Raw genomic sequence first — 57671 nt, 5'->3', positions numbered from 1 at the left:
GGCCCGGCTCTACGACTCGATCGAGACCCCCGGCCTGCTCTGGCTCGCCTTCTCCGTGCTGGTGCTGGCGCTCGGGCTGTCCCGGGCGTCCAACGCCCACTCCGACGGCGACGAACTGACCGCCTTCACGCTTGTCGGCCTGACCGCCAACGTGATCAGCCCGATCTCCTGGACGCACCACCTCGTCTGGGTGATCCCGGCGATCATCGTCCTGGCCGACAACGCGATCCGTCGGCACGATGCCAGCCGGGGGCCGATCCGATCCGCGTCAACGCCGTACGGCGGGCCGCCGGGAGTCGCCACCCTCCGACCACCGATCTGGTACCCGACGCTCACCGGGTTCCGCCACGGCATCGCCGCCATCGGGCTCTACCTGCTCTTCCTGATCTCGCCCATCTGGCCGTACGAGCACCAACTGCCGGAGGTCTCCCACTACCAGGACGGCCTGTTCGGCGCGTTGATGGAGAACTCCCTGGCGCTGGCGCTGATCCTGCTGGTCGCCGCACTGCCGTGGCGGCCCGGGGCGGAACCCGCCTTCCACACCGACCGGGCGGCGCGCGCCTCGATGCTGTACGGACGGCGTTAGGCCCACCGCTCAGGGGCAGTTCACCCACTCCTCGGTGCCGTCGGTGAAGACCTGCCGCTTCCAGATCGGCAGCCGGGCCTTCGCCTCGTCCACCAGCCGGGCACAGGCAGCGAACGCGGCGGCGCGGTGGGCGGTGCTGACCGCCGCCACCAGGGCCACGTCGCCGATGGCCAGTGGGCCGATGCGGTGCGACACCGCCACGGCGTACACGTCGGGGTCGGCGGCGATCTCGTCGGCGACCTCCTGGAGCACCTTCGCGGCGTTCGGGTGGCCCTCGTACTCCAGGCTGACCACCGACCGCCCGTGGTCGTGATCGCGCACCACCCCGGCGAACGACACCACCGCGCCGGCCCGAGGGTCGGCGACCGCCGCCTCGTGGGCGGCGAGATCCAGTGGCTGGTCGGTAACGGTGCTGATGACGGTCACCATGCCCGCTCCCCAGGTAGCAGCGGCAACGGCACGATCGGAACCCGATCACCCACCGAGCCGGTGGTGCCGGGGCTGATCACGGCGAACCCGTCCGCGTTGGCGAGCCCGCGCAGCATGGCCGAACCGACGTGCCGGACCGGGTGGGCCGTCCCGGCGACCCGGTCGAGCCGCACCAGCGCCAGGTGGGTCTGGTTGCCACGGCCGGCAACAGACTCGGCGAGGACGGCGTGCGGAAGTGTCGGCAACGACCGACCGGCGAGCCCGGCCAGTAGCGGGACCACGAGAGACACCAGCGCGATGACGGCGGACTGCGGGTTGCCGGGCAGCCCGGCCACGAACCGGACCTGACCGTCGGCACCGACCAACCTGGCCAGCAGCATCGGGAAGCCGGGACGCACCGCGACCGTGTTGACCACGTATTCCGCACCTAACGTCGCCAGCGCCGGGTGCAGGTAGTCGACCGGGCCGTGCATGGTGCCGCCTGTGGTGCAGACCAGTTCGGCGTGGTCCAGGGCGGCGCGCAGCGCGGCCACGTGAGCGTCAAGCGTGTCGGCGACGGGGCCGACCACGCCGTCGGGATCGATGCGGCAGCCGTACCGTCGTAGCCAGCCCGGCACCGCTGGGCCCAGCGCGTCACGGACCCGCCCGTCGCCCGGCGGGCCCGCGGTGAGCAGCTCGTCGCCGAAGACCAGCAGTGCGGCCCGAGGCTGCCGGCGTACCCGCAGCGTGTCGAGGCCACACGAGGCGGCCAGACCGATCACCGCTGGGTCGACCGGTGTTCCGGCCGGCAGCAGTTCCTCACCGGCGGTCGCCTCCTCGCCGGGCCGCCGCCACTCCGGCGTGGCACGCGGCACGCCGTCGACAAACCCCGCCGGGGTACGCCTCGACTCCTCCACCCTGAGCACCGCCGAGGCACCCGCCGGCACCATCGCCCCGGTGGCGATCTCGACCGTCGTTCCGTCCTCGGTCAACGGGGCAGCCGTACTGCCGGCGAGGACCCGCCCGACGACCCGCCACGGGCCGGCACCACGAACCGCCCAGCCGTCCACACTCGACGTCGGGAACGCCGGCAGGTCGGTCCGGGGGGTGAGTGGTTCGGCGAGAGTGTGCCCGTCGGCCCGGCGAGTGGCAGCCGACGGCGGGCAGCGCGGCGGCCAGGCCGGCCGCGTGCACCTGAGCGGCCTGCGCCCAGTCGGCCGGCGGTGGCGCGGAGACCTCGTCGGTGGAGGCGGTTTCCTTTCTCACCGGCCGAGCCTAACCGGCCGCCGGGTGGTCGCCACCGCGCAGCTGATCGACCGTGTGGGCCAGGATCGGTCCCAGCACGGCGAGGCCGTCCCGTGCCCCGCCGGTCGAGCCGGGCAGGTTCACCACAAGCGTGCGGCCGGCCACCCCGGCCACCCCTCGGGAGAGTACGGCGGTAGGCACCTTGTCGCGGCTGTGCGCTCGGATCGCCTCGGCGATGCCGGGAATCTCGTAGTCGAGCAGGGCCCGCGTCACGTCGGGTGTGCGATCGGTGGGGGTGATCCCGGTGCCGCCGCTGGTCAGCACCACGTCGATGCCGTCCGCCACGGCCGCCCAGACCGCCTGGCCGACCGGGTCGCCGTCCGGCACGACCACCGGTTCGTCCACCGCGCAGCCCAACTCCCGCAGCCCGGCGACGAGGAGCGGGCCGCTGGTGTCGGCGTAGACACCGGCGGCGGCCCGGTTGGAGGCCACCACCACCCGGGCGCGGATCACGGCCGGTCCTCCGGGCGCTGCCACAGGCCGGTCTTGCCGCCCTCCTTGCGCAGCACTCGGACCGCGTCGACGCTGGCCGCCGGGTCCACGGCCTTGACCATGTCGACCAGAGCCAACCCGGCGACCGCGACCGCGGTCAGCGCCTCCATCTCCACGCCGGTGCGGTCGGCGGTACGGGCGGTGGCGGTGATCTCGACCGTGTCGGCGGTCAGCGTCAGGTCGATGGTGACACCGTGCAGGGCGATCGGGTGGCACAGCGGAATCAGGTCGGAAGTGCGCTTGGCGCCCATGATCCCGGCGAGTCGCCCGACCGCCAGGGCATCACCCTTCGGCAAGCCGTCTCCACGCAGCAGGTCGATCACCTCACGGGTGGTCCGCAGCCGGCCGGCGGCGGTCGCCGCACGACCGGTGACCTGTTTGGCGGAAACATCGACCATGCGCGCCGCACCGGCGGTGTCGACGTGGGTGAGCTGGGCAGGTTCGGTCACGGTCGCGAGCCTATCCGTGCCGTGCGACAGTCGGTACGGCGCTCGGAAGGAGCGGCGCTCCCGCGCCGCTCCTTCCGAGACCGGCCTGCCTCGGGTTGCTGGGGTAGACCCGGCGGCAGGGGTCGCGACGAGATCCGGCAACTGTCGGATCTCCCCCCGTCGGCGAACGTCCGGGAGGCTAACGACCCCGGCGATAAGAAATCGATAAGGACGAGGGCCGGAGAGGTCCGGCGATCAGCAGGTCGGCGTGCGCCGCTTCAGCTCGGCGAGACGGTGCTCGATCTCGAACCGCTCCGGTGCCCCGGTCGGCACGATGAGCACCAGTGCGCGCTCCAGATGTCGCCGCGCCTCGGCCGGGTCCGCGCCCAGCAGGTGCTCGGCCAGACCGGCCAGCGCCCGGGCCTGCTCGTAACGGTTGTCGATCCGGACCGCCAGGTCGAGCGCTCGCCTGTGGGCCCGCACGGCGGCGTCGATGTCGCCGTCGGCCGCCAGCGTCAGGCCGAACTCGTTCAACGCGGTGCACTCCGCCTGCCGCTCGGCCGAGTGGCCGGTGAGTTCCAGCGCCAACTCGTGCTGCCGCCGGGCCTCCGCGAGCAGACCCACGCCGCGATACGCCACGCCCATCACGCTGCGCGCGTCGGCCTCTCCGTACCGATGCCCCGTCTCGGCATAAAGGATCATGGCGGATCGCAGCAGCCGCAGTGCCTGGGCGTGCTCACCCTTGCGAGTCCGAACGGCGGCGATGTGGCTCAATGCGTTGGCGATCTGGTATCGGTCACCTTCCACCCGCGCCCAGAGCAGATGACAGCGATGCACCCGCAGCGCTTCCTCGTAGCGACCCAACCAGGTGAGGGCGATGCCGACGTTCGGCAGGTGTACCCGAACCTGGCCTATCAGCCGCATCGGAAGGTCGCGTAGTGCCGCCAGCGCGAGATCGGCGGACTCGTGAAAATCACCCACCAAGCAGTGCACCACGCTCAGGTTCCCCCGGATCCGGGCGATGTCTCCACGGTGGCCGATTGATTCAGCATCCACCAGCGCAGATTTCAGGCACCGGACCGCCTGGTCATGCGAACCGGTCTTGATCAACGCCGAGGCGAGGTAATTTTTCATGACGCCGACGGCCCGGCCGTCCCCCGCCTGCTCTGCGGCGGCCAGCCCCAGCTCGTGCGTACGCTGAATATCCTCGAAGTAGCCACGTACGTAGTAGAAGCGCCACAGCACACGGGCCATCTTCCAGGTGTAGCCGTGGAGTGAGTTCTTCGCCGCCAGTTCGATGAACAGATTCAGGTTGCCCCGCTCCCGCTCGACCCAGTCGATGTCGACCGTCTCGGAACCAGGCTGGATATCGGGTCGCTCCGGCGCTACGTCGCCAATGTCGCGGTAGATGTCGATGAGCCTGTTCAATGACGTCGTGGCGACGATCGACAATTGCATGACCTGGTCGAGCAGACTGGCGAGCGCAGCTCTTCGCACCTCCACCGAATCTGTCTCCAGGCACTTCTCGCGGGCGAACTGTCGAACCAGGTCGTGCATCCGGTAACGACCGTCCTCCGATTCTTCGACCAAGTGACGGTCGACCAGATCGTCGAGGATGTGACCGGCTTTCGCGTACGACAACCCGGACATCGCCGCGACCATGCTGGTGCAGTAATGTCCGGTATGTAGACCCAGTAAGCGGAACACCCGCTTACTCACCTCGTGCAACGGCTCATACGAGGCGGTGAAGGCCGCAGCGACGCTGCGCTCACCTGTTCCGAAGCTGGCCAGCCCAGAGTCATTCGCGGCCAGACGAGCGGCCAGGTCGACCAACCGGCGGTTGCGTCGGTGAGCCAGTCGCGACCCGACCAGCCGGATCGCCAGCGGCAGGTAACCACAGTTACGGACTATCTCTGCGGCGGATTCAGGTTCCGCGTGCACCCGCTCTTCGCCAGCGCTGACCGCGAGCAGGCGGACGCCCTCTTCAGGCGACAGCACCGACAGGGATTCGGGAGGCCCGAGATCCAGGTCGAGAAGTCGACGACGGGAGGTGATCAGGATGACCGACGACGCGGTGACCGGCAACAGCGGAGCAACCTGGTCACTGTCCGCCGCGTTGTCGAGCACGACGACCACACGGCGAGCGGACAGTTCCCTGCGCCACAACCCCCGCCGTTCGTCGACATCCACTGGAATTCGGGGTGCCGGCACACCCAACTGGCGCAGGAGCACCACGAGGGCGGTGGCGGGATCCATCACGTTGCCCTCGTCGTGACCGCGCAGGTCGACGAAGAGTTGACCATCCGGGTGCGAGGCCGCCAGGCGTCTGGCGACCTGCACGGCGAGGGTCGTCTTGCCGCTGCCCGCCATCCCGTCGATCAGGTGAACGACGGGTGCCGGGCCTACGCCGGCTCGACTCCGGCCGACCATCCGCTCTACGAGGGCCTCCCGGCCAACGAAATGAGCCACCGGTCTGGGTAGCCAGTCCCAATCCGTCCGACCGGTGTCGGGTTCCGCCGAGGTCCGCGCGCTCGACCCGTCGCTGCCACCAGATGCGGCTGAGACGGCGGCCGGCACCGCGGCCAGTCGCTGCTCGGTCATCTCCTGATGCAGTCGTCGGAGATCCGGTCCGGGTTCGACGCCGAGTTCGGTCCGCATCACTCGGGCCGCGGACCGAAACACCGAGATCGCGCTTGTCACATCACCGCGTCGATGCAGGGCTGTCATGAGCAGCAGCAGCGCCGGCTCACGCATGGGATGGGTGGCAACGGTTCGCCACAGCAGCGGAAGGGCTTCCTCGACGCGGTCCGCCGCGAGGTGGAGATCCGCGAGGATCTCCACGGCGAGGAGGTGCTGCTCCTGGGCCGCCGCCACGTCGGCAGCCAGCGAGGCTCCGAGAGGCACACCCAGCAGAGGTGGCCCGTGCCAGAGGGGCATCGCCCGCCTCAGCAACGACCGTGCGGTCTCGGGTTCGTCGCGGATGTTGAGCTGACGGGCTCGATCGACCTGGTCGAGGAAGTGGAACAGATCCACGTCGTCGGTGGCGACCTCCAGTCGGTATCCACCGCGCTGACGTACCAGCACCCCCCGGCCAGCGTCGTGTGCTTCGAAGGTCCGTCGAAGGTTTGCGGCGTAGGTCCGCACATTCGGCACGGCCGAGCGCGGGGGGTCGTCGGGCCAGATCTCGTCGATCAGCTCCTCTATGGCGACCGTCCGGCTCGGGTTCATCACCAGCTTGGCCAGAACGGTTCGTTGCTTCGGCGTGCCGAGGTCCACCCCGAACGAGCCGAACGAGACTCGAAAGCCGCCAAGCACCTCAATCTTCAATTTCTAACCCCTCGTGAGGCAGGGCTAGAGACAGCGCGGACGGCGGTCGATGCAGGCTTTCCGCCGGCTGCTGGGCTTCGGCTTCAGCTATGCGCCGGGCGACGTCAATCCGCTCTGGCACCCCCATCCGTCGGAAGATCGCCAACGCCCGCGTCCAGTGCCGGAGGGCCTCGGTCGGATCGATGGTCCACAAGTGTTCGGCCAACCCAGCCAGGGCGCGCCCCTGTTCATAGGGGTGCGCCACCCGAGTGGCTACCCGCAGCGCCTCGCGGTGCAGTTCGATCAACCGTGGGGTCTCCGCGGAACCGGCAAGGGTCAATGCGAGGTCGTTCAGGGCCGCCGCCTCCACGTGGGGTTCACCGGCATCGGCTGCCATTCTCCGGGCGGTCTCGTGCTCGCGGACCGCTTCACCCGTGCGCCCGAGACCACGTAGGGCCACCCCGAGGTCGTTCCGGACCTCGGGCTCCGCGTAACGGTGTCCGGTGCGTTGCCGCATGACGAGCGCCGTACGCAATGCGCGGACTGCCACGTCGTACTGCCCCATGCGGCACTTGACCGCACCAATGTGACCGAGCGCATTGAGTATATGGAACTGGCTACCCAACTGGCGTCCGAGGTAGAGGTGCAGGCGATGCACGCGCAGCGCCTCGTCGTATCTTCCGAGTAACGCCAATGACAAGCCCAGGTTCGGCAGGTGAGTGGCGGTCTCATGGATTTCCGAAATGGTGCCCTTTCGCATGCGGTGCAGTCCCGTAGTCACCGCCTTCTCGGGTTCACCGAGGAGCCAGTAGATTGCTACCAGATTCGCCTGATACCGCGCATGGTTGATTCGGTCACCACGGCGCTCACAAATCTCCACGGCCTTGTCCACGTGCGCCAACGCACCTGGATAGTTGCCGGTCCGCAGATAGGCCGAGGCAAGATAGTTGTGCATCACGGCCATGGCCTTCTCGTCGCCGATCGTTTCCGCGGCCGCAAGACCCTGGCGATTTGTCATGACGATGTCGTCATAGCATCCCCGCGTGTACAGAAAACGCCACAGAATCCGCGCCAACTGCCACGTTTCCTGGTGGAAATCCCAGTCATGGGCCCGGCCGACGAGCATGACCATGTTGAACCGCTCGGTCTCCAGCCACTTCTCGGCAGCGTCGTACTGCATCTCGACCAGGTCAGGGCGACGCGCGGAGCCGAGCGAGACATGGATACCGGTACGGCCCACCTCGAGGTTGTCGGCCACCGGAAAAGAGATGTGCAGCATCAGATCGAGAAGATCCGCGAGCGCCGCTCTTCGCACACTCGCCTGGTCCACCCGGTTGGACAGATCATTGGCGTACTGCCGAATCAGGTCGTGCATCCGATAACGCCCCACCGTCAACTCCTCGATCAGGTGGGAGTCCAGCAGGGCGTCCAGTACGTCGGCGGTCTCGTCGAGCGACAGGCCGGCCAACGCGCTGGCGGCCAGCAGGCCGAACTCGTCTCCCGGATGCACGCTGAGCAGTCGGAAGAGTCGCTGCGCTGGTTCGTCCAGCGAGGCGTACGAGGCGGCGAACGCACCGGCCACACTGCGGTCCCCTGAGGTCAGGTGATCCAGCCGGCGCACCTTGCTCGCCAGCAGCGTTGCCAGGTCCGCCACCCGCCAGTTCGGACGATGCGCGAGCCGTGAACCGGCAAGCCGGATCGCGAGCGGCAGGTGACCACAGCTCTGCACCACCGCCACTGCCGCCTCGGGCTCCGCCGCCACCCGCTCCGCCCCTGCTGTTGAGGCCAGCAGTGCGACACCCTCTGCCGGCTTGAGCAGCGGCAGGGACACTGGCGGATCGACGTCAAGCCCGCTGATCCGTCGACGGGAGGTCACGATCACCAGGCTTCCCGGCGCCGTGGGCAGCAGAGGCCGGATCTGCGCGGCGTCGGCCGCATTGTCCAACACGATGATCACCTTGCGACCAGCCAGGTCGCGACGCCACCGGTCGAGCCGGTCTCCGGGGTCCGGCGGTATCCGACCGGCGGGTGTGCCGAGTTGCCGCAGCAAGGTCGCCAGAGCCACCGGACTGTCCAGCGTCTCGGCGGGGTCGTGGCCCTTGAGGTCGATGAACAACTGGGCGTCCGGAAATCGGTCGGTGAGCCGGTTGGCGACGTGTACCGCAAGCGTCGTCTTGCCGCTGCCGGCCATGCCGTCGACGAGATGGACTGCGCAGTTCTGCTCGCCGGCCCGCAAGGTCATGGACAGCAGGTGCTCAACGGCGTCGGCACGGCCCACGAAGTCCGGAACCGTCCGCGGGAGGTAGGAGAGCAGTCGGGACTCCTGGTCGTCGGCAACAGCCGACTCCCTACCCAGCGCTCCGGTTGCTCCGGACCGGCGAGACCGGGCGTCCTGCCGACTGATACTTCGATACAACCGTTGCAGTTCCTCCCCGGGCTCGACGTTCAGTTGTTCCCGCAGGGTTCGACGAGCTGCGGTGTACGCCGCCACGGCACCGGCGGCGTCTCCCCCCAGGTGGAGCGCCCGCATGAGCAACAGGTGAGCCGGCTCCCGCAGCGGATGCATGGTCAGCAGTTCCCGTAGCACCGGCAGTGCCTCGTCATAGTGGCCGAGCCGGACCTGCAGCTCGCCGTACAACTCGGTGGCCAGCAGCCGATCCTCGGTCGCGGCGGCCACCTGGGCGGAGAGCCCGGGTCCGAGGGCTGTCCCGGCGAGCATCGGTCCGCGCCAGCGGGCCAGCGCACGGGATACGAGTCGCACCGCCTCGTGCTCGTCCGCGCTGAGGAGTCGCCGCGCCTCGATCACCTCCGCGCGAAAGGCACAAAGATCCACATCCGAGCACTCGACTTCGAGCCGGTAACCGTTCCGAGCGCGGATCAGCACATCCCGATCAGGAAACATCGCCTCAAGACCGCGCCGCAAATTAGCCGCATAAGTACGGACATTCGGGATAGCCGAGGGAGGTGGGTTATCGGACCACAGCTCGTCGACGAGTTGTTCGACCGACACCAACTGCCCCGCGTTGCAGGCCAGCATGGCCAGCACGGTCTGCTGCTTGGGCGTTCCGGGCGGCAACGCCTGTGGGCCGAGGCGCACCGCGAAACCGCCGAGAAGCTGAATCTGCACCCGACCCCTCTGACCGCATTCAAAGGATCACCGTATGCAGCTTAACGCTGCCGGCACCCGCCATGTTGCACTCCGTCACGGCGAGCTCAACCGGAGCGGCAAGAAACGGAGCAGGCTTTCCGGGTGGGAGCACAGGTTACGTCTTAGGGAACAGCTGAAGACGAAGCACCTCGAATCTTTACGCACTCTCGCCTCCTCGACCGCGGCGGACAATGGTGTAGGGGCGGCCCAGACAGCGGTTGAACGGCGCACCCACAGATCGTCGACCCCAACGTGGAGCAGCGGACGTATCGGTATTGCAGTCGGCCCACTTCGTCGGTGCGCGGCACCTGTTTGACCCGTCACACTGACGGGTAGCAGGATCTTCTTTGTGTTCGACCAACACCGAGAACAGCCTGTACGCGTACTTCTGATCGAACGCTGCGCACGGACATCATAGACAGAACGTCACGAATCAGGACGGTATTGGCTGATAGAGAGCATAGCGACATTTATTATCGCTAAGCATCAGGTTCTCTACTTAAGCTCCTCTCATCACGCGAGGCGGGCACGTTCAATCAGGATTCCCGCTTCCCGACGAGTGAGGAGTAGGACATGAAAGGCAGCGAGTGGGCCTGAGGCTCCAACAAACTTCCCGACCGGCCTTACCGAGGTAGGGTGACCTGAGGTAAGGGCGCGACCTGAGGTGTCATGACACTTTTCGGGCAAGGCGGCACTGAGACCGATCGGCGGCTACGGCTGCTCGTCGGTCTCGTCGTCGTATCGGCAGGGATAGTCGTCCTCGCATCGACAAGACTCATCCTGACCTCCACCACACCGAGGTCGCTGGACGACTTCGCGACCATCGCGACGGTGGTCTTCATGATCGCGGTGGGCACGTCGGTCAAGGCGCGAATACGCATCCGGTCAACCACCCACCAGATCAACTGGAACGAGATGGCCATCGTGATCGGAGTGGCCGTCGCTCCGACATCCTGGGTGGTGTTGTGTACCGGACTTGGTGTCGCGATCGCATCGTTCCGGCTGCCAGTCATCAAGAGGGCGTTCAGCGTTGGCAAGAACATCCTCGTCGCCGGGGCCGCCGGTGCGACCCTGGCGCTCCTGGACTGGTCCCGGCCAGCGGAGGACCTGCTCCGCATGTCGCTGATGCTGGCGCTGGCCTACCTGGCCGCCGCACTCGTCGACGACCTCCTCGCCATTCCGGTCATCGCCCTGGCCACCGGAACCAGGATTTCCCGACAATTCCGGGACAACCTGGACCTCCGCGTCGGTGGCTTCTGCGTACGTTTCGCCGTCGCCCTCTGCACTCTCCTACTGCTGGAGATCGATACTCGGTTGCTGCTCGCCGTTCCGCCGCTGGTGCTCAGTCTGCACCTGGCGTACTCCGGCAGGATTCGGCAGCGCACCGAGCAGCAGGTGTGGCAGCGGCTCGCCCAGACCACCGACGCGCTCAACGTGGTCGAGCTGCACGAGGTCCTCACCACCGCGGTCACCCGGGCGGCCGAACTCTTCTCCGCCGACGAGGTGGAGGTCGAGCTGCGCGACACCGACCGGGTGGTGCGCGGCGGCGCCGACGGCGTCACATACGACGGACCGGCAGCCGAGCCCACCACCGTCCAGGGCGCGGTGGTCCCTGCCCGCCTGGAAGGGCACGACAAGACGGTCGACGTGGGCATGCTGCGGCTGCGTTTCCGCGGACCGGTGAAACTTTCCGAGCGGGAGCACTACACCCTCTACACCTTCGCCTCCGCGCTGTGCACCGCCATCCGCAACGCCCAGGCGTACGCCGAACTCGCCCGGGTGGCCCAGGCCCACGCACACGACGCGACGCACGACGCGCTGACCGGCCTGCCGAACCGGCGTCACCTGCTCGACGCGGGTAACGACCACCTGGACCAACGGCACGCCGACGGGGTCACCGCCCTGGTGCTGATCGACCTGAACCACTTCAAGGAGGTCAACGACACCCTCGGCCACACCGCCGGTGATCAGATGCTGGCCGCTGTCGCCGCACGGCTGCGGGCCGCCGCCCACGCCGAGGACCTGGTCGCCCGGCTCGGTGGCGACGAGTTCGCCGTACTCATGCGCGCCCTGCCCGCGCCCGCGGTCGCCGCGCACCGGGCCGAGACGCTGCTGGCGGCGCTGCACGAACCTTTCGACCTCGACGGCATGCGGATCAACGTGGAGGCCAGCGGCGGCATCGCCGCCGCCCCCGCCACCGGCGGCATGGTCGAACTGCTCCGGCGGGCGGACGTCGCGATGTATCAGGCCAAGCGGGCCGGGCAGCGTCTGGCCAGCTACGCGTCCGCCCGGGACACCGCCGACCTGGGTCGTCTCACCCTCGGCGGCGACCTGACCCGGGCCGTGGCCGACCGCGAGTTCACCGTCAAGTTCCAGCCGATCGTCGACCTCGGCAGCGGTGAGGTCATCGCCGCCGAAGCGCTGGCCCGATGGCGTCACCCCACCCACGGGATGATCGACCCGCTGCGCTTCCTGGAGACGGTCGAACGTTCGGGCCTGCTTCCGGCCTTCGCCGAGGCCATCCTCGACCAGGCCTTGGTCGCCGCCGGCACCTGGCGCGACGCCGGCTTCGACGTACCCGTGGCGGTGAACGTCTCCCCCCGCAGCCTTCTCGACACCCGGTTCCCCGATTCGGTGCTGGCTCGGCTGCGCGCCCACGACCTGCCGCCCGACCGGCTGATCCTGGAACTGACCGAGACCCTCACCCTCAGTCAGCTCGACGTCGTCGACCAGGTTCTCACCCGGCTACGTGCTGGCGGCGTCCGGCTCGCCCTGGACGACTTCGGCACCGGATACTCCTCGCTCTCGCTGCTCTCCCGCATCCCGGTGCACCAACTGAAGATCGACCGGAGCTTCGTCACCGCCATGGAATCCTCCACCGAGGCCGCCGCGATCATCCGTTCCACCCTCGATCTCGGTCGCAGCCTCGACCTCGCCGTGGTGGCCGAGGGTGTGGAGCGGGAGGCGCAGCGACACACCCTCTGGGAACTGGGCTGCGCCGCCGGCCAGGGTCATCTCTTCGCGCGCCCGCTGCCCGCCGGAACACTGCTCGCCGCCCTCAAACGCGGCACCGGCGGCCGGACCGGCCACCTGGCGGTCGCCCTGCACGACGCCGGCGCGGTGGTCCGGCTACCACAGGGACGCCGACAGGGTGGCCGGGGCCGTCACCAGCCGGCCTGACAGACTTGCCCGGGTGAGCACCACCACCCCGACCCGCCGCCGTACCGGGTGGTGGCACCGGCTCGACACCGCCGCCGGAGGACTCGCTCTCGACCTCGGCCTCTACGCGGTCTCCGCCGCCTTCGCCGCGATCACCGCAGCCACCTCCACCCTCCTACCGCACCGAGCGTGGGGCGGCGTGGCCGCGTTCGGCTACCTCGCCGCGGCGATCATGGCGCTCGGTCAACTAATACTGCGGCGCCACCGGCCCGGCTCGGCGTTGACCGGAGTGCCCGCACGCTGGCTGGTCACCGTCCTGACCTGGACCACCGTCGCCCTGCTTCCCCTCGTTGTGCAGAGCGTGCAGCGCGCGGCGGGACGCACCGACCGGGCCCAGGAAGAGGTGCTCGTCGTCGAGGAGTCCGGGCGGCGACTGGTCGAGACCGGCACCCCCTACCTGGGGCCGGACGCCATCGCCGCGCTGCCGCCCGGCGAACAACTACTCGGCTACACGCCGTACCAACCGGGCATGGCCCTGTTCGGGCTGGCTCGCGCGGCCAGCGACGCGTGGTGGAGCGACGCCCGGGTCTGGTTCGCGGTCGGCACCGCCCTCGCCCTGCTGCTCGCCGTCCGCGTCCTGCGCCGACCCGAGGGGATGGCGACAGTCGGGCACGCCGCGGCCGTACTGCGCGGGGTACAGGCCGCCACCGTCCTGCCGATCTGCGCACTGACCCTCGCCACCGGCGGCGACGATCTACCCGTACTCGCGCTCTGCCTGCTGGCCCTCGCGCTCGCCGCCACCGCTCGACCCGGTTGGGCCGGCGTCGCCGTCGGCCTCGCCGGTGCGCTCAAACTCTTCGCCTGGCCGGTCGCCGCCGTCCTGGTCAGCTGGGGCATCTGCCGCCGGGCCGGCCTGCGCGTCGCCGCCGGCGCACTGGGCGTACCCGCCGCCGCGCTGCTGCCCACCCTGCTGGTGGACTCACACGCCCTGGTGGAGAACGTGCTGCGGTTCCCCTCGGGCACGGTCTGGTCTCCAGCCCGGCACAGTCACCGTTCCCCGGTCACCTGATCGCCGAGGCGCTGCCGGCGGGTCGGGCCGTGGCGGCGGCTCTGCTGGTCGCCGCGGCGGCGGCGATCGCCGTCCGGCTCGCCCGCCGTCCGCCCCGCACCGCCCGCGCCGCGGCGCTCGTCTGCGGGTACGGGTTGCTCGTGGCGATCCTGCTGATGCCCAGCACCCGGTTCGGCTATCTGCTCTATCCGGTGGCGTTCCTCGTCTGGGCAGCGGCACTCGACGTTCCCGGGATCCGGCAACCGGCGAGCGAAGACGACCCGCAGGGCGTAGACCTGAAGGCATGACCACCTACCGCGACCGCAACGAGGCGGGCCGGGTGCTCGCCGACCGACTCACCGCCCTGATCGGCGAACCGGACGTCGTCGTGCTGGGACTGGTACGCGGCGGCGTGCCGGTCGCCCAGGTAGTCGCCGAACGCCTCGGCGCACCGCTGGACGTGCTGGTGGTCCGCAAGCTCGGTATGCCGTGGGCTCCCGAGGTCGCCTTCGGCGCGCTCGGTCCGGCCGGCGTACGCGTGCTCAACGACGTGGTGGCCGGGCAGCTCAGCTCCGCCGACATGGCCGACGTACAGCGCCGGGAACAGGCGGAACTGGACCGACGCGAACAGCTCTACCGGGCAGGCCGGGGGCCACTGGAGCTGACCGGCCGCACCGCCGTCATCGTCGACGATGGGCTGGCTACCGGGGCGACCGCCCGGGCCGCCGTGGCGGTGGCCCGTCAGCTCGGCGCCCGTCGGGTGCTGGTCGCCGTGCCGGTCGGTGCCCAGGACGCGTACGAGACGCTCTCCGGCGAGGCTGACCAGGTGATCTGTGCCCAGCGGCCGGAAGCCTTCACCGCTGTCGGGGCGTACTACGACGACTTCCACGAGGTTTCCGACGACGAGGTGACGGAGGCGCTGGCCGCGTCCGCGTGAGTAGACCAGGTACCGTCGAACAATGAGCCTGACCTGTCCCAAGTGTCACGGAGAAATGCGTCAGTACGAGCGCAGCGGCGTCGTCATCGACCAGTGCGGCGAGTGCCGGGGGATCTTCCTCGACCGGGGTGAGCTGGAGAAGCTGTTCGAGGCGGAAGCCAACTGGAGCGCGCAGCAGACCCCTGCCCCGCCGCAGCCGGCCCAGCAGGCACCCCGGCCGGGCGGCTACCAGCCCCCACCTCCGCCGCCCGCGCCACACCAGCCGGGCTACGGTGCCGTGCCGCCGCCCCCGCCACCGCCGCACGGCTACCCGGCCCCGGCACCTGCCTACGGCCACGGTCAGCAGCACTACGGCTACCACGGGCACTACCGCCGGAAGAAGCGCAAGAGCTTCCTCGACGAGATGTTCGGCTGAGCCGTTCAGCCGCGGAAGACCGGTCCGGCCGAATGGCCGGCCGGTCTCTCACCGCCACAGCCAGCCACATTTCGGCAAGCCCGGCCGGTCGATCGCCTGAGCCCGTCGGGATGCCCGGCAAAGCCGCGCCCGTCCGGCACCGCCCGACAGGTCGCTGAACGCGCCGGCGGTCGCCGGCTGTGGGACGCTGCCGGCATGGGGTCGCGAGCTTCGCACATCGCACTGGCCAACGCGTACGACGGCATCAGCACCGTGGTGGCAGACCTGGACGACAGCGATCTTCAGCGACCGACCCGCTGTCGCGGATGGCTGGTCGCAGACCTGCTCTTCCACGTGCTCTGCGACGCGCAGCGGGCGCTCGTCGCGCTGGCCAGCCCCGCCGACGGACCGGCCACCGTGGACTCCGTCAGCTACTGGCACTCTTTTCCAGGCGGCGACGGGAGCGCCCGGTACGCCTGGTGGGCCCGTCGCTCTGCGGCCGCATTCGACAGCCCGTCCGGAGTGGTTCGACTCTGGGCCGACACGGCACCGGCCGCCGCGCGCGCCGCAGGTAAGGCGGATCCGGCCGGTTTCGTCACCACTCAAGGGCACGTGTTGCGGGTAGCCGACCTGCTGGACACCTTCACCACCGAAGCTGTAGTCCACCACCTCGACCTGGTCCTGGATCTACCGGACGCGCCCGCGCCCGGGCCGGCCGCGACCCGGGTCGCGGTGGCCACCGTGGTCGCCCTGCTCGGCGGCGCCGTTACCCGACTGTCCGGCTGGAACGACCACGACTACCTGCTCAGGGCCACCGGGCGGCTGCCGCTCGGTGAACCGGAGCGGCGCACTCTCGGCGAATTCGCCGCCCGCTTCCCAGTGCTCGGCTGAGCCCGTGAACCTCGGCTGAGCCCGGACTCGGTTGGGCCAGGTCAGACGATCGCCATGTCGACGAAGCGCGACAGGTGCAGCTGAGCGGCGACGGTCACCGTGTCGGTCGGACCATTCCGGTGCTTGGCGACGATGAAATCCGCCTCCCCGGCCCGCGGCGACTCCTTGTCGTAGTAGTCGTCACGGTGCAGAAGTATGACAACGTCGGCATCTTGCTCAATTGAGCCGGACTCGCGCAAATCAGACAATTGTGGGCGCTTGTCGGTACGTTGCTCCGGGCCACGGTTCAGCTGGCTGACCGCGATGACCGGACACTCGACCTCCTTGGCCAGCAGCTTCAGGCCACGCGACAGGTCCGCGACCTCCTGCTGCCGGCTCTCGGTACGCTTCGGCGACGTCATCAGCTGGAGATAGTCGACCACAATCAACTTGAGGTCATGCCGCTGCTTGAGCCGACGGGCCTTCGCCCGGATCTCCATCAGGTTCATGCTGGGCGTGTCGTCGACGAACAGCGGCGCCTCGCTGATCTCACCCATGCATCGGGCGAGCTTGGTCCAGTCGTCGTCGGACAGTTGCCCGCTTCGCAGCACGTGCAGTGGCACTCGGGCCTCGGCCGAGAGCAGCCGCATGACGATCTCGACCTTGCTCATTTCCAACGAGAAGATCGCCGATGCCTGGTTGGCGCGGATCGCGGCGTTGCGCGCGAAGTCCATGCTCGCGGTGCTGTTGTGCGTGGGAATCATTGATCGACCGGCCAAGTAAAGGTGATCCTCATTGTCGACCGTGACGCACCGCACGGGGACACTCGGCACCGGTCGCACATCCACGATGTAGCGGGATCGGGTACCCGCCCGGCCGACCGCGTGTCGGCGCGTAGCGTGCGACTCCCGCTTCCTGGTCAGCCGGAATACCTCGTCCGCCGTCGAGAAGCTCAATGTGAAAGCCGTCGAGCTTTCGGGGGTACGGCCGTTGACTCGCTTGCGGTTGATCGAGCATCGGTAGCCCAGGCTGACGACGAGCTCGTACACATCCTTGGCTAGCCGCTCCGAGGTGGTGGTGTACTGGACGTGTCCGGCTGCCGCAGCAGTACCGTCGGTGTCGAGCAGTCCCGCCAGCAGCTCCCGTCGCTGCTCCTCCGACGCTCGGAGGTAAGGCTGCGGAATGTGCTTGTCGTTCAGGACACCGGCGGCTCGAAGCAGCCCGGTGAACGAGCCACGCAACCGGCGACACGTTGCGCAGTGGCGGGCGCCGTTCCAGCTCGACTTCGTTGTCGTACCGCAGGTCTCGCAGCCTCCGCGGTCGGCGGTCCCGACCATGCCCCTCGACCTGGCGCCACACGTCCTTCCGCAGGTTCTTACCGCAGACGCGCGGGGAGTGAAGATGACGCCGCAGACGATGCAGCGACGATCGTCGAGTGGTGCCCGCGGTGGCAGCTTGATGCCGTAGGAGTAGGTCCCGCTTCCCGGGGCGACGATGAAGCCATCGGCTTCGACATACTGTGCGATCTCCGGGTCCGCCGACGTGAACCGGGCACCTGCCGAGTGCCCGTCGCCCAGCCACACGCCAAGCGTGTACGGGGGGATCGGCAGGTCCTCGCGGGCGGGAAGGGACAGCGGTTGAGCATTGGTCACCGCGTGGTTTGCGCGCCCGTCAGCCGGATGCCGCAGTGTCGCGGCGATGTGTTCGGTAGTTACGGCCCGAGGGTGTGCCACAGTCGTATTGCTGTTCATGACCCGACTCACCCGGCTCAGGTGGGCGTCGAACAGGGCATGGGCGCTGTAGGCGTCGACCGTCCGACGCCAGGGCTTGCCGTTTCGCGAGTACTGACGTTCGACCGTGCCGGCGATGCCCACCTTGGCCGCCACTACGTGCAGGACGTACCGGAACCGGGATCCGGCGATCTCCACGGCTTCCCGGTGGGTGACAAGCCGGTCGGGGATGGCGGTGACAGCCCGGTGTACGGCTGCCGCCTTGGCGCGTGCCGAGGCATCCCACTGGTAGCGCGGCCGGAGCTCATTCTGTTGGCGGCGTGAGGCCCGGGTGGTCGTCGTCCACAGGTGCTCGGCATCGGCGACGATGACTGATCCGTCGGAGAACTCGACCTCGTAGCAGGGGCGGTCGTGGCGCACCTCGTAGGCGTGCGTGACGGTGGTGGGGCGGCCGTCCGCACCGATCAGCTGATCGCCTACCTGCACCTCACCCATCGTCGTCCAGCCGGTGGGGGTCGGCAGGGGTGTGTCGAGTGCCAGCGCCTTTCCAAGGCCAGGTCGCCCCGCCACAATGATCAACTGGCCGGCGTGCAGCCCGTTGAGCAGGCGGTCGAGGTCGGTGAAGCCGGTCGGCACGCCGGTCATCACGCCGCCCTGGGCGCCGACCGCCTCGATTTCGTCGAGCGTCGGTTGCAGCATGTCGGCGAGGATCGCGAAGTCCTCGCTGACCCGGCGTTCCGTGACGTCGTAGACGGCCTGCTGCGCCAGGTCGACGATGTCGTCCACGTCCCGACTGCCGCCGTTCGCGGTCCCGTAGCCGAGTTGGACGATCCGGGTGCCGGCCTCGACCAGACGTCGGAGCACCGCGCGTTCGCTGACGATCCGGGCGTAGTAGGCGGCGTTCGCGGCGGTCGGCACGCTCGCGATCAACGTGTGCAGGTACGGAGCGCCACCCACCCGAGCCAGATCGCCGGAGTCGGCGAGTGCCGCCGCGACGGTGATGGCATCGGCCGGCTCGCCCCTGCCGTAGATCTCCAGGATGGTGTCGAAGATGGTGGCGTGCACCGGCCGGTAGAAGTCGTTGGTCTTGAGGATCTCGACGACGTCGGCGATGGCGTCCTTGGAGAGCAGCATGCCGCCAAGGACGCACTGCTCCGCAGCCACATCCTGCGGCGGCGTCTTGTCGAACTGACCGTCGCGTGGCCCGTTGCCGGACTGCTGCCCGCCAGCCGGGAACGACTCCGTCCGCCTGTCGTCGGTGACCGACACCGGGCCCCCCTCCACTGCGTCGGATCGGTTCCAGGCTTACCGCCCGGGTGCGACAACGTCGACCGGCCGCTTCGATCGGGGGCCATCGGATCAGCAGGTCGTGGCCACCATACGGAGTCCGAGGTCAGCCACTCAACCGTGGCGGTGGATGAGCCTCGGGACAACCTGTGGACTCAGGTGGACAAGCATGTGCGTAGCGTGTGCACAGGGTGTGGATAACGGATGGGGAATTCTCGCCGATACTGCTGTGACCTGCTCAAACTCTTTCCCCAGCCTGTGGAGGGAGTTTCCGGGTAGGGCTTTGTCCTGAACCTCCCGTAAGATCGGTGGCCTACGGCTACACCTGGACAGCGGATTGCACGTTCGGTTGAGAAGGGTCACGCTCCGGCCGTGAGTTACCGGGACTGGGCACGCGGGGAGGACGGTCCGCGCGAGCGGCGACCGACCGCTTCGTGGGCCGAGCCCGTCGAGGAGTCACGGGCCGGACGTTACGACTCGGCGGTCGAGCGTTATCGCACCCCGAGCCGTCGGCGAGCGATCGAGCATGGCCAGGAGGAGCCGGCCGAGCCTTATCTGCCGCGCTGGGCGTTGGAGTCGGGCGTCAGCAGCGTCGACGGCGGTGGTCGGCATGCCGCACCGGACGACGATGACGACGACCGGCCGCGCTACGGCGACGGCGGCCGACGATCGTCAGGGGTCTACCGGAGTGAGCGCAGCCGGCGCTCCCAGGAGGCTGACTGGCGGGATCCCCAACCCCGCGCCATCGCCTCGTCGCCTGCGGTGGCACCGCAGTCCGACCATACCCGCGAGTGGACCTTCGACCGTCCACAGGAGGAGGGGTACGTCGGCAGCCGCCGGGCCGAGGAGGACGATCCGGTCTCCGGTGTGACGCCGCAGAGCCGTCCCCGCCGCGCACAGTCCCGCCGACGCCAGGTGACCTGGTCCGGGCTGGAGGACGAGGCCGCGCAGACGTCCGACTCGGAGCCGGCCGCCGCCCCGACGCCGCGACGTCGGCGGCGGGCGGCGGAGCCGGCACCCGGTCCGGCCGTGGATCCCTGGGACCGTGCGGCGGAGCCGTGGGATCGAGCCGCGGAACCCGAGGTACGACCACCCGCGGTGGATCCGTGGGACGCCTCCGGTCTGCACGCCTGGCAGCAGCCCGCCGGTCTTGACCGTCGCGCCGATTCCGCCCCGGTTGACCCCTGGGACGCCGACAGCACCAGCCAGTGGCTTCAGTCGTCGGCGTCGGAGCAGTGGCTGGAGCCGGACAGCACGGGCCAGTGGGACCGCGACCCCGAGCTCGATCGACGGGAACGGCAGCGAGACCGTAACCGGTGGGAGGACTATTCCGAGCCGGACCGCTGGGATCGTACGGAGCACCCCCGGTCGGATGGCGCACCTGGTGTCCAGCAGTGGTCGTGGAGCAGCCGGCCGGAACCTGAGCCACCACAGGAGACCTTCTGGCCGGGCACCCGACTTGCCGGTGATGATCCACGTTGGGTGGACGCACCCGCGTCGGCACCACGGTCGCCGGTGGTGGGCTACACGGCGCCGCGTCCCCGGTCGGTGCCCCGGCGGCGTACCGCTGCGGTGCCGCAGCCTGGGCCGGTCGGTATGGCGGCGGTACGACGCCGCATCGAGTCGGTGGGCAACGCCAGTTGGAACCGCCGACTGGAAGACGACCTGCTCGATCCCGATCCGGGTGGTCCCTGGCTGCCGCTGCTCTACACGGCGGCCTGTTACGTCCTACCGGCGGTCGTGGTCTTCGTCTGGCTGCTGACCCTGGACGGGGCGCCACCCGTGGGCTGTGTGACCGACATCAGTGGCGGTGGGTGTGAGTCACCCCGGGCGCGGGCGTTCGGGGCGATGGTGGGCGGGCTGCCGCGGTTCGGCCTGGCCCTGGTCAGCAGTCTGGCGATCGCGACGCTGCTACGTCGGGTGGGTACGACCTGGCGTCCGACCACTGTGGCGCTCGCTGCCGCCGTGGTGGGTGGCGGCCTCTCGACGGTGATGATCAGTGCGGTGACCGGCCAGCCCATCGGTTGACGGGTACTCCGTGGGAGACGACGCGGGGCCCGCACCGGTGGACGGTGCGGGCCCCGGGTCGTTCGCCGGTGCCGGTATCAGCCCTGCACGACGTTGAGGTTGAACGTGGCGGTCACCTCGGGGTGCAGCTTGATCCGCACGGGGTGCGACCCGATCGACTTGACGTGGCCGGAAACCTCCAGCCGCCGCCGGTCGAGGGACGGGCCGCCGGCCGCCTTGACGGCGTCGACGATCTCGGCCGGGGTGACCGAGCCGAAGAGCCGGCCGCCTTCACCGGCACGGGCCTTCAGGGTCACCTTGAGGGCCTCGAGCTGCGCCTTCACCTCGTTGGCGTGATCCAGGTCGCGGATCTCGCGGGCCGAACGGGCCCGCTTGATCAGAGTGACCTGCTTCTCCGCGCCCTTGGTCCAGGCGATCGCGAAGCCCTGCGGGAGCAGGTAGTTACGGCCGTAGCCGTTCTTGACCTCCACGATGTCGCCCGGGGCACCGAGCCCGGACACCTCCTGCGTCAGGATGATCTTCATGTCGGTGCCTCTCTCAGCGGGCCGTCGCGGTGTACGGCAGGAGCGCCATCTCACGGGCGTTCTTGACCGCACGCGCGATCTGCCGCTGCTGCTGCGAGGTGACGCCGGTCACCCGCCGAGCGCGGATCTTGCCGCGGTCGGAGATGAACTTGCGCAGCAGCGCGGTGTCCTTGTAGTCGATGTAGGTGATCCCGTCCTTGTCGAGCGGGTTCACCTTCTTCTTCGGCTTGCGCAGTGCCGCAGCCTTCGCCATTGCTCTTGCTCCTGGTTTACGATCACGGGCGCTCGGCGCCATTAGAACGGAGGCTCCTCGTCGAAGTTGCCGCCACCCGAACGTGCGGGGGCCGGTGCGGCCGAAGCCCAGGGGTCGTCGAAGTTGCCTCCGCCGCCCTGGCCACCACCGCCACCACTACCGAAGCCGCCGCCACCGCCGCCGGACCGGGACATCTTCTGCACCTTCGCCGTGGCGTAGCGCAGTGACGGGCCGATCTCGTCGACCTCCAGCTCGATGACGGTGCGCTTCTCACCCTCGCGGGTCTCGTAGGACCGCTGACGCAGCCGGCCCGAGACGATCACGCGGGCGCCGCGCTGTAGCGACTCCGCCACGTGCTCCGCGGCCTGCCGCCAGACGGTGCACGAGAGGAACAGCGGCTCGCCGTCCTTCCACTCACCGGAGGCCTTGTCCATGAACCGGGGCGTCGAGGCGACCCGGAACTTGGCGACCGCGGCACCGGAGGGGGTGAACCGCAACTCGGGGTCATCGGTCAGGTTGCCGATGACCGTGATGGTGGTGTCTCCTGCCATGACCAACTCCTCGCGCGCTCATCCGTTCTGCCGTACAGGTTCTCAGAACCCTCCGACAGTGACGGTGAGGCTGATCCGGGTGGGGCCGGGGTGGGTTTGCTAGCGCATCTCCGGCCGGAGGACCTTCGTACGCAGCACGGACTCGTTGAGCCGCAGCTGGCGGTCCAGCTCGGCCACCGCCTCCGGCGTCGCCTGGAGGTCGATGACGGCGTAGATGCCCTCGGCCTTCTTGTTGATCTCGTAGGCGAGGCGCCGGCGGCCCCACACATCGGTCTTCTCCACCGAGCCACCCGCGGTCCTGATCACATTCAGGTACGTGTCGAGCGACGGGGCGACGGTGCGCTCCTCGAGGCTGGGGTCGAGGATCACCATGATCTCGTAATGACGCAAGACGTGCTCACCTCCTGTGGGCTATGCGGCCACGGTCCTTCCGTGGCAGGAGGTCGTGCGTCGTGGCCCGTTCCGGCACCGGGGGAACCCGACCGGGGACGGACAACCGGACCAGGATACCCGGCCCCGACGATCACCATCCCCGAGGTGGCGGGGCACGCGAACCGGGGGTCCGCGCCGACGTCACTGTCGGCGCGGACCCCCGGCCACGGGGCCGCGGGGCGCCTGGTCCGCATTCCTTGGGTGGGACCTGGGGAGGAACGACCACACCGATGAGGTTGGACCGGAGACGCCCCGCGGAGCTTTATCACGTTGTTACCTGACGTTATCGCGGAAGCCGGTGCTTCACGGGGCAAATCCCGGAATTACCGACAATTTCCCTGTCGAAGCTCCGGCCGGGTCGCCGTGACCGGAGGATCCATTGGCATCAACGACTACCGTCGGTGCCGGTGACGCGGCCGGACAGCGGGCATCGCCCCGGCCGTCCGAGGCGGGACGTAGGCTCGCCTGCATGCGTATCGGAGCCCACGTCGATCCGACCGACCCGCTGGCGGAGGCGACCGCCCGAGCGGCAGACGCCGTGCAGTTCTTTCTCTCCGACCCCCAGGGCTGGAAAGCACCGCAGCCCCGCGCCGACGCGGCGGCGCTGAGCGGTGCCGACGTCGACGTCTACGTGCACGCGCCGTACGTCATCAACGTCGCCACCGGCAACAACCGAATCCGGATCCCCAGTCGCAAACTGCTGCTCGCGCATGCCAAGGCGGCCTCGGCCATCGGCGCCAAAGGCCTGATCGTGCACGGCGGGCACGTGAACGCCGGTGACGACCCGGCGACCGGGTTCGACAACTGGCGCAAGGCCCTTAGGTACGCGGCCGAGGCGGGCGGCTTCGGGATCCCGGTGCTGATCGAGAACACCGCCGGTGGTGAGAACGCGTGTGCGCGGCGGCTGGACGCACTCGCCCGACTCTGGGACACCATCGGTGACCAGGAGGTCGGCTTCTGCCTGGACACCTGCCACGCCCATGCCGGCGGGGAGGAACTGCTCGGTCTTGTCGATCGGGTGAAGGCGATCACCGGTCGGATCGACCTGGTGCACGCCAACAACTCGAAGGACGGGTTCGGGTCGGGGCGGGATCGCCACGACAACCTGTCCAGCGGGACCATCGACCCGGATCTCCTGGTCGCGGTGATCCGCGCGGCAGGTGCGCCGGTCATCGTCGAGACACCCGGCGGGGTCGACGGGCAGGGCAGCGACATCGCCTTCCTGCGCGGGCAACTCGACGGGAAGACCGGAGCACGATGACCACGGACCAGTCCGCCTCCGGTGGCCCCAGGCCGACCTCGCGCGACGCTCGGGCCACCAATGGCCCGGCGCCCGGCGGCACCGACAGGCAGTACCGGCGCGACCCGGGCGACAAGGTCCGCGCGAGCGCCTTCGACGAGACTGACCAGGGCAGGGCCACCGGAAGCGGTCCGGTCGACGCGGATCGCACGGCGCGGAAGCGCACCAGCGCCGACGATGCTCCGGGCAAGAGGGCGGGAACCTCAGCGGACACGGCCGCCGGCAGGACCGCTGCTGGCAAGAAGGCCAGCACGGGCAACGGCACCGACCGGGACAAGGCCGCCACCGGGACGGCCCCGGGAGCCGGGAAGAAGGACGAGGCCGGGAAGAAGGACGAGGCCGGGAAGAAGGACGAGGCCGGGAAGAAGGACGAGGCCGGGAAGAAGGACGAGGCCGGGAAGAAGGACGAGGGCGGCAAGACGGCGGGCGGCGACGGGGCCGGCGCGGACGGCGGCGGCATGTCCGACGGCAAGCCAGCCGAGGGTGGGAGCAAGCCCGACGGCACCCCGGCGGAGGGCGAGAGCAAGCCGGACCCGTGGGCCGCTTTCGGGCCCGCCCCCGAACCGGTGCCCACCTGGTACGGGCGGCTGGGCCGGCGGGTCGGCCGGCTGCTGATCCACGAGTGGACGCTGGCCGCCGTCGCGTCACTGGCGCTGGCCGTGCTGATGACCTGGCCGACGCTGCGCTACCCGGCACACACGCTTCCGCAGGACTACTGGGATCCAAGCCTCCAGGCCTGGCAGATGGCCTGGTCCGGGCACATCCTGCTGACCGAACCGGCCCAGCTCTGGCACGCCAACGCGTTCTTCCCCGAGCGATGGAGCTTCGCCTTCTCCGACACCCTGCTCGGATACGCGCCGGCCGGCATGATCGGCAGTGGCCCCGAGGCCGCCCTCGTTCGCTACAACATCATGTTCGTGCTGGCGCACGCCCTCGCCACCTTCGGCGCGTACGTGCTGGCCCGGCAGCTCGGCGCGAGCCGGACGGGTGCCGCGGTGGCCGGTGCCGCCTACACCTACGCGCCGTGGCTGCTGGCGCAGGCCGGCCACCTGCACGTGGTCTCCAACGGCGGTATTCCGCTGGCGCTGGCCATGCTGGCCCGGGGGCACGGCTGGTCGTTGCGGCACGGCTACCGACCGGAACGCCGGCACGAGGGCTGGGTGTACGCCGGCTGGCTGGTGGCCGCCTGGCAGCTCAGTCTCGGATTCGGGATCGGCCTGCCGTTCGCGTACGTGCTCGCCGGCATCGTCCTGGTGGCCGCCGTCGTCTGGTACGCGAAACGGATCTTCTGGCGGCTCAAGCGCCCCTTCGGCCAGCGGTTGTTCGTCGCCGACCTGATCGGCGGGCTGATCTTCGCCGGGGTGGGCGTCCTGATGGCCATCCCGTACTTCACCGTCACGCAGCTGCACCCGAACGCGGAGCGGACGATCGACGACATCGCCGTCTTCTCACCGCCCGCGACCGGTTTCGTCACCGCCCCGGCCGAGTCCCTCCTCTGGGGTGGGCTGCACGAAGGTGCACGCTCGCTGCTGCCGTGGCATCCGGAGATGACGCTGCTGCCCGGCTTCGTGCTGTACGCGCTCGCCCTCGGCGGGCTGTTCTTCTCCGTCTGGAAGGTCCGTCAACGGCTCCTGCTGCTCGCCGGCGTGCTGGTCGCGATGGCCCTGTCGATGGGCACCGAGCTGTTCGGCGGTCGCTTCACCTACGTGCCACTCTTCGACCACCTGCCCGGCTGGAGCGGCATCCGGACCCCGGGCCGGTTGATGCTGTGGGCCACGTTGCTGCTCGGGCTGCTCGCGGCGGGTGCGGTGAGCGCGTTCGCCGTGCGGGTCCGGGAGATCTACGCCGAGCGGATTCCCTCCTGGCCGAGCCCCTGGCTGCGTCTGGCGACCCTGGTGCCGCTGCTGCTGGTGATCGCCGAGGGCACCAACACCACACCTCATCCGGTGGTGCCGGCGCAGCCGGCGGCGATGCGTTCGGTTGACGGCCCACTGCTCGTCCTGCCCAGCGGGCAGAACCACGACCAGCCGGTGATGCTGTGGTCGACCACCCGGTTCCAGGACATCGTCAACGGGGGCAGCGGTTTCACCCCACGCCAACTGGACGACGTACGCCGGGTCACCATGACCTTCCCCGACCAGACCAGCGTCGACTACCTGCGCACGCTGGGCGTGCACAACGTCCTGGTGCTGCGTGACAAGATCGCCGGCACCCCGTGGGAGGTGAGCGTCGACGCACCGGTCGACGGGCTGGGCATCACCCGTGAGGAGATCGGCGACGTCGTCGTCTTCCGTCTCTGAGCGCGGGTCGGCTCACGTGGTGCTGGCCGCCGGCGTCGGGGTCTGCTCGTCGGTCGACCGGCGGCTTCGCCATCGGTCCAGCCAGGAGGCGTCGGGGGTGCCGTCGAGCAGGCCGCCGTCCGGGTCGTCGGCATAGGTACGGCGTACCGCGTCCTGCTCCGGGTGGAGGATCTCGCGGACGACCAGGACGACCAGGGCGACCACGGCGGCCAGGCGCAGGCTCGCGGCGAACACGAAGACGCCCTCCGGGAAGACCGGCGTGCCGGTCGACGCGCCGAGCAGTTGGCCGTAGAAGGCGATGAAGTAGCAGACCTCGGCGGCCTGCCAGACGAGGAACGCTCCCCACCTGGGCCGGGCGAGCACCACAAGCGGCAGCAGCCAGAGCACGAACTGCTGCGACCAGACCTTGCTGAAGATCAGGAAGGCGGCGACCACCAGGAAGGCGAGTTGGGCGAGTCGGGGGCGGCGCGGTGCCAGCAGCGCCAGCGCACCGATGCCGAGGCAGGCCAGCCCGAACAGGGCGTACGACAGGTAGTTGAGCGTCGGGATGTTGGCGTCGAGCCACTGGAAGGGCCCGACGCTGGCCGGGTCGCCGAACTTCCCGTCCAGGTAGCGACCGATGTACCAGAACGTGCCCCAGTCGATCGGACGGGTGGTGTTCAGCTCGAAGAATCGGTCCCAGTTGTCCCGGTACGGAATCGCCGCCGGCAGGTTCACCAGCACCACCGTCGCCGCCGCCGTGCCGATGGACAGCAGCGCGGCCCGGATCCGGTTGGCACGTAACGCGAGCACCAGGATGGGTCCGAGGATGAACAACGGCCACATCTTCGCCGCACCACCGAGCCCGAGCAACACTCCGGAGAGCGCCACCAGGGGCGTACCCTTCGGGACCGGTCCGGAGCGTGCCCAGGCCAACAGGCCCAACGCGGCGAGCCCGATGGCCAGGAGATCCCAGTTGACGGTGGCGGTGAGCAGCAGCGCCGGAGCGAGCGCGAAGAGCGCGGCGTCCCACGGGCGCCGACGGCGCAGCGCCAGGATCACCGCCACGGTGACCACCGCCAGCGCACCGAGCACGAGTGCGTTGAGGTTGTAGAACCACTGACCCTGGTTCATGTCGGGGTTGCCGTCGCCGGCCGAGTGGACCGGCAACCCGAGCGCCCCCATGAAGTACCCGGTCAGCACCGGATACTCCACCGGGTGATCCCGGTAGGGCACCGCCCCCTCGTTGAGTCGCTCGGCGTAGTAGAGCGCCAGCACGTCGGTGTAGCAGAAGCGCGTGTACTGCTCGTTGTTCACCCACGCGCCGTCCTGGCAGGGTGACTTCTGCACCCAGTGCAGGGCCAGCGTGAGGCAGGTCAGCGCCAGGACGATCCGTACCGCCGTCCAGAACCGGTTCTCCGCGCCGACGGGCCGGTCACGGGCGACCGCGTGGTCACCGAGCGGACCGCCGATCAGCCCGGAAAGCCCCCGGACGAAGCCGTCGGAGCGGGACGGGTGATCGGGGGCATCCGATCCATCGATGCCTGGCGTCGACTTCGTGCTCATGACCGTGCATCCTGCCGTATCCGGTGACCGCGTTGAAGCCGAAACCGCCGCGAATCCCCGAGGCGCTGCCGCCGGTGTGTGGGCACCTCCGCCACCTGGCAACCGACACCCGGCGCTCGCGGTCTGCGGCATGTCGCGGTGTCCCTGACGCCGGAAGCCCCGACATGCCGCATCTGAGGAGCCGGCGGCCGTCCGCGACCAGGTACGGAGGCTCAGAGCACGAGGAACAGGACCGCCGGGGTGGCGAGCAGGGCGGCAAGTGCGCCGCGGACCGCTCGGGACACCCCGGGAAGACAGGCCAGCGCGACGGCCGTGTAGCAGGCTCCCCAGGCCAAGGCGCAGATCGCGACCGGTGTCGCGTCCGACGAGCCGGCGACCTTCTGGTAGAGGCCCTCGACGTAGGCTCCGGCAGTCAGCCCCGCGATCGTCACCGTTGGCGCCACCCAGGCCGGACCGGTGAGCGCCAGTACCACCCAGCTCACCACCAACAGCACCGGAAGACCGACCAGCCAAGCGAGCAAGGTCAGAGCGATCATGTCCTCGGCCGGTCGATCGGACTCGGTGAGTGCCCGCCAGGTCGCCCCGATCACGGTGCCGATCACCGCGCCGAGCAGCGCCGCGATCGCGACCCGCCAGAACGAGGAGGCGGGCAGTCTGTTGTCGACACGTTTCGGCCCCTGCGTCGAAGCGCGCGGCGACTCGGATGGTCCCGGCGGTTGCTCGACCACGTCCCTCTCCTTCCGGACGGCCGGCGTCCCCGCGCGTGGGCGGGGACGCCGGTTGGCGCTACGGGCGCCGGTCAGCTCCAGCGGTAACCGAGTGCGCTGAGACGATCGGAGACCGCCCCCACCGTATGCCCGGACATTGGGGTGCGGCGATGGTGATCCGACGATGACGCCTCAGTGGGCGGCACCGGAATCATCGACGGCAACCCATCTGAGTTGGAGGGACTGCCTTGTTCAGAAGAAGAAGCGCCCGGCTGGCCGCCGTGCTGGCACTCTGCTTCACCGCCAGCCTGGCCGCTCCGCAGGCGGCCGCCGCCGCGCCGACAGCCCCTGCCGGGGCGGAAACCACAGCCGCGGAGACCACCACCCTCAAGGCCGAGGATCTCGACCCGGCGAAGGCCACGATGATCCCGGAAGTCGAGCTGTTGGCTACCGGCTGCGGTGCGACCTGCGACGGCAAGAACCCCGCGACGTTCAGGATCTACCACAGTGGGTGTTCGACCTGTTACCACTACTGCTCGGACGACGCGCGCACGGTCGCGTCGAACAACGACGGGATCAGCCTGGAGTTGCGCTACAGCCCCCGGTGCCGGACCGCGTGGGCGCGGGTGGGTAACGACTTCTACTACCCGACGGTACGCAGCTACTACCTCGACGGGCGGGTCCGCACCTCGTACAGCGGCTTCGCCGGCGCCTACTACACCAATATGGTGAACGACGCCAACCTGCTCGCTCGGGCGGAAGCCAGCGCCGGTCCCACCACCTGGTGGACGAGCAAGTACTGACCAGACGGGTCGCCAGAGCGACGCCGCGCAGGAGGACAGCGTACCGGGGCATCATCGTCCCCTCCCTACAGCGCCGCGGGCGGCCGGAGTAATTCTCCAACCGCCCGCGGCGTCAGCGGGAGCTACTCCCGACTCGTCGTTCTGGGTGGTAGCAGGCCGCCGCCTCCACCGCCCGGGCCACCCGGCCCCTGATCATCACGATCGGGTGGGGTGATCGGATTGTTTCCACCGTTGTTGCCGCCGTTGTTCCCACCGTTGTTGCCGCCACCGAGTTGGCAGAGAAGGTCGATGGGGTTGCAGTCTTGCTGGTTACCGCCACCCGGCGGAGGAGGAGGCGGCGGCGGTTCCTCACCGTTGCCGGCGTCCTCGTCGCCAAGTCCGGTCACGTCCGGCAGGTCGGACGGGTCGTAACCCTTCAGCGCCTCTTCCATGAACTGCTTCCACAACTGCGCCGGCAGGGTGCCACCGCCGATGTTGCTACCGCCCCGGTCGACGATGGCCCGCTTCTTCGTGTCGTGGCTACCGATCCAGACCGCGGTGGCGACGTTCTTGTCGTAGCCGACCATCCAGGCGTCCTGGTTCTTGTCGGTGTTGTTGAGCTCCCAGGTGCCGGTCTTGCCGGCGACCTGCCGGTTACCCAGGCTGGCGTTGTTTTTGCCCGGGATCTCCTTGAGCACCGCGGTCACCTCGTCGGCCACCTCCGGCTTGATCACCTGCTTGGGCGCGAGCTTCTCGCCCGTGCCGCGCACCTTGTCCCACTTGCCGGTTGCCTTGTTCTGCTTCTCCACCATCCGGACGAAGTGCGCCTTGTTGTACTTGCCACTGTTGGCGAGGGTCGCCAGGCCGTTGGCGTGGTCAAGCACGGTGATCGGGTACTGGCCGTAGGCAGCCACCCGGTCGAAGTACTTCGGCGCGAGCTCGCTCGGCTTGTTCTTGATGAGGTCGTGCGCCCGCTGCTTGTCGTCCCACATGGTGCGGATGCCGGCCCGACGGGCCATGTCGATGACCTTGTCCGTGCCAATCTGCTCCGCGATGTGGAAGAACGGCACGTTGTACGACAGCACGGTCGTCTGCTGCAGGGTGCAGGACTTGTTGCAGCTCTGCCGCACGTCCCGGTTGGCGTTCACGATCGGCTTCTCGAAGCCCTCCGGCTTGAACGGGGTGGCGTCCCAGCGGGACTTGACCGAGATGCCGGCGTCGATGGCCGCAGCGAGTGTGTAGACCTTGAACGACGATCCCGGCGGATGACCACCGACGAGCTTGCCGTTCTGGTCGGTGTTGAGACCCGCGTAGTCGAAGTTGGCGCCACTGTTACCGCCGTAGTAGGCCAGCACGCGGCCGGTCTTCACCTCGACCGACACCACCGCCGGCATCAGGTTGTCCGGCTGGTTCGCCAGGAACGTGCCCTTGCGACCGACCTGGGCGATCGACTCCAGCGCCTTCTGGATCTTCGGGTCGATGGTGGTCGTGATCCGGTAGCCGCCCTCACGCAGCTCGTCGACGCAGCTGGGCTTGCCCTCGGCACCGTAGTTGGTGCACAGGCCCCACTCCTCCATCTCCTGCCGCACGTAGTTGATCACGTTGCCGCGGGGGGAGGCGACACCGAAGCCGTTGCTCTCCTTCGGCTTCTGGACCTTCGGGTACTCGGTCGGTCGCTCCTTCTTGCCCGGGGCGTTCAGCCAGCCCTCCTCGACCATCCCGTTGAGGACGTACTCCCACCGGGACTTCGCGTCGACCTCGTTGGTCGCCGGGTCGAAACCCTTGTGGGTGGCGCTGGCGACGGGCTGCTTGATCAGCGCGGCGAGCACCGCGCCCTGGGCCACGGTCAGCTTCTTGGCGCTGGTGTTGAAGTACGTCTGGGCCGCCGCCTCGATGCCGTACGCACCACGACCGAAGTAGATCACGTTGAGGTAGTTCTCCATGATCTCGTCTTTGGTGTAGTTGTCGTTCAGCTTGGAGGCGAGTATCGCCTCCTTCACCTTCCGCGCGTAGCTGTCGTCCTGGAGGTTCTCGTAGGCGTTGCGGGCGTACTGCTGGGTGATGGTCGACGCGCCCTGCTTGTCGCCGCCGGAGAGGTTGTTCCAAGCGGCCCGGGCGATGCCCTTGTAGTCGACGCCCGAGTGCCGGTAGAAGTTGCGGTCCTCGGCGGCGGCCACGGCGTCGCGCACATGCTGCGGGATGCTGTCGATGGTCACGAAGGTGCGGTTCTCGTTGCCGAGCTTGGCGACCACCGTCTTGCCGTCCTTGGCGTAGACGGTGGTGGACAGCGGCAGCGGGATCTCCTTGGGCAGCACCACGTTGGTCGAGTAGTAGGTGAACCCGACCACGCCGATGCCGGCCAGCATGATGAACACCGCGAAGCCGGCGATCAGCATGTTCATCCGCTTGCGCTTGCGGGCCCGAGCCACCGCACCCGGGTCACGCCCGCCGCGACCGGGCCCCGTCGGTCCGCCCGGTCCACCGGGGCCACCCGGTCCGCCAGGGCCGCCGACGCTTGCCCGGGCCACCGCGGCCCGACCACCGACGCCATTCACGGAGGCCGACCCGACGCTCGCCCGACCGGCTGATGCCGCACCGACAGCGGCGGCGCCGACCGAGGCACGACCAGGACCGGCCGGGGACACCGGCACCGAGGCACGGCCGGCGCGGCCCGGTGCGGGCGAGACCGGCACCGAGGCACGGCCGGGGCCAGCCGGCGACACCGGCACCGAGGCACGGCCGGGGCCAGCCGGCGACACCGGCACCGAGGCACGGCCGGGGACGGCTGGCGAGCCCGGCACGGAGGCGCGGCCAGGACCGGCCCGGCCGACCGGTGCCGCGCCGGCGGAACCGCCCCGCGGCGGAACGCTCGCCGAGCCACCGACCGAGGCACGGCCGCCGACCGAGGCACGGGCCGACGGGCCGGAGGTCTCCGGCCCGGTCGACCAGTTGACTCCGCGCGGTTCACCACCCGGGCGGCGGTACGCGTCGTCCGCCTGCCCCGGGTCGTCCTGGCCTGGAGTCCAGGCCCGGCCGCGCGAGGAGCTGGGATCGCCGTACGAGTTCATTCCTCACACCCTGCCGTCGCGGTGGGGCGCGGTCGCACCGCCACCGGTTTGCCGTGAGTTTTGACACCTGCGAGCACGGCACGGGGGTGCCGTCGTTCCGGCGTCAGATCCGCATCAATCGGACCATTCAGACCTACAAGCCGTCGGTCGCCCCAGCCGCGTCGCACGCGACCGGGGCTGGCCGATCGAGCTCGAATCACCGTTGCGCCTCTCGCCTTCGCCGGACACCCGTTCCGTCCGCGGTCATGCCGCTCGCCTCACCGTGCTCCGGGTCGCCGTCGGCGACGCCGGTCAGACCGTCCCGCCCGAGCAGGTACTGCTCGACGAGATGGTTCCAGTCACAGCCGAGGCACACCTCCACCACGAAGACCTGGAACTCACGCAGCGTCATCGCCAGCACGGTCAGCTCAGCCACATTACGGGCTTGGCCGGCCGATTGCTTGAGTTCGTCCCCGTAAATGTAGTGGACCAGGGTCAGGTTCTCGCTGCGGCAGATCGGACACCGCTCGTCGGTGGACTCGCCGTGGAACCGAGCCGCGTTCTTCAGGTAGGGCGACGCGTCGCACAGGTCATAGGTGCCGACGCGGCCGGCGAGGAGCTCACGCAGCGCCGCTCGCTTTCGGAGCGAGTAGTCGACGACCTGGCGCTGCGTACGCATGCGGCAAAGGGTACGCGGTCTCATCTGACGAGGCGACCACCGTGACGATCCGTGACCGGAGGACATCGGAACGGGGGTTTGCCCAGACTGGAACGAGACGCTACGGTGCGATGTATCGCTCCGATACATCGTGGCGGTTAGCGCTTCACGCACAGGGTAAAGGGAGGGTGGCCGGTGCTCGAACTCGCCATCCTCGGCCTGTTGCAGGAGGCCCCGATGCACGGCTACGAGCTGCGCAAGGAGCTCACCGCCAAGCTCGGGGCGATCCGCGCCGCCATCAGTTACGGCTCGCTCTATCCGACCCTGCGCCGGCTGCAGGCGGCGGGATGGATCACCGAGGCCGACGAGACACCCGCCACCGCCGAGGAGGTTCCCGCGCTGACCAGCCGACGAGGTCGGGTGGTCTACGAAATCACCGCGGAAGGCAAGGAACGCTTCGCCCAGCTCATCGCACAGACCGGGCCGGAAACCTACGGCGACACCGGCTTCGGTGTGCACTTCGCGTTCTTTTCCCGAACCGACCAGGCGACCCGACTTCGAATCCTGGAAGGTCGCCGCCGCACGATCGAGGAACGTCGCGAGGGCCTTCGCGACATGCTGGGCCGCGCGGCCGAGCGCCTCGACGCGTACACCCTGGAGCTGCAGCGCCACGGCCTGGAGGCCTGTGAGCGTGAGGTCCGCTGGCTGGAGGAGCTCATCGCCAACGAGCGCTCCGGCCGTGCCCCGACGGTCCCGCACGACGGGACGGCCGGCGGCCCACGACAAGACAACAGCCCGCCTCCGCCTGGTGAGACCAGGACAGAGCGGCCGTGACAAAGAAGAAGGAGGCACACGCGATGGGCTCCGTCCGCGTCGCCATCGTCGGTGTGGGTAACTGCGCCTCGTCCCTGGTACAGGGCGTCGAGTACTACCGGAATGCCGACCCCAACGACCGCGTCCCGGGTCTCATGCACGTCACCTTCGGCGACTACCACGTCTCTGACGTGCAGTTCGTCGCGGCGTTCGATGTCGACGCCAAGAAGGTGGGCATGGACCTCGCGGAGGCGATCGTCGCCAGCGAGAACAACACCATCAAGCTGTGCGACGTGCCGCCGACCGGCGTCACCGTGCAGCGCGGCCCGACCTTCGACGGCCTCGGCCAGTACTACCGCGAGATCGTCGAGGAGTCGGACGCCACGCCGGTCGACGTGGCCAAGGCGCTGCGTGACGCGCAGGTCGACGTGGTCGTCTCGTACCTGCCGGTCGGCTCGGAGCAGGCCGACAAGTTCTACGCCCAGGCCGCGATCGACGCCGGCTGCGCCTTCGTCAACGCCCTGCCGGTCTTCATCGCCTCCGACCCCGAGTGGGCGCAGAAGTTCACCGACGCGGGCCTGCCGATCGTCGGCGACGACATCAAGAGCCAGGTCGGCGCCACCATCGTGCACCGCGCCCTGGCGAAGCTGTTCGAGGACCGGGGTGTCGAGCTGCTGCGCACGTACCAGCTCAACTTCGGCGGCAACATGGACTTCATGAACATGCTGGAGCGCAACCGCCTGGTCTCGAAGAAGATCTCGAAGACCCAGTCGGTGACCTCCCAGGTGCCGCACGAGATGGCCAAGAGCGACGTGCACATCGGCCCGTCCGACCACGTGCCGTGGCTGGACGACCGCAAGTGGGCGTACATCCGCCTGGAGGGCCGCTCGTTCGGTGACACGCCGCTCAACGCCGAGCTGAAGCTCGAGGTGTGGGACTCGCCGAACTCGGCCGGTGTCATCATCGACGCCGTCCGGGCCGCGAAGATCGCGCTGGACCGGAAGATCGGCGGCCCGATCCTGTCGGCCTCGTCGTACTTCATGAAGTCCCCGCCCGTGCAGTACGCCGACCACGACGCGCACGCCGCCGTCGAGGCGTTCATCGCCGGCGAGGTCGAGCGCTGACGCGCCGACCACCAGCAGCACCGGCTAGGGCCGGGTCCGTGCGGGCCCGGCCCTCGCCGTCGCCGGGCGTACGAGCTGCCACGCCACGCGCACGGACCGCGCGGTCGAGGGTGGAACGCTAGGCTGAGCGCTGTGCCGTTCACCGACGCCACGCACGCCGCCAGGTCGGGACGCCGGATCGCCGCCGCGCTCGCGGGCGTGTTGCTGACCACCAGCCTGTACGCCTGCGCCGTCCCGGGCAGTCGTCCGGCGGTCGATTCGGGCAGCGACGTCGTGCCGCCCGACCCCCTGCCGTCGGTGGCCGAGGCAAGCTGTACCGCCGCAGCGGCCACACCGCCGCAGGTTGCGACGAAAACCGCGATCCCGTTCGGCGCGTCGACGGCACCGACACCGCTGGGCACCGGACATCCGATGGCCGACGAGCGGGCACGCGAGGAGATGCTCCGCCGTCAGCAGGCCGCCAACGACGCCTTCCGGCAGCGCGGCACGCTCGAACCCGCGACGGCTGCCGGTGCCAGGGCCTGTGCCGCCGAGGTGCTCAAGGGCCTGAATCTGCTGACCGCCGGCGGCCGGGACGCACCCGACGAGGAGGCCGTGGAGCGGGTGGTGACCGCCACCGGCCTCACCGACGTCACCGTGCGCCCACCCGGACGCCTCGACCTCGGCCCCGGCGACGGGCTGATCTTCGCGGGGTGGACCGGCCGGGCGTGTGTCTTCGGCAGCGTCCGCCAGCACGACGTCACGGTGGAGATCGGCACTCGGATCGCCGACGGCGGTTGCCTGCCCGCGCCGAGCTGATCAGGACCAGGCGCGCTGCAGGGCCACCCGGGCCTCCAGCTCCAGGAGTTTGACCTTGCGGTCCAGGCCACCACCGAAGCCGACCAGCTTTCCGCCCGCGCCGATGATGCGGTGACACGGCACGATCACCGGGATCGGGTTGCGGTTGCAGGCCACTCCGACCGCTCGGGCGGCTCCGGGATCACCGACCCGCCGGGCCACCTCGCCGTAGGTGAGGGTTTCGCCGTACGGGATGAGGGTCATCTCCCGCCACACCGCCCGCTCGAAATCGGAGCCGCGCGGCACGCTCACCGGCACCCCGAAGTCGGTCAGCTCCCCGGCGAAATACGCGCGCAGTTCCGCCACCGCCCGCCGGGAGGTCTCGTCGGCCGGCTCGGTCGTCCCGTTGCGCACCGGGCCGAAGTGCGCCCCGCAGACACTGTCTCCCTCGGTGGCCACGGAGAACTCCCCGATCGGCGAGTCGAGCACCGTCCAACGCATCTCGCCATTGTCCACTGCTGCACACGGGCCGCAAAGGCCGGCGCCCGCCGGAGCGTCCCGGAATCCGGGTTGCTCCGGCGGGCGCCGGGAGAGGTCAGATACTGGTCAGGCGGCGGAGACGGTGAACTTCTCACCCTTGCCCAGCCCCAGTTCGAAGGCCGTCCACCTGATCGTCTTGTTCGAGATGAGGTTGCTCGTACCGGACGTCCCGGCGGAGACCGCCTGGCCGTCGCTGGCCCGGAAGAAGACAGTTCCGTCGCCGTTGTAGTCCACGAAGTCGAAGGTCTGCCAGAGTCCGAGCGTCGTGCTGCTGGCGATCAGCGGCTTGGTGCCGCTGCTCGCCGCGGTGACGTACCGGCCGTTGGACAGCGCCTTGAGGCCGAAGAAACCGTCGCCCTGCTTGACGATCTGGAACTTCGCCGAGGTGGTGACGCTCGTACTGCTGGCGACCAGCGGTTTGGTGCTGCTGGCAGCCACCACGTACTTGTTGTTGGCCTTGGACCTGATGCTGATCACCGGCGCCGGTGCCTCGAGGGTGAACTTCTCGTTGGTGCCGATGCTGGTCCGGTTCGCCCGGAGCACCGCGGTGCCGGTCGTCGACGCCGTCACGTACTTCCCGTTGGTCTTGGCCTTGAGGCTGACCTTGCCGTCGGTGTGGTTCACGACTGTGAACTTGGCCGGGGTGACGATCGTCTTGTGGCTGGCGATCAGCGGCAGGGTGCCCTTGCTCGGTGCCACCACGTAGCGGCCGGTCTGCTTCGAGCGCAGCGCGACCAGGCCGTCGCCGGCGTTGACGATGTCGAACCGCTGCGCGGTACCCATGCTCGTGCCGTTGTTGACGAGCGCCTTCGTGGTGCTGGCGGCGGTGACGTACCGGCCGTTCGCGACGGCCTTCAAGCCGTACCCGTTGCGGACCGGGGTCACCGAACCCACGGTCAGCAGCCGGTCCATCGAACCCTTGGTGTCGTAGACCACCCCGGCGATGCCGGTGGTGACGATCCGGTCGCGTACCTGCTTCGGCGTCCAGGCGGGATTGGTGTGCAGCAGCAGAGCCGCCGCGCCCGCCACGTGCGGAGCCGCCATCGAGGTGCCGCTGAACCCGACACTGCCGGTGTTGCTGTCGTGCCGTGCCGAGACGATGCTGACGCCGGGGGCGAACACGTCGACGCACTTGCCGTAGTTCGAGAACCAGGCGCGCATGTCGACCCGGTCGGTCGCGCCCACGGTGATCGCGTCCGGTACCCGCGCCGGTGACGCCTTGCAGGCGTCCATCCAGGCGTTGCCGGCGGCGATGGCGTAGGTGACACCGGAGTCGATGGACCGCTTCACCGCCTCGTCGATCGACGGGATGGCCGTGACGTCACCCAGGCTCACGTTGGCCACGGCCGGCTTGCTGGCGTTCGTGGTCACCCAGTTGATGCCGGCGAGGACCTGTTCGGTGGTGCCGTAACCGTCGCAGTCGAGCACCCGTACGCCGACCAGCTTGACGCCCTTGGCCACCCCGTATGTCGCGCCCCCGACGGTGCCGGCGACGTGCGTGCCGTGGCCGTTGCAGTCCCCGTTCGCACCGGCCGGGTCCGCTTCCGGGTCGATGGCGTCGTAGCCCATGCTGGCTCGTCCACCGAAGTCCTGGTGCTTGACGTTGATGCCGGTGTCCAGGATGTAGGCGGTGACCTTGCTGCCGGTGTTCGGGTACTTGTATGTCTTGGTCAGCTTCGCGGAGGCCTGGTCCAGACGGTCGAGGCCCCAGGACGGCGGGTTGCTCTGCGTCGAGTTGGCCGACAGGCGCCGGACCGGCTCGACGTAGGCGACGGCGGGGTCGGCGGCCAGCCGCTCCGCCTGCTGCTGGTTGAGCGCGGCCGAGTAGCCCTTGAGGGCGTTGCCGAAGACCAGCCGGACGCTGCCACCGTTGGCGCGGCTCAACGCCGACGCGGTCGCCCGGACCGAGCTGTGCGTGGCCTCCCGGTCCTTGAGCACGACGATGTAACGGCCCGGCACGATGCCGGCTCCCGTCTTGCCGATCAGCTCGCGACGAGGTTGGTTGTCGGCCGGGGCCGCGGTCGCGGCACCGCCGGAGACGACGCCGATGATGGACGAGGCGGTGGCGAGGGCGAGCCCCGCCGCCGCCGAGCGGCGCAGTACGCCACGGCGTTTCACTAGGTGTTACCCCCGTCGGTCGTCGACCGTGTCCCATGGACGGTCGGACAAACATTGGATCGTCCGGCTCCGGCTGCCGAGCAGCGGACAGCGGACGTGCCAACATCATGAATGAGTACGGAGAGAGCCGCGTCAACCTTTCGGTCGAAACGTAAGCGTCTCGTCGTATCGACCGTCAGGCCTTGCGCATCCGAAGTGGACGAGCGTCGCCGATCAGGCTGCGGTCAGCCGACGATGCCCTCGTCGCGGGCCCAGCGCAGCAGCTCCGCCTCGGCCGTGTCACGATCCAGCGGCCCCCGCTCCAGCCGCAGGTCCTTCAGGTGCTTCCAGGCCCGTCCCACCACCGGCCCGGGCGGCACTCCGAGCAGCTCCATGATCGCGTTTCCGTCGAGGTCGGGCCGGACCCGGGCGAGATCCTCCTCGGCGGCGATCCGGGCGATCCGCTCCTCCAGCGCGTCGTAGTCCGCCGCCAGCTGGGCCGCCTTCCGCCGGTTGCGGGTCGTGCAGTCCGAGCGGGTCAGCTTGTGCAGCCGGGGCAGCAGGTCACCGGCGTCGGTGACGTACCGGCGCACCGCCGAATCCGTCCATTCGCCCCGGCCGTAGCCGTAGAAGCGCAGGTGCAGCCCGACCAGCGTGGTCACCTTCGCGGTGACGTCCTTGGGGTAGCGCAACGCCTTCATCCGCACCTTCGTCAACCGGGCGCCGACCACCTCGTGGTGGTGGAAGCTGACCCGCCCGTCCGGGCCGATCGCCTTGGTCGCCGGCTTGCCCACGTCGTGCATCAGCGCGGCCATCCGGAGCACGAAGTCCGGTCCGTCCTCCTCGTACGAGACGGCGTTGCTGACCACCGTGAGGGTGTGCTCGTAGACGTCCTTGTGTTGGGCGTGCTCGTCGATCTCCAGCTTGAGCCCGGTCAACTCGGGCAGGAAGCGCTCGGCCAGCCCGGTGTCGACGAGCAGCCGCAGGCCGGCGATCGGGTCTGCGCCACAGAGCAACTTGGTGAACTCGTCGCGGATCCGCTCGGCGGTGATCCGGTCCAGGTCGGTCGCCATCCTGGTCATCGCCGCCCGCACGTCCGGGTGCACCGCGAAGCGCAGCTGCGCGGCGAAACGGGCGGCCCGCAGCATCCGCAGCGGGTCGTCGCCGAAGGACTCGGCGGGCGTACCCGGGGTACGCACGATCTTCGCGGCCAGGTCGGCCAGCCCGCCGTACGGGTCGGTGAACCGGTGCTCCGGGACGCTCACCGCCATCGCGTTGACGGTGAAGTCCCGCCGGCGCAGGTCTTCCGCCAGGCTCGTGCCGTAGGCGACCACCGGGTTGCGGCTGACCTGGTCGTACGACTCGGCGCGGAAGGTGGTGATCTCCAGTCGCAGGCCACCGCGCTGGCAGCCGATGGTGCCGAACTCGCGGCCGGTCTCCCAGATCGCCTCGGCCCAGCCCCGCACGATGTCGAGCGTCTGGTCGGGGTGCGCGTCGGTGCAGAAGTCGAGATCCTCACCGAGCCGGCCGAGCAGGGCGTCGCGTACCGAACCACCCACGAGGTGCAGTTCGTGACCGGCGGCGGCGAATCGGCGGCCCAACTCGTCGGCCACCGGGGAGACCCGGAGCAGTTCGGCGACGGCGTTGCGCTGCGCGGCGGTGAGATCGCGGCGGTCGGTGGCGTGGGATGCGGCGGCTTCGGACATCGGATCCGCAGCCTATCGGTCCTGGCCGGCATCTCCTCCGCCGGGCGCGGGTAACGGTCGACGGTTGACTAAGGTCTGTGGCGTGCGGGCCGGTGCCGGCTCCGGCGTACCCCTTGGAGGCACAGATGAGCGGCGGGCTCTACCGCAGCGCGAACGCCCAGCAGGGCGGCGCGCCCGGCGGCCGGCCCGGTGACGGAGCCACGTTCATCTCCGCCGAACCGCTCAACCAGCCGGCGGCCGAGGCGGTCGCACCGCCGCAGGAGCAGGTGGCGGAGAGCAGCGTCGCCGCGAACAGCGCGATCATGGCGATCGGCAGCCTGGTCAGCCGGGGTACGGGCTTCCTCCGCAACCTCATGATCGGCGCGGCCCTCGGCAACCTGATCGGCAACGTCTTCACCACCGCCATGTTCCTGCCGCAGCAGGTGTACGAGTTCCTGCTCGGCGGCATCCTGACGAGCGTGCTCATTCCGGTGCTGGTCCGCCGGAGCAAGCTGGACTCCGACCGGGGTCAGGCGTACGCGCAGCGGCTGTTGACCCTGGCGGTGGTCGCGCTCGCCGCGACCGTGGCGATCGCCCTGATCGCGGCACCGGTGCTCACCAGCCTCTACGCCAGCGGCAAGGACGACGATTACACGGGCCTGGTCACCCGGCTGTCGTACCTGATGCTGCCGATGCTCTTCTTCACCGGCATCAGCGCGCTGATCGCGGCCATCCTGAACACTCGGGGCCACTTCGCGGCGCCGATGTGGGCGCCCATCCTGAACAACCTGGTCGCCATCGCCACCTTCGGCACGTACATCGTGGTCTTCGGCGCCCAGGCCCGGCAGCCCGCCGACGTGGGACTGAACCAGGTCCTCCTGATCGGTGGTGGGACGCTGCTCGGTGTGGCGGTGCAGGCCGCCGGTCTGCTGCCGGCGCTGCGCAAGGTCGGCTTCCGGTGGAAGCTGCGGTTCGACTTCCGGGAACTCGGACTGCGTGAACTGGCTCGACTCGGCGGCTGGATGTTCTGCTACGTGGCGGTCAACCAGCTCGGCCTCTTCGTGGTGGTCAACCTGCTGACCCGGGCGGCCGGCGAGGACAACGCCGGCCTGCTGATCTACAACAACGTCTTCCTGCTGCTGATGATGGCGCACGGCATCATCGCTGTCTCGATCATCACGGCGCTGATGCCCCGGATGAGTTCCGCTGCGGCCGACGGCCGCTTCCGCGACTTCACAAGCGACCTGAGCCGGGGTACGCGAACCGTCAGCGCCGTGCTCGCCCCGATCGCGGTCTGCTACGCGGTCTTGGCCACCCCGATCTCGGTGGTGGTCTTCCGCTACGGAGCCTTCAGCGATGACAATGCGGCCGCCACGTCGACCGTGCTGCTGGTCGCCGCGATCGGGTTGGTCCCTTTCGCGATCAGTCAGCTCTTCACCTTCGCCTTCTACGCGCTGCCGGACACCCGGATGCCGGCACTGATCAACATTCCGGTGGTGGCGCTGCGGGTAGGGGTGCAGATCGCGCTCTTCCTGATCTTCTCGCAGAGCTTCACGGCAGCCGGGATGATGATCGGCAACACGGTCTCCTACCTGGCCGCCGCCATCGCCTCGGCCTGGCTGCTGCGCCCCCGGGTCGGTCCGATCGGGCTGGGCGCGATCCTGCGTACTCTCGGCCGGGTGACCGTCGCCGCGCTCGGTGCCGCGCTGGTCGGCCTGCTGGTGGTCGCCCTGCTGCCCGGCGGCGACACGCCGACCTGGCTGGCGTCGATGGTGCAGCTGCTGGTTGGTGGGACGGTCATCGGGGGCACCTACCTCGGCCTGGCGACCGTGTTGCGGATCTCCGAGATCACCGAGGTGGTCGGCATGGTCCGCCGCCGGCTCGGCCGCTGAACCGTCCGGTCCGCCGTGCACCCAGCGTGACCAAGGATCACCAGGCTGGGGATGTACCTGTGGATAACTCCGCGCGCCGCCGCTCAACTGACGGATCGGCCTGTGGATAACCAACCGGACGGCCGAGTATGCCCGCCCGATTGACGGGGAATCCGGCGCTACCGAACTCGCCGACGCGACCGGTTCCGCCCCGGCCGGAGCCGATTGTGGTCAACCTCTAGATTGGCTGGTACATGTACCAGCAACGGGGCCGACAACGGGGCTAACGGGACGAGTCCGCCGACCGCCGACCTCGCCGCCACCTGACGGCGGGAAGATGACATGTCGGGGACCGGGCCATCCCGGGTAAGGTCGCACTCGACGGGTACGGCAGACACCGGCGCGCGGCACCCTGCTGCGACCGGCCGGCCGGTACCAGACGAAGGCGGAGCGGGAAGCAGATGCCCAGCAGCGCGGGTCCACCGATCGACACGATCACCGAGGGAGGACGGGTGACCCAGGTCGGCGAGGGTCAGGACGCGGACGAGACCACTCCGCCGGTCATGACCTTCGGTGCTCCGACGGCCGGTGAGATCCTCGCCGAACGTTACGAACTGGTCGAGCACATCAACAACGACAGCGCCGGCCGGTTGGTCTGGCGTGGGGTCGACGTCGTGCTGCGCCGGCCCGTCGCGGTCGTCATGCGCTACCCCGGCGGCGAGTCCGCCACCGAGATGCTTCAGGCCGCGGTCGCCGCCAGCCGGGTCGTACACCCCAACCTCGTCGGCGTGTACGACGCCATCGACGAGGCCGAGCGGGCCTACGTGGTGCGCGAATGGGTCGACGGTCAGTCGCTGCGGGACCTTGTCGCGGGTGGGCCGTTGGACGCCGCCCGCGCGACCGCCGTCGGTAACTCCGTCGCCAGCGCCCTGGCCGCCGTGCACGCCACCGGCATGGTGCACGGCAACGTGCACCCGGGCACGGTGATGATCAGCGATGACGGCCGGGTGGTGCTCGCGGACGCCCGTACCGACGGTGACGACAGCCAGGAGAGCGACGTCCGGGCCGTCGGCGGCATCCTCTACTTCGCGATGACCGGCTACTGGCCGCATACCGAGGCGCCACTGCGCGGTGCCACGGCCGGGCACGGACGGGCGGCCATTCCCGACGCGGTACGCGATGCCAACGGGGCGGTTGCGGCGCCCCGCCAGGTGCGGGCCGGTGTGCCGGCCTACCTGGACGACCTGACCATGGATCTGCTCGACGCCGAGATCGCCCCGCCCCCGTCGGACGTGCTGACGGCCGAGTTGGCCCGGCTCGACGTGCCCGACGACGACTACCTCGACAACGGCGGCCCGCTGCGGTTCGCCGGCGAGACCGGCGAGGAGCCGTCACCGTTGGCCGCGGCCGGCGGGCGCAAGGTCGCCCTGGGCATCGCCGGGCTGCTGGCGGTGGCCCTGATCGGGCTGCTGATCGGAATCAGCACCCTCGGCGACGACGACGGGGACCCGCAGACCAACCCGGTCGCGGCGCCGACGTCGAGCGCGCCGGTGAGCGAGGAGCCGGCAGCGCCGGCGGTCCGGAATCTCAAGATCAGCGATGCCCGGATCATCGACCCGGACAGCAGCAACCGGACCGAGGTGCGTGACGCCGAGAAGGTCTTCGACGGCGACCAGGACGAGGGCTGGTCCACCGAGACCTACAACCGCAGCAAGTTCGGCAACCTCAAGCGGGGCATGGGCGTCTGGATCGACCTCGGCACCGAGCGGACCGTGAAGTCGGTGCAGGTCAACCTCTCCGACCGGGGTGCCTCGGCGGAACTGCTCACCGGCACGACCAACGCCCCGTCGTCCAGTTCGGGCGACGACGAGGTGCTCACGGCGTACCTGAAGAACAAGATCGGGCAGCCCTTCGAGGAGCACGACGGCACCACGATGACCTTTGACGGCTTCGACGCCGACAAGAAGTACCGCTACCTGCTGTTCTGGATCACCGAGCTGCCGCCGAACGGTGGCGGTTTCAAGATCGGGGTGCAGGAGATCACGGTCCAGGGTTCATGAGACGTCAGCACGGCGGCTGCCACCGGGTCGGGTGATGGAGGTACGCGACGCCGGACGCGACCACACGGGCGCCGCTTCCGTGGAGGACACGGTCAGCGACCTCGATCTGCTGCGCGCCCACGTCTCCGGTGACCGGGACGCCTTCGGCGAGCTGTTCCGCCGGCACCGGGACCGGCTGTGGGCGGTCGCCCTGCGTACGCTCGGCGACCGTGAGGAGGCCGCGGACGCCCTGCAGGACGCGCTGCTGTCCGCCCATCGCGCGGCCGGCCGGTTCCGGGGTGACTCGGCGGTCACCACCTGGTTGCACCGGATCGTGGTCAACGCATGCCTCGACCGGATCCGCCGTCGGCGGGCCCACCCGACGGTGCCGCTGCCCGACGGGGTGCACGGCCCGGAGGATGGTCCGGCCACCGGCGGCGTGGAGCCGGCCGCACCGGTACCCGACCACGACACCGCGATGGTCGTCCGGGACGCCCTGGCCGCGTTGCCAGTCGAGCAGCGGGCCGCCCTCGTACTGGTGGACGTGCAGGGCTACCCGGTCGCCGAGGTCGCGCGGATCCTGGGCGTCGCCGAGGGGACGGTCAAGAGTCGCTGCGCTCGGGGCCGTGCCCGGCTCGCGGTCACGCTCGGCCACCTGCGGCCGGGCGCCGGGCCGGCGGGCGCTTCCCGCCCGGACGTGCCGGACGTCACCGGCGGGAACCCGAAGGAACCGTCGGGCGTCCGATCGGGGTCGGGGCGGTCCCGACCGACCGCCAACCAGCAGGAGGAAGCGTGAGCGCCGGGGAGTTCAGCGAGGTCGACCACGACCTGCTCGCCGACTACCTCGGCGGCGCGCTGGACGGCACCCCGAGCACGCTGAGATCGCCCGGCGGGTGGCGCAGGACCCGGCGTGGGCCCGCGCCCACGCCCTCCTGGCCCCGGCCGTCGACCGCGTCCAGGCCGAGTTGGTCGGCTGGGGTGAGCCGACGCTGGAGATTCCGCCGGAGATCACCGACCGGATCAGCGCTGCCCTCGCCGCTGCCGACCCACCCACCGCCGGGACCGCGCCGACGACGGCGGCTGCCGAGCACCCGGAGCGGGCACCAGCGGCCACCGGGGACGGGACTGCCGCCGTCACCGACCCCGGCCTGACGCCGGGCGGCGGGAAGGCGACCGTCGTACCGACCCAGCCGCTGGGTGGTCCCCGGCGGCCGGGTGGGCCGCCGCGTCCGGGGCAGGATCGGACCTCGTCGTCGCGGCCGGGGTCGCGACGACGCCGCTGGGCCCGGGTTGCCGGGCCGGTTGCTCTCGCCACCGCCGCCGTGGTCGGTCTGGGCGCGCTTCAACTGTTCCAGCCCGGCCGGGGGGGCGATGTCGCCACCGACACCGCCCTGGACGATCGGGTCGTCAGTCCCGCGGTGCCGCACGCGCTCCCGCAGGACTCCGGGGGCCGGCAGGAGACGAAGTCGGCGCCCGAACGTGCCGCCGCAGCGAGCGGTGCTCCCTACCGGGTCCTCGGCTCCCCGCAGCGCAGCGCCACCGACTACACGCCGGAGGCGCTGGCCCGCCTGACGCCGAGCATCCGGCAGTTCTCCAGCGACGGTGGTCCGGGGGTCGGCACCGAGAACCAGGAACGCCTAGGCCCGGCCGGTCCGGACGCTCTGGCCCGGCTCGGCGACCAGACGGCGCTGAGTGCCTGCCTCGCGGAGGTCGGTGCGGAGCACGGCGGCGGACCGCTGGTCTTCGACGTCGTCGAGTACGCCCGCTTCCAGGGGATGCCGGCGCTGGTTCTCCAGTTCACCGATGCCTCCGGCACGAGCTGGGCGTGGGTCAGCGGCCCGGAGTGCGGGGTACCCGGGTCCGGCTCGGACGCCCGTTACCGTACGCGGGTAGGGTGATCCTGCGGTCGCCGGACTTTTGACCGTCCACGTGACCTGACCCACCGGGTGACCGGCTCGGGAATTCCCGCTTCGTACGATGACGTTCTGCACATCAGTTGCCGCCGCGTCGGCACTCGGATCGGCATCGGCGGGTACGCCGGTGACGACAGTCAACACGATTGGGAGACGGCAGTGGACGAGGTCCGCAACCTGGTCATCATCGGCTCCGGGCCGGCCGGTTACACGGCGGCGGTCTACGCGGCGCGTGCCAACCTCAAGCCACTGGTGATCGAGGGGGTGCAGTCCGGCGGCGCCCTGATGACCACCACCGAGGTGGAGAACTTCCCCGGCTTCGCCGACGGCATTCTCGGCCCCGAGCTGATGGACAACATGCGCAAGCAGGCCGAGCGGTTCGGCGCCGAGTTCCTGACCGACGACGTCACCCGGGTCGAGCTGACCGACACCGGTCACCCCGGTGCGGTGAGCACCGTCTGGGTCGGCGAGACCGCGTACCGCGCCCGGGCCGTGATCCTCGCCACGGGTTCCGCCTGGCGCCCGCTCGGCGTGCCCGGTGAGCAGGAGTACCTCGGCCACGGCGTCTCCTCCTGCGCCACCTGCGACGGCTTCTTCTTCCGCAACCAGCACATCGTGGTCGTCGGTGGCGGCGACTCGGCCATGGAGGAAGCAAGCTTCCTGACCCGCTTCGCCGACTCGGTGACGATCCTGCACCGCCGGGACACGTTCCGGGCCAGCAAGATCATGGCGGAGCGGGCACTGAGCAACGACAAGATCAAGGTCGAGTGGAACACCGTGGTGGAGGAGGTGCTCGGCGCGGACGGCAAGGTTTCCGGCGTACGGGTGCGCAACGTCCACACCGGCGAGGCCAAGGTGCTCGACGTCACCGGCGTGTTCGTGGCGATCGGTCACGACCCACGCAGCGAACTGTTCCGTGGCCAGGTGGAGCTGGACGACGAGGGGTACGTGCAGGTGCAGGCCCCCAGCACCCGGACCAGCATTCCCGGTGTCTTCGCCGCCGGTGACCTGGTCGACCACACGTACCGGCAGGCGATCACCGCGGCCGGGACCGGCTGCGCGGCCGCCCTGGACGCGGAACGCTTCATCGCCACGCTGCCCAAGGGCTGAAGACACAACGCAGGAGGAGGGGTCAACAGTGGGAGCAACGAAGTCGGTCACCGACGCGAGCTTCGCCGCGGACGTGCTCAAGTCCGACAAGCCGGTTCTGGTGGATTTCTGGGCCGAGTGGTGCGGGCCGTGCCGCAAGGTGTCGCCACTGCTGGAGGAGATCGCCGGCGAGATGGGCGACCAGGTCAGCATTGTCAAGCTCAACATCGACGAGAACCCGGAGACCGCCCGGACGTACCGGGTGATGTCGGTGCCGACCCTCACCGTGTTCAAGAACGGTGAGCCGGTGCAGTCGATCGCCGGCGCCAAGCCCAAGGGCGAACTGGTCAAGCTGATCGAATCGGCGCTCTGACCCCCAGCGACGACGTCGCCGTCGACCCCGTGCCGGGCCCACCGGCACGGGGTCGACGCGTTTTTCGCCGCCCACCACCCCAGCGGATCGGTGAGCGCATAACCTCGAACCGGGGCCGCCGGACGCCGGTGAGCACCTGGTCCCCGCCCACGGCGGCAACCGTCGGCGGGGCCCGGCAGCCACCGACCGTGCAGAGGGGGTCGTGCGTGCGTCCGATCCGTCCCGGTGACCGGGGACCCGCGGTGACCGAGATCCGCGCGGTGTTGACCGGTCTCGACCTGCTGTCGAAGGCGACCGGCCCGCACAGCGACGAGTTCGACCCGGCGACCGAACGGGCGGTCCGCGCGTTCCAGCAGTCGCGAGGACTCAGCGTCGACGGTCGGGTCGGTGCGGAGACCTGGCGGGCCCTCGACGCCGCCCGCTGGCGGCTGGGCGCCCGCACCCTCTACCACGCGGTACCGGTGCCGCTCACCGGCGAGGATGTCCGGTCGCTCCAGGAGCGGCTGCTGGAGATGGGATACGACACCGGCCGGGCCGACGCCATCTACGGCATCCGCACCTCCCGGGCGGTGGCCCAGTTCCAGCGTGAGGTGGGACTGGTCCCGGACGGCACCTGCGGCCCGCACACCATGGGTGCCCTGCGCCGGCTGGGCCGCAAGGTGGTCGGCGGCCGGCCGCAGTGGTTGCGCGAGTCCGACGCCATCCGGCAGTCAGGCCCGACCCTGGTCGGTCGGACCGTGGTCATCGACCCGGGCCACGGCGGAACCGACCCGGGGGTGGTGGTGGTGGACGGCCCGCTGCGCTGGACCGAGGCGGATCTGATGCACGATCTGGCCAGCCGGCTCGAAGGCCGCCTCGCCGCGGCCGGGGTACGGGTCCAACTCACCCGGGGACCGTCGCCGGAGACCTGCCTGCCCGACATCGACCGGGCGCAACTGGCCAACTCGCTCGGCGCCGACGTGTTCATCTCGCTGCACACCGACGGCCATGCCAACCCGATGGCCGAGGGCGTCGCCACGTACCACTACGGCACCGACAACGGGGTCACCTCGGCGACCGGTGAACGGCTGGCCGGGCTGGTCCAGCGGGAGATCGTGGCGCGCACCGGGCTGCGGGACTGCCGTACCCACGCCAAGGCGTGGGACCTGCTCCGGATCACCCGGATGCCGGCGGTCCGGGTCGAGGTCGGCTACCTCACCTCGCCGACGGACCGGGAACGGCTGATCGCTCCCCGGTTCCGGGACAAGCTGGTCGAGGCGATGGTGGCCGCGGTGCAGCGGATGTACCTGCCGATCGAACGCGACGTGCCGACCGGCTCGATCGACGTCAGCGAACTGCGGGCGGCGGTCGCCGCCGGCACCGTGGTGGACTGAGCGGCCCGCCCGATTCGGGCGCGGACGTCCGGCCGGGTGCCGGTGCCGTCGACGCCGGCCGGTCAGCCGGTCGTGGAGCGGGTGGCAGGTGTCGGTCGGACCGGACGCAGCAACGTCTCCGGGCTCATCGAGCCGAGCAGCTTCTCCAGCGCGTACTCGACGTCGGACTTCCAGCTCAGCGCCGTCCGCAGCTCCAGCCGTAGCCGGGGGAACTGCGGATGCGGGCGAACCGTCTTGAAGCCCACCGAGAGGAAGAAGTCGGCAGGTGCCACGCACGCTCCGTCCGGATCGGCGGAGTCACCGAACTTCGCGTCGCCGAACGCCTCGATCGCCTTGATCCCGCGCTTGGTCAGATCGCGGGCCACCCCCTGCACCAGCATTCGGCCGAGGCCGCCGCCGGCGAACGCGGGCACCACGTTCGCGGTCATCAGCAGCGCCGCGTCGGCGGAGACCGGAGACGTCGGAAAGGCCATCGACCGGGGCACGTAGGCCGGCGGGGCGTACATCACGAATCCGGCAGGCATCCCGTCTACGTAGATCAGCTTGCCGCAGGAACCCCATTCGAGCAGCGTCTGCGAGACCCACGCCTCCTTCTCCAGGCCAGGGTCGCCAGCGGCACAGGCGCGGTCCGCGGAAACCGGGTCAAGCTCCCAGTACACACACTGACGGCAGGGCCGGGGCAGGTCCTCCAGGGTGTCCAGGGTCAGGCTGACCAGACGTCGCGACATTGGCGCTTCCCCACACTAGGCTCGGAGGTGGGACCGGCCCGGACGGCACCGCCGGTGTTCCTGCCCCCGACGAGCGATCGTACGCCGCCGGTCGGCGACTGGGGAGGGTAAGCGTGAACGTGCACCTCAGGGGTGCCGGCTCGGGGTCCGGGATGTGGACGCACGAATAATCAGGGGCGCATAGGGGTGTGCAAGGCGGCTACGATCGACATTCGGCGCGCCGTACGCCATGGTCGCCGGTGTCCTGGGTATCCGGGACCGGAGCCGTCCGAGCAGCCATCGAGGTGATGTGATGACCGGCACGACACTCGACGACTACACCGACCGGTACGCCCGCCGGGTGCGGGGCATGACGGCGTCGGAGATCAGGGCCCTGTTCGCCGTCGCCAGCCGACCGGAGGTCGTCTCCCTCGCCGGTGGCGCGCCGTACATCGCCGCACTGCCGCTGGATGCCGTCGGCGAGATGCTCGGTCGGCTCGGCGCCGAGCACGGCAGCACCACCCTGCAGTACGGCATCGGTCAGGGCACCCTGGAGCTGCGTGAGCGGATCTGCGAGGTGATGGCCCTCTCCGGCATCGACGCCGCCTGTGGTGCCTCCCCGGAGGACGTGGTGGTGACCGTCGGTGGGCAGCAGGCGCTCGACCTGGTGGCCCGTCTCTTCCTGGACCCGGGTGACGTGGTGCTCGCCGAGGGGCCGACCTACGTCGGCGCACTCGGGGTGTTCCAGGCCGCCCAGGCGCAGGTCGTGCACGTGCCGATGGACGACGACGGGTTGATCCCGGCCGCGCTGGAACTCGCCATCGCGGAGCAGGCCCGGGCCGGACGGCGGGTCAAGTTCCTCTACACCATCCCCACCTTCCAGAACCCGACCGGCGTGACGCTCACCGAGCAGCGGCGGGAACAGGTCCTCGACATCTGCGAGCGCGCCGGGCTGCTGGTGGTCGAGGACGACCCGTACGGCCAGTTGGGCTTCGAGAGCGAGGCACCCGCGCCGCTGCGGGCGCGGCGGCGGGACGGGGTCTTCTACCTCAGCACCTTCTCCAAGACGTTCGCGCCAGGGCTGCGGGTCGGCTGGATCCTCGCGCCACACGCGGTGCGTGACAAGCTGGTGATCGCCAGCGAGGCACAGATCCTCTGTCCCAGCGCGTACGCGCAGGCCGCCGTCAGCACGTACCTCGGCACCATGCCCTGGCGCGAGCAGCTGAAGGTCTACCGGGAGGTCTACCGGGAGCGGCGGGACGCGATGCTCACGGCACTTGAGGACCTGATGCCGGCCGGCACCCGCTGGACCGTGCCCGGCGGCGGGCTGTTCGTCTGGGCCACGCTGCCCGACGGGCTGGACTCGAAGGCAATGATGCCCCGGGCCATCGCCGCGCGGGTCGCGTACGTGCCCGGCACCGGTTTCTACGCCGACGGCAGCGGCAACGGCCACATGCGGCTGAACTTCTCGTTCCCGCCACCGGAGCGGATCCGGGAGGGCGTCCGCCGGTTGGCCAGCGTGATGGAACAGGACATCGCCATGCGGCGGGTGTTCGGTGCGGTGGGCGGGGCCGGCGCCCGGCGAGGCAGGACCGGCTGGGACGCGCCAGGACCAGACTTGGCATGATGCCCGGCATGGGTGTCACCGCTGCCGAAGAACCCGCCGTGTCGGGCCCCGAGACCACCGATCTCCACGTGCTCGTGCTCGCCGGTGGCCTGTCGTACGAGCGTGACGTGTCGCAGCGCTCGGGCCGCCGGGTGCTCGATGCGCTGCGCGCCGTCGGGATGCAGGCCGAACTGCGCGACGCCGACGTCGCCCTGCTGCCGGCCCTTGTCGCTGATCCGCCCGACGCCGTGGTGATCGCCCTGCACGGCGCCACCGGCGAGGACGGGTCGTTGCGCGGGGTGCTGGATCTGTGCGGCGTGCCGTACGTCGGCTGTGACGCCCGGGCGTCCCGTCTCGCCTGGGACAAGCCGTCGGCGAAGGCCGTGCTCCGGGAGGCCGGCATCGCCACTCCCGACTGGGTCGCTCTGCCACACGACCGGTTCAGCGAACTCGGCGCGGTGGCCGTGCTGGACCGCATCGTCGACCGGTTGGGGCTGCCGCTCATGGTGAAGCCGGCCCAGGGCGGTTCCGGACTGGGCGCCGCCGTGGTCCGGGATGCGGCGTCGCTGCCGGCTGCCATGGTGGGTTGTTTCGCGTACGACTCGACGGCGCTCGTCGAGCGATACGTTCCCGGCATGGACGTGGCCGTCTCCGTCGTCGACCTCGGCGACGGCCCGCAGGCGCTACCGGCGGTGGAGATCGTGCCCCGCAACGGGGTGTACGACTACGCGGCCCGTTACACCGCGGGCCGGACGACCTGGCACACCCCGGCCCGCCTGGAGCCCACGGTCGCCGAATCGGTGGCCCAGGTCGCCCTGGCCGCCCACACCGCCCTCGGCCTGCGTGACCTCAGTCGGGTCGACCTGATCGTCGACTCGACCGGTCAGCCACACGTGCTCGAGGTCAACGTCTCGCCGGGCATGACCGAGACGTCGCTGTTGCCGCTCGCGGTACAGGCCGCCGGTCTCGACTTCGGCGGCATGATCGGCAACCTGGTCGCCCGCGCCGCGGCCCGCTGATTCCCCCACCCGGCAGGCCGCCCACCGTCTGAACTCGGGTCCCCGTCCGCAAGGAGCGGCGGAGTCGACTCGGCGGTCCCCGCCGCGCTGGCCCACAAGGCCGTCGGTGACGGCGTCATCGCCTCCCGGCCGCAGTGTCGATGCGGTCGCGGGTGCGGGGGCAGTGCCGGTCCGACGCCGTCGTGCACCAGCCGGATCGCCGGCGGACCTGGGGCTCATTCGGGTGCCGGAGGTGCCGAGGTGCGGCACGGTCCCTCCGGCCCTATCGCTGCCCGCCCCCGGAGCCCGGCTTACCGGATGACGCCGGCCGGCCAACGTCCGGGGTTTCCGCCTGAGCGTGCTCCGGCTCCGCCGCATCGACTCTGCGTCCGCTGCCAGTGCCTGCGGGGCTCTCGGTGTCTGCGGTGGTCTCGCTGGATGCAGGGCTCTCGGTGTCCGGGGTGGTTTCGGCGGCTGGGGCGGTCTCGGTGCCCGGGGTGGTATCGAGCTGCGAGACCTCTCTGACGTTCCCGGACTTCGACCCTGGGACTGTGGCCCCGGAAACCGGCTGCGTCGTTCGTTCAGGGCGAGCCGCCTCGGCCGCGTCCGCTCCCGTCTCCCGCTGCGGTGTCGCGTCGCTCGCCGCGTCCGGTGCCGCGTCGCTCGCAGGAACCGCAACCGGCGCGTCTGGCGACTCCGCGCTGACACCAGCGCCCGGAGTATCGGGTGGCTCGGCCGTCTCGCCGATGGCGTCCAGCAGCGACCCTCCCTCTGCCGGCTTCGTCTCGGTCGGCGAGGCCGACTGCGCGGCCAGACTGGACGGCGCCTGCCACTGGATGCGGGGCGGTTCGGCTAGTGGCCGCCCACCGAACTCGGCGAGCCAGGCCGCCACGAGCGCGAGGTTCTCCCGCCACTGCTCCTCGGAGATCGGCGGCAGAATCGAGTCCCAGAGCGAGAGGAAGGTGCCACGGAGCTGGAGCCGACCGTACGGTCGGGCGAGGAACCACATGTGGAGGTGGGCGGACCCGTCGCCCCACCGGTTGACGTGGACGCGCGCCACGCCGTCCAGCGACCGGATGGCCCGTTCGAGCCGTACCGTCATCACGCCCAACTCGGCGGCGAGCAGGTTCGGTAGGTCACCGAGGTCGAGGTGCGACCGCGACTCCAGAATGAGGACCATGGGCAGCCCGGTCGGTCGATCCATGGCCCGCACGCGCCATCGTTCACCGACCCAGATGTAGGCCTCGTCGGGCGCCTGGCAGGCAGTGCATTCCCGGTGAGCCTCACCCTTGCGCGGTGGCTCGACAGGGACCGGGTCGGCGAGTGGCTTGACCCGGAGGTCACCTTCGAACGGGAAGGACGGCCACTGGGTGAAGTCCGGGACTGAGGGAGGGGTGTCGTGCACGACGCTGACCCTAACCGAGTCTGGGACCAGTGTCCCTACCCGAATCGGGTTCGACTCTTAGGCGGGCTCGAATGGCGGGACCGAACCGCCGAACGGTTCTCCCCAGAGTTATCCACAGGCGGCCGGGTAACGGCATCCCTACCGATGTCCCCGTTCGACAAGGGGTTTCGGCCTGTGTTTCACGTGAAACGGCTCGGCCCTGTGGACAACTGATGTGGATAACAATGACGCCGCGCAGTCCCGGCGTGGCCGGCAGTGGGTAGGCCGGGCGACCGGTCGGGCGCCGCGCCAGTGAAGCCGGGCCGCTCCACTGTTTCACGTGAAACAGTGGAGCGCCGATGGGCAGGGCGTGGGCAGACTGACACCGCTGGCCGCGCTCGTGAACCATCCCGCCGTTCAGCGACCGAGTTCCTGACTTGGGCCAACACCCGGCTCACCCGCGGGTTGAATGGCCACTTGACGTCCGGCGCCCTCTCCGCCTTCCTGGGCGGCGCCACCGGGCGGACCTCGGCTACCGCCGGGACCGGGGGTGACGGGTCGCGGAACACGTCTCAGGCGTATGAGCGTCCGGGCAGGGCGCTCAGCGGGAAGGCCGGCGGCCAGACGGCGGGCGACTCCCCCGCAGGGGCGGCCGAGCAGACACCGATGGGACGGCTGGACGCCCCTGCGGAACATCCACGGGTAAGGCGGGGGACGGTCCGGCGGGCTGTCAGCGGACAGGCAAGGTCGACCCGACACCCGATGACCGTCAGCGGACAGGCGGGGATCGACCCGACACCGGCGGCCAGGCGAGTGCCGCGCAAGTTGGGCGACGGACTCACGCTGTCGACGCTCGATCGGCGCCGACGGGTGCCGGCGACCAGTACGGGCCAACGGCCCAAGAGGGTGCCTAGTCAGGCAGACCCTCACCGAGGCACACCTGGCGACGCCTCGTCGTTAAGCGGCGGACACCCGGCTGGGCCGGAGCCGTTTCACGTGAAACGCCACCGCTTCGGCACCTGCCGGCTACCCGGTCACCGCTGCGAAAGTCCACCGGGCGGCGGACCTGGCCGGGATTCTGCTCCGGCTTCGGTCGAGCGGTATCCCTGCCTCGAACCACCCGGTGGTCGGCAGGCCCGTGTCTCGTCCGCCCCCGATTCGACGCCTGCCCGTTCGCAACGGTCCGCCGTGGCGGCCGTCCGCGACGGCACCAAGCGAGGACGGGCAGCCCTCGTCGGTCAGCGAGCCGGCACCACGTGGCGGTCCTGGCGATCCAGTGCTCGACGGCAGCCCGACCACCGCGAGCACCTCCGCTCGATGTCGGACCCCGGCTGCCGGTCACAGCTTGCGGTAGGTCGCGCCGTAGCTCCGGTCTGAGGGTCCGACATGCCGTAAGTCGGAGAGTGCCCGGCGACTGACGCTGCGACCTCCACCCGTCGCCCCGGGAGCCGGATCAGGGCACCGCAGCGGCGTCGCGCCGACCGAGGCGGCAACCGACACGCCACCGCCGAGAGAGCGCCGTCTTCGCCGTCGTTGACCTGCCTCCGCAGGCTGATGGCCAGGGGCGCCGAAGATGTCGCCGACGGAAGCGGGAGTAGTCGCTCCAGTTCATGCCGAACTGGAAACCGCCGGGCCGGTGCTGCTGCTCGCCCTCGCCGATCGGTGATTGGTGTGGCGCCCAGGAACGTTCCACCGGGAGCGCCGCGCACGGCCGGCAACCGGCGGCTACCTGATACGCAGCGGCGGCTTACCTGACACGCAGCTCGGACGGCCACCGGCGGCCTACCTGACACACACCAGCCGCGTGGCGTCGTCGGCCAGAATCAACCGCCACCGCCTCACTGAACGCCGTCCGGCCGCGCAACCGATCGGGGCCGGCGAGCGGCGGGCACTAAGAGCTCCTAACGAAATGATGTTGGGCGTGTCCTCGGGACGTGAGGGTCGTTCTGTCTGAACGTGAGGAGGGGTGAGCAGCCGCCGTGGATCGTCTCGGACGACCTGTGGGCCGAGATCGCGCCGCTGCTGCCACCCCGACCACCACGCAGGCACCGGTTCCCCGGCCGCAAGCCCCTGGATGATCGCAAGGTGCTGTGCGGGATCCTGTTCGTGCTCTACACCGCGATCCCGTGGGAGTACCTGCCACAGGAGCTCGGCTTCGGGTCGGGAATGACCTGCTGGCGCCGGCTGCGGGACTGGAACGACGCCGGCGTGTGGCAACGACTGCACGAGGTGCTACTCGGCAGACTCCGGGCCGCCGGGCAGCTCGACATGTCGCGGGCGGTGATCGACGGCTCCCACGTCCGGGCGCTCAAGGGCGGCCCAAAACCGGTCCGAGCCCGGTCGACCGCCGCAAGCCAGGCTCGAAACACCACGTCATCACCGACGCGGGCGGCATCCCCCTCGCCACGGCGCTGACCGGCGGCAACCGCCACGACGTCACCCAGCTCATGCCCTTGGTGGACAAGGTCCCCCGGATCAAGGGCATCCGCGGCAGGCCACGACAGCGACCCGAGCGGATCTACGCCGACCGGGGCTACGACTACGACTGCTACCGGCGCGACCTGCGAGCCAAAGGCATCGCCCCGGTCATCGCCCGACGCGGCACCAAGCACGGCTCAGGACTCGGCACCCGACGCTGGGTCGTCGAGCAGACCATCGCCCTGCTGCACTGGTTCCGCCGCCTCCGCATCCGCTGGGAAATCCGCGACGACATCCACGAAGCGTTCCTCACCCTCGCCTGCGCCATCATCTGCTGGCGCCGACTCCAACACTCAAAGAGTTAGGAGCTCTAAGCAGTTGACGGCTGACTGAGGCGGGACCGGTACTGTGCGCTGCGGCTGCCGAGACGACAAGGCCGCCTCGTCAGGTGCCTGGCGAGGCGGCCTTGTCGATTCGTGGATCAGTCTTCCGACTCTTCGCGCTCCACTCCGATGATGCCGACGATTCGCTCTAGGTCGTCGACGGTCGCGAACTCGATCGTGATCTTGCCCTTGCTCCGCCCGATGTCCACCTTCACCCGGGTGTCGAACCGGTCGGAGAGGCGGTCGGCGAGATCGGTGAGCGCCGGAGCGTGTGGCTTCGGGCGGCGCTTCGCCGACTCCTTCTTGCCCGGCCCGTCGTTGAGGGCGAGCGCGACGATCTCCTCTGTCGCCCGGACCGACAGGCCCTCGGCGACGATCCGAAGTGCCAGTTGCTCCTGGGTCTCCGGATCCTCCAGGCTCAGCAGCGCCCGGGCGTGCCCGGCGGACAGGACACCGGCGGCGACGCGGCGCTGTACCGGGGCCGGCAGGTTCATCAGCCGGATGGTGTTCGAGATCTGCGGCCGACTGCGACCGATGCGCCGGGCGAGTTCCTCGTGGGTGGCCCCGAACTCCTCCAGCAGCTGCTGGTAGGCGGCCGCCTCCTCCAGCGGATTGAGGTTCGCCCGGTGGATGTTCTCCAGCAGCGCGTCCCGCAGCATCGCGTCGTCTCGGGTGTCGCGCACGATCGCCGGGATGTGCTCCCGGCCGACCGCCTGGGCGGCTCGCCACCGGCGCTCGCCCATGACGAGCTCGAACTTCTCGCCGTCGAGTTGCCGCACCACGATCGGCTGAAGAAAGCCGACCTCCTGGATGGAGGTCTTCAACTCCTCCAGGGCCTCCTCGTCGAAGACCTGGCGAGGCTGCTTCGGGTTGGGCACGATCGAGTCGACCGGGATCTCCGCGAAGCGGGCGCCGGGCACCGGGCTCAGGGTCGCCTCAGGTTCGATCGGCGGGGCCGACACCGGCATTACGGTCGGTGCCGCAACGGCCGTCGACCCACCCGTTCCCCCGGTCAGGGTGCCAGCGCCAGCGTCCGGCGCCGGCCCGGTCGGAATGAGCGCCCCCAGGCCCCGCCCCAGACCGCCCCGTGGACGGTTCTTCATGCCACGCCTCCCAGCGCCTCGTACGCACTACGCATTCCGGCTCACCGGCTCCTTGACGCCCCGCTCGGCGATCTCCTGCGCGGCCTCGAAGTAGCTCGTCGCGCCCCGCGAACCGGGATCGTAGGTCATCACCGACTGGCCGTAGCTGGGCGC

Annotated in this window: 43 protein-coding genes and 2 pseudogenes (2 of these 45 running past the window's edge); 23 read left to right on the top strand and 22 right to left on the bottom strand. The window is 69.9% G+C overall.

Annotated elements, in window-relative coordinates; genetic code table 11:
- Positions 1-586: the 3' end of a glycosyltransferase 87 family protein gene (locus tag ENC19_RS20915; RefSeq protein WP_164448804.1), read on the top strand. It extends 854 nt beyond the left edge of the window; 586 of the gene's 1440 nt are visible here — the last part of the coding sequence; its start codon lies off the left edge, out of view; its stop codon occupies positions 584-586.
- A gap of 9 nt (positions 587-595) precedes the next feature.
- On the opposite strand, the gene ENC19_RS20910 is transcribed toward ENC19_RS20915, so the two are convergent.
- The 6 genes and pseudogenes from ENC19_RS20910 to ENC19_RS20885 form a co-directional block, all read right to left on the bottom strand.
- Positions 596-1015 (bottom strand): molybdenum cofactor biosynthesis protein MoaE, encoded by a 420-nt coding sequence (locus ENC19_RS20910; RefSeq protein ID WP_164448803.1) that lies wholly within the window; start codon positions 1013-1015, stop codon positions 596-598.
- A pseudogene (locus ENC19_RS20905) lies at positions 1009-2260 on the bottom strand (molybdopterin molybdotransferase MoeA). Before ENC19_RS20905 ends, ENC19_RS20910 begins: the two are co-directional and overlap by 7 nt.
- A 9-nt stretch (positions 2261-2269) precedes the next feature.
- The gene (locus ENC19_RS29585) at positions 2270-2752 is read right to left on the bottom strand and encodes a MogA/MoaB family molybdenum cofactor biosynthesis protein (protein ID WP_164448802.1); all 483 of its coding nucleotides are present in this window, start codon (positions 2750-2752) and stop codon (positions 2270-2272) included.
- The gene (gene moaC / locus ENC19_RS29580; RefSeq protein ID WP_164448801.1) at positions 2749-3240 is read right to left on the bottom strand and encodes a cyclic pyranopterin monophosphate synthase MoaC; all 492 of its coding nucleotides are present in this window, start codon (positions 3238-3240) and stop codon (positions 2749-2751) included. Before moaC ends, ENC19_RS29585 begins: the two co-directional genes overlap by 4 nt.
- A gap of 234 nt (positions 3241-3474) precedes the next feature.
- The gene (locus ENC19_RS20890) at positions 3475-6495 is read right to left on the bottom strand and encodes an AfsR/SARP family transcriptional regulator (RefSeq protein WP_373688919.1); all 3021 of its coding nucleotides are present in this window, start codon (positions 6493-6495) and stop codon (positions 3475-3477) included.
- A gap of 40 nt (positions 6496-6535) precedes the next feature.
- The gene (locus ENC19_RS20885; RefSeq protein WP_164448799.1) at positions 6536-9652 is read right to left on the bottom strand and encodes an AfsR/SARP family transcriptional regulator; all 3117 of its coding nucleotides are present in this window, start codon (positions 9650-9652) and stop codon (positions 6536-6538) included.
- A 690-nt stretch (positions 9653-10342) separates the two neighbouring features.
- On the opposite strand from ENC19_RS20885, the gene ENC19_RS20880 reads away from it, so the two are divergent.
- The 5 genes and pseudogenes from ENC19_RS20880 (at position 10343) to ENC19_RS20860 (ending at position 16102) form a co-directional block, all read left to right on the top strand.
- A complete protein-coding gene (locus ENC19_RS20880; protein WP_164448798.1) occupies positions 10343-12853 on the top strand; it encodes a putative bifunctional diguanylate cyclase/phosphodiesterase in 2511 nt (836 codons plus the stop codon).
- A gap of 13 nt (positions 12854-12866) precedes the next feature.
- Positions 12867-14188, top strand: a pseudogene (locus tag ENC19_RS20875) (glycosyltransferase 87 family protein).
- The gene (locus ENC19_RS20870; protein ID WP_164448797.1) at positions 14185-14817 is read left to right on the top strand and encodes a phosphoribosyltransferase; all 633 of its coding nucleotides are present in this window, start codon (positions 14185-14187) and stop codon (positions 14815-14817) included. The pseudogene ENC19_RS20875 and the gene ENC19_RS20870 overlap by 4 nt, the downstream one beginning before the upstream one ends.
- A gap of 22 nt (positions 14818-14839) precedes the next feature.
- Complete coding sequence (locus ENC19_RS20865; RefSeq protein ID WP_164448796.1) at positions 14840-15232, top strand: TFIIB-type zinc ribbon-containing protein; 393 nt, start codon at positions 14840-14842, stop codon at positions 15230-15232.
- Between the two features lie 195 nt (positions 15233-15427).
- Entirely contained in the window at positions 15428-16102 is a 675-nt protein-coding gene (locus tag ENC19_RS20860; protein WP_164448795.1) for a maleylpyruvate isomerase N-terminal domain-containing protein, read from the top strand.
- A 41-nt stretch (positions 16103-16143) separates the two neighbouring features.
- Here the strand turns inward: ENC19_RS20860 and dnaB are convergent, their stop codons facing one another.
- Complete coding sequence (dnaB, locus tag ENC19_RS20855) at positions 16144-19095, bottom strand: replicative DNA helicase (protein ID WP_373688917.1); 2952 nt, start codon at positions 19093-19095, stop codon at positions 16144-16146.
- 375 nt (positions 19096-19470) lie between these two features.
- On the opposite strand from dnaB, the gene ENC19_RS30470 reads away from it, so the two are divergent.
- Entirely contained in the window at positions 19471-21126 is a 1656-nt protein-coding gene (locus ENC19_RS30470) for a hypothetical protein (protein WP_164448793.1), read from the top strand.
- 77 nt (positions 21127-21203) lie between these two features.
- On the opposite strand, the gene rplI is transcribed toward ENC19_RS30470, so the two are convergent.
- From rplI to rpsF, 4 genes are all read right to left on the bottom strand, one after another.
- Positions 21204-21650, bottom strand: coding sequence for a 50S ribosomal protein L9 (gene rplI / locus ENC19_RS20845; protein ID WP_164448792.1), 447 nt, complete (start codon positions 21648-21650; stop codon positions 21204-21206).
- Positions 21651-21663: 13 nt separating this feature from the next.
- Entirely contained in the window at positions 21664-21903 is a 240-nt protein-coding gene (gene rpsR, locus ENC19_RS20840) for a 30S ribosomal protein S18 (protein ID WP_007073789.1), read from the bottom strand.
- Between the two features lie 41 nt (positions 21904-21944).
- On the bottom strand, positions 21945-22454 hold the full coding sequence (locus ENC19_RS20835) for a single-stranded DNA-binding protein (RefSeq protein WP_164448791.1): 510 nt from the start codon (positions 22452-22454) through the stop codon (positions 21945-21947).
- 99 nt (positions 22455-22553) lie between these two features.
- Positions 22554-22844, bottom strand: a complete 291-nt coding sequence (gene rpsF, locus ENC19_RS20830) for a 30S ribosomal protein S6 (RefSeq protein WP_093409369.1) — start codon at positions 22842-22844, stop codon at positions 22554-22556.
- A gap of 511 nt (positions 22845-23355) precedes the next feature.
- On the opposite strand from rpsF, the gene ENC19_RS20825 reads away from it, so the two are divergent.
- Together ENC19_RS20825 and ENC19_RS20820 are read left to right on the top strand one after the other, a co-directional pair.
- On the top strand, positions 23356-24147 hold the full coding sequence (locus ENC19_RS20825; RefSeq protein ID WP_164448790.1) for a deoxyribonuclease IV: 792 nt from the start codon (positions 23356-23358) through the stop codon (positions 24145-24147).
- Complete coding sequence (locus tag ENC19_RS20820; protein ID WP_164448789.1) at positions 24144-26486, top strand: collagen-like domain-containing protein; 2343 nt, start codon at positions 24144-24146, stop codon at positions 26484-26486. Before ENC19_RS20825 ends, ENC19_RS20820 begins: the two co-directional genes overlap by 4 nt.
- Positions 26487-26498: 12 nt before the next feature.
- Here the strand turns inward: ENC19_RS20820 and ENC19_RS20815 are convergent, their stop codons facing one another.
- Positions 26499-28031, bottom strand: coding sequence for a glycosyltransferase family 87 protein (locus tag ENC19_RS20815; RefSeq protein WP_164448788.1), 1533 nt, complete (start codon positions 28029-28031; stop codon positions 26499-26501).
- A gap of 212 nt (positions 28032-28243) precedes the next feature.
- Complete coding sequence (locus tag ENC19_RS20810; protein ID WP_164448787.1) at positions 28244-28759, bottom strand: hypothetical protein; 516 nt, start codon at positions 28757-28759, stop codon at positions 28244-28246.
- A gap of 227 nt (positions 28760-28986) precedes the next feature.
- Here ENC19_RS20810 and ENC19_RS20805 point away from each other — a divergent pair, with 227 nt between their 5' ends.
- A complete protein-coding gene (locus ENC19_RS20805; protein WP_208020963.1) occupies positions 28987-29541 on the top strand; it encodes a DUF2690 domain-containing protein in 555 nt (184 codons plus the stop codon).
- 122 nt (positions 29542-29663) lie between these two features.
- Here ENC19_RS20805 and ENC19_RS20800 read toward each other — a convergent pair whose 3' ends face one another.
- The gene (locus ENC19_RS20800; protein ID WP_164448786.1) at positions 29664-32588 is read right to left on the bottom strand and encodes a transglycosylase domain-containing protein; all 2925 of its coding nucleotides are present in this window, start codon (positions 32586-32588) and stop codon (positions 29664-29666) included.
- A 196-nt stretch (positions 32589-32784) separates the two neighbouring features.
- Complete coding sequence (locus ENC19_RS20795; RefSeq protein WP_164448785.1) at positions 32785-33246, bottom strand: DUF5318 domain-containing protein; 462 nt, start codon at positions 33244-33246, stop codon at positions 32785-32787.
- A gap of 174 nt (positions 33247-33420) precedes the next feature.
- Here ENC19_RS20795 and ENC19_RS20790 point away from each other — a divergent pair, with 174 nt between their 5' ends.
- From ENC19_RS20790 to ENC19_RS20780, 3 genes are all read left to right on the top strand, one after another.
- Positions 33421-34059 (top strand): PadR family transcriptional regulator, encoded by a 639-nt coding sequence (locus tag ENC19_RS20790; protein ID WP_093409356.1) that lies wholly within the window; start codon positions 33421-33423, stop codon positions 34057-34059.
- 23 nt (positions 34060-34082) lie between these two features.
- The gene (locus ENC19_RS20785) at positions 34083-35162 is read left to right on the top strand and encodes an inositol-3-phosphate synthase (RefSeq protein ID WP_093409473.1); all 1080 of its coding nucleotides are present in this window, start codon (positions 34083-34085) and stop codon (positions 35160-35162) included.
- Positions 35163-35294: 132 nt separating this feature from the next.
- Complete coding sequence (locus tag ENC19_RS20780) at positions 35295-35960, top strand: hypothetical protein (protein ID WP_164448784.1); 666 nt, start codon at positions 35295-35297, stop codon at positions 35958-35960.
- On the opposite strand, the gene ENC19_RS20775 is transcribed toward ENC19_RS20780, so the two are convergent.
- From ENC19_RS20775 to ENC19_RS20765, 3 genes are all read right to left on the bottom strand, one after another.
- Positions 35961-36440, bottom strand: a complete 480-nt coding sequence (locus ENC19_RS20775; protein ID WP_164448783.1) for a methylated-DNA--[protein]-cysteine S-methyltransferase — start codon at positions 36438-36440, stop codon at positions 35961-35963.
- A gap of 105 nt (positions 36441-36545) precedes the next feature.
- On the bottom strand, positions 36546-38597 hold the full coding sequence (locus tag ENC19_RS20770) for a S8 family serine peptidase (protein ID WP_164448782.1): 2052 nt from the start codon (positions 38595-38597) through the stop codon (positions 36546-36548).
- A gap of 224 nt (positions 38598-38821) precedes the next feature.
- The gene (locus tag ENC19_RS20765) at positions 38822-40282 is read right to left on the bottom strand and encodes a CCA tRNA nucleotidyltransferase (RefSeq protein WP_164448781.1); all 1461 of its coding nucleotides are present in this window, start codon (positions 40280-40282) and stop codon (positions 38822-38824) included.
- A 125-nt stretch (positions 40283-40407) separates the two neighbouring features.
- Here ENC19_RS20765 and murJ point away from each other — a divergent pair, with 125 nt between their 5' ends.
- From murJ to ENC19_RS20730, 7 genes are all read left to right on the top strand, one after another.
- Positions 40408-42153 carry a murein biosynthesis integral membrane protein MurJ gene (murJ, locus tag ENC19_RS20760; RefSeq protein WP_164448780.1) on the top strand — a complete coding sequence of 582 codons (1746 nt, stop codon included), beginning with the start codon at positions 40408-40410 and terminating at the stop codon, positions 42151-42153.
- A 440-nt stretch (positions 42154-42593) separates the two neighbouring features.
- Entirely contained in the window at positions 42594-44192 is a 1599-nt protein-coding gene (locus ENC19_RS20755; RefSeq protein WP_164448779.1) for a protein kinase family protein, read from the top strand.
- A 34-nt stretch (positions 44193-44226) separates the two neighbouring features.
- Positions 44227-44967, top strand: a complete 741-nt coding sequence (gene sigM, locus ENC19_RS20750) for an RNA polymerase sigma factor SigM (RefSeq protein WP_164448778.1) — start codon at positions 44227-44229, stop codon at positions 44965-44967.
- 97 nt (positions 44968-45064) lie between these two features.
- Positions 45065-46069, top strand: coding sequence for a hypothetical protein (locus ENC19_RS20745; RefSeq protein WP_408058090.1), 1005 nt, complete (start codon positions 45065-45067; stop codon positions 46067-46069).
- 174 nt (positions 46070-46243) lie between these two features.
- Complete coding sequence (gene trxB / locus ENC19_RS20740; RefSeq protein WP_164448777.1) at positions 46244-47194, top strand: thioredoxin-disulfide reductase; 951 nt, start codon at positions 46244-46246, stop codon at positions 47192-47194.
- Between the two features lie 28 nt (positions 47195-47222).
- On the top strand, positions 47223-47546 hold the full coding sequence (gene trxA / locus ENC19_RS20735; RefSeq protein WP_164448776.1) for a thioredoxin: 324 nt from the start codon (positions 47223-47225) through the stop codon (positions 47544-47546).
- A 206-nt stretch (positions 47547-47752) separates the two neighbouring features.
- Positions 47753-48919 carry an N-acetylmuramoyl-L-alanine amidase gene (locus tag ENC19_RS20730; RefSeq protein WP_164448775.1) on the top strand — a complete coding sequence of 389 codons (1167 nt, stop codon included), beginning with the start codon at positions 47753-47755 and terminating at the stop codon, positions 48917-48919.
- A 62-nt stretch (positions 48920-48981) separates the two neighbouring features.
- Here the strand turns inward: ENC19_RS20730 and ENC19_RS20725 are convergent, their stop codons facing one another.
- Complete coding sequence (locus ENC19_RS20725; protein ID WP_164448774.1) at positions 48982-49647, bottom strand: GNAT family N-acetyltransferase; 666 nt, start codon at positions 49645-49647, stop codon at positions 48982-48984.
- Between the two features lie 292 nt (positions 49648-49939).
- Between ENC19_RS20725 and ENC19_RS20720 the strand changes: the two genes are divergently transcribed.
- Positions 49940-51253, top strand: a complete 1314-nt coding sequence (locus ENC19_RS20720; protein WP_164448773.1) for an aminotransferase-like domain-containing protein — start codon at positions 49940-49942, stop codon at positions 51251-51253.
- Between the two features lie 8 nt (positions 51254-51261).
- Entirely contained in the window at positions 51262-52251 is a 990-nt protein-coding gene (locus ENC19_RS20715; RefSeq protein WP_164448772.1) for a D-alanine--D-alanine ligase family protein, read from the top strand.
- 262 nt (positions 52252-52513) lie between these two features.
- Here the strand turns inward: ENC19_RS20715 and ENC19_RS20710 are convergent, their stop codons facing one another.
- Positions 52514-53635, bottom strand: a complete 1122-nt coding sequence (locus ENC19_RS20710; protein WP_164448771.1) for a prolipoprotein diacylglyceryl transferase — start codon at positions 53633-53635, stop codon at positions 52514-52516.
- 1962 nt (positions 53636-55597) lie between these two features.
- Between ENC19_RS20710 and ENC19_RS20705 the strand changes: the two genes are divergently transcribed.
- Positions 55598-56397, top strand: a protein-coding gene (locus ENC19_RS20705) for an IS5 family transposase (RefSeq protein ID WP_164448904.1) whose coding sequence is annotated in 2 segments (ribosomal slippage) — positions 55598-55934 and positions 55934-56397 — 801 coding nt in all. Because the reading frame shifts where the segments join, the coding sequence is not laid out codon by codon here.
- 116 nt (positions 56398-56513) lie between these two features.
- On the opposite strand, the gene ENC19_RS20700 is transcribed toward ENC19_RS20705, so the two are convergent.
- The gene (locus tag ENC19_RS20700; RefSeq protein ID WP_164448770.1) at positions 56514-57518 is read right to left on the bottom strand and encodes a ParB/RepB/Spo0J family partition protein; all 1005 of its coding nucleotides are present in this window, start codon (positions 57516-57518) and stop codon (positions 56514-56516) included.
- 27 nt (positions 57519-57545) lie between these two features.
- Positions 57546-57671 carry the final stretch of a ParA family protein gene (locus tag ENC19_RS31510; RefSeq protein ID WP_164448769.1) on the bottom strand. The gene runs 1158 nt beyond the window's last position, so 126 of the gene's 1284 nt are visible here — the last part of the coding sequence; the start codon falls outside the window, past its right edge; its stop codon occupies positions 57546-57548.

Origin of the sequence: Verrucosispora sioxanthis, assembly GCF_010560025.1 — a bacterium.
GTDB lineage: Bacteria > Actinomycetota > Actinomycetes > Mycobacteriales > Micromonosporaceae > Micromonospora > Micromonospora palythoicola.
This window is presented reverse-complemented; position numbering and strand designations above follow the sequence as displayed.

What these genes read in the sequence shown, in the direction of transcription:
- ENC19_RS20910 (WP_164448803.1), bottom strand. Translation starts at nt 1,015, where the DNA reads ATGGTGACCGTCATCAGCACCGTTACCGACCAGCCACTGGATCTCGCC.
- ENC19_RS20880 (WP_164448798.1), top strand. Translation starts at nt 10,343, where the DNA reads ATGACACTTTTCGGGCAAGGCGGCACTGAGACCGATCGGCGGCTACGG.
- ENC19_RS20870 (WP_164448797.1), top strand. Translation starts at nt 14,185, where the DNA reads ATGACCACCTACCGCGACCGCAACGAGGCGGGCCGGGTGCTCGCCGAC.
- ENC19_RS20865 (WP_164448796.1), top strand. Translation starts at nt 14,840, where the DNA reads ATGAGCCTGACCTGTCCCAAGTGTCACGGAGAAATGCGTCAGTACGAG.
- ENC19_RS20860 (WP_164448795.1), top strand. Translation starts at nt 15,428, where the DNA reads ATGGGGTCGCGAGCTTCGCACATCGCACTGGCCAACGCGTACGACGGC.
- rplI (WP_164448792.1), bottom strand. Translation starts at nt 21,650, where the DNA reads ATGAAGATCATCCTGACGCAGGAGGTGTCCGGGCTCGGTGCCCCGGGC.
- rpsR (WP_007073789.1), bottom strand. Translation starts at nt 21,903, where the DNA reads ATGGCGAAGGCTGCGGCACTGCGCAAGCCGAAGAAGAAGGTGAACCCG.
- ENC19_RS20835 (WP_164448791.1), bottom strand. Translation starts at nt 22,454, where the DNA reads ATGGCAGGAGACACCACCATCACGGTCATCGGCAACCTGACCGATGAC.
- ENC19_RS20825 (WP_164448790.1), top strand. Translation starts at nt 23,356, where the DNA reads ATGCGTATCGGAGCCCACGTCGATCCGACCGACCCGCTGGCGGAGGCG.
- ENC19_RS20820 (WP_164448789.1), top strand. Translation starts at nt 24,144, where the DNA reads ATGACCACGGACCAGTCCGCCTCCGGTGGCCCCAGGCCGACCTCGCGC.
- ENC19_RS20815 (WP_164448788.1), bottom strand. Translation starts at nt 28,031, where the DNA reads ATGAGCACGAAGTCGACGCCAGGCATCGATGGATCGGATGCCCCCGAT.
- ENC19_RS20800 (WP_164448786.1), bottom strand. Translation starts at nt 32,588, where the DNA reads ATGAACTCGTACGGCGATCCCAGCTCCTCGCGCGGCCGGGCCTGGACT.
- ENC19_RS20795 (WP_164448785.1), bottom strand. Translation starts at nt 33,246, where the DNA reads ATGCGTACGCAGCGCCAGGTCGTCGACTACTCGCTCCGAAAGCGAGCG.
- ENC19_RS20785 (WP_093409473.1), top strand. Translation starts at nt 34,083, where the DNA reads ATGGGCTCCGTCCGCGTCGCCATCGTCGGTGTGGGTAACTGCGCCTCG.
- ENC19_RS20775 (WP_164448783.1), bottom strand. Translation starts at nt 36,440, where the DNA reads ATGCGTTGGACGGTGCTCGACTCGCCGATCGGGGAGTTCTCCGTGGCC.
- ENC19_RS20765 (WP_164448781.1), bottom strand. Translation starts at nt 40,282, where the DNA reads ATGTCCGAAGCCGCCGCATCCCACGCCACCGACCGCCGCGATCTCACC.
- murJ (WP_164448780.1), top strand. Translation starts at nt 40,408, where the DNA reads ATGAGCGGCGGGCTCTACCGCAGCGCGAACGCCCAGCAGGGCGGCGCG.
- ENC19_RS20755 (WP_164448779.1), top strand. Translation starts at nt 42,594, where the DNA reads ATGCCCAGCAGCGCGGGTCCACCGATCGACACGATCACCGAGGGAGGA.
- sigM (WP_164448778.1), top strand. Translation starts at nt 44,227, where the DNA reads ATGGAGGTACGCGACGCCGGACGCGACCACACGGGCGCCGCTTCCGTG.
- ENC19_RS20725 (WP_164448774.1), bottom strand. Translation starts at nt 49,647, where the DNA reads ATGTCGCGACGTCTGGTCAGCCTGACCCTGGACACCCTGGAGGACCTG.
- ENC19_RS20720 (WP_164448773.1), top strand. Translation starts at nt 49,940, where the DNA reads ATGACCGGCACGACACTCGACGACTACACCGACCGGTACGCCCGCCGG.
- ENC19_RS20715 (WP_164448772.1), top strand. Translation starts at nt 51,262, where the DNA reads ATGGGTGTCACCGCTGCCGAAGAACCCGCCGTGTCGGGCCCCGAGACC.
- ENC19_RS20700 (WP_164448770.1), bottom strand. Translation starts at nt 57,518, where the DNA reads ATGAAGAACCGTCCACGGGGCGGTCTGGGGCGGGGCCTGGGGGCGCTC.